This window comes from Nonomuraea marmarensis, from assembly GCF_043197025.1.
GTDB lineage: Bacteria > Actinomycetota > Actinomycetes > Streptosporangiales > Streptosporangiaceae > Nonomuraea > Nonomuraea marmarensis.
Genome location: NZ_JBICRM010000001.1, coordinates 559,947 through 616,205, shown reverse-complemented (window position 1 = coordinate 616,205; position 56,259 = coordinate 559,947). Strand labels below are relative to the sequence as shown.

The 56,259-nt window shown below is 69.7% G+C and carries 51 protein-coding genes (2 of these 51 running past the window's edge); 19 read left to right on the top strand and 32 right to left on the bottom strand.

The annotated features are described in order from the left end of the window. A protein-coding gene (lon, locus tag ACFLIM_RS02990; RefSeq protein ID WP_393161568.1) for an endopeptidase La crosses the window boundary here: on the bottom strand, positions 1–1,922 show its 5' portion. The gene continues 439 nt to the left of window position 1, outside the view; 1,922 of the gene's 2,361 nt are visible here — the first part of the coding sequence; the start codon lies at positions 1,920–1,922; its stop codon lies off the left edge, out of view. A gap of 194 nt (positions 1,923–2,116) precedes the next feature. Between lon and ACFLIM_RS02985 the strand changes: the two genes are divergently transcribed. Further along, positions 2,117–3,481, top strand: coding sequence for a phenylacetate--CoA ligase family protein (locus ACFLIM_RS02985; RefSeq protein ID WP_393161566.1), 1,365 nt, complete (start codon positions 2,117–2,119; stop codon positions 3,479–3,481). Here ACFLIM_RS02985 and ACFLIM_RS02980 read toward each other — a convergent pair. The 7 genes from ACFLIM_RS02980 to ACFLIM_RS02950 form a co-directional block, all read right to left on the bottom strand. Then, complete coding sequence (locus ACFLIM_RS02980; RefSeq protein WP_393161564.1) at positions 3,478–4,470, bottom strand: Lrp/AsnC family transcriptional regulator; 993 nt, start codon at positions 4,468–4,470, stop codon at positions 3,478–3,480. The two genes, ACFLIM_RS02985 and ACFLIM_RS02980, sit on opposite strands and share 4 nt — an antisense overlap. Positions 4,471–4,489: 19 nt before the next feature. After that, the gene (locus ACFLIM_RS02975) at positions 4,490–5,326 is read right to left on the bottom strand and encodes an alpha/beta fold hydrolase (RefSeq protein ID WP_393161562.1); all 837 of its coding nucleotides are present in this window, start codon (positions 5,324–5,326) and stop codon (positions 4,490–4,492) included. Between the two features lie 11 nt (positions 5,327–5,337). Further along, the gene (locus ACFLIM_RS02970) at positions 5,338–6,507 is read right to left on the bottom strand and encodes a M24 family metallopeptidase (RefSeq protein WP_393161560.1); all 1,170 of its coding nucleotides are present in this window, start codon (positions 6,505–6,507) and stop codon (positions 5,338–5,340) included. Positions 6,508–6,571: 64 nt separating this feature from the next. Next, the gene (locus tag ACFLIM_RS02965) at positions 6,572–7,426 is read right to left on the bottom strand and encodes an ABC transporter permease (protein ID WP_393161558.1); all 855 of its coding nucleotides are present in this window, start codon (positions 7,424–7,426) and stop codon (positions 6,572–6,574) included. Then, positions 7,423–8,376: an ABC transporter permease gene (locus tag ACFLIM_RS02960; protein ID WP_393161556.1), complete on the bottom strand. Its 954-nt coding sequence runs from the start codon at positions 8,374–8,376 to the stop codon at positions 7,423–7,425. Before ACFLIM_RS02960 ends, ACFLIM_RS02965 begins: the two co-directional genes overlap by 4 nt. 5 nt (positions 8,377–8,381) lie before the next feature. Continuing rightward, a complete protein-coding gene (locus ACFLIM_RS02955; protein WP_393161554.1) occupies positions 8,382–9,953 on the bottom strand; it encodes an ABC transporter substrate-binding protein in 1,572 nt (523 codons plus the stop codon). After that, positions 9,954–11,162: a dipeptidase gene (locus ACFLIM_RS02950; protein WP_393161552.1), complete on the bottom strand. Its 1,209-nt coding sequence runs from the start codon at positions 11,160–11,162 to the stop codon at positions 9,954–9,956. Positions 11,163–11,291: 129 nt separating this feature from the next. Between ACFLIM_RS02950 and ACFLIM_RS02945 the strand changes: the two genes are divergently transcribed. The 3 genes from ACFLIM_RS02945 to ACFLIM_RS02935 all read left to right on the top strand — a co-directional run bounded on the left by ACFLIM_RS02945 (position 11,292) and on the right by ACFLIM_RS02935 (position 14,104). Then, on the top strand, positions 11,292–12,293 hold the full coding sequence (locus ACFLIM_RS02945) for an ABC transporter ATP-binding protein (RefSeq protein WP_393161550.1): 1,002 nt from the start codon (positions 11,292–11,294) through the stop codon (positions 12,291–12,293). Then, complete coding sequence (locus ACFLIM_RS02940) at positions 12,277–13,290, top strand: ABC transporter ATP-binding protein (RefSeq protein WP_393161548.1); 1,014 nt, start codon at positions 12,277–12,279, stop codon at positions 13,288–13,290. Before ACFLIM_RS02945 ends, ACFLIM_RS02940 begins: the two co-directional genes overlap by 17 nt. Before the next feature lie 169 nt (positions 13,291–13,459). After that, positions 13,460–14,104 carry a biliverdin-producing heme oxygenase gene (locus ACFLIM_RS02935; RefSeq protein WP_393161546.1) on the top strand — a complete coding sequence of 215 codons (645 nt, stop codon included), beginning with the start codon at positions 13,460–13,462 and terminating at the stop codon, positions 14,102–14,104. 9 nt (positions 14,105–14,113) lie between these two features. On the opposite strand, the gene ACFLIM_RS02930 is transcribed toward ACFLIM_RS02935, so the two are convergent. The 7 genes from ACFLIM_RS02930 to ACFLIM_RS02900 form a co-directional block, all read right to left on the bottom strand. Further along, positions 14,114–15,745, bottom strand: a complete 1,632-nt coding sequence (locus tag ACFLIM_RS02930) for a glycoside hydrolase family 13 protein (protein ID WP_393161544.1) — start codon at positions 15,743–15,745, stop codon at positions 14,114–14,116. 51 nt (positions 15,746–15,796) lie between these two features. Further along, the gene (locus ACFLIM_RS02925; protein WP_393161542.1) at positions 15,797–18,244 is read right to left on the bottom strand and encodes a CBM35 domain-containing protein; all 2,448 of its coding nucleotides are present in this window, start codon (positions 18,242–18,244) and stop codon (positions 15,797–15,799) included. Between the two features lie 43 nt (positions 18,245–18,287). Next, positions 18,288–19,238, bottom strand: a complete 951-nt coding sequence (locus ACFLIM_RS02920) for a carbohydrate ABC transporter permease (RefSeq protein WP_393161540.1) — start codon at positions 19,236–19,238, stop codon at positions 18,288–18,290. 1 nt (position 19,239) lies between these two features. Further along, positions 19,240–20,157: a carbohydrate ABC transporter permease gene (locus tag ACFLIM_RS02915; RefSeq protein ID WP_393161538.1), complete on the bottom strand. Its 918-nt coding sequence runs from the start codon at positions 20,155–20,157 to the stop codon at positions 19,240–19,242. Between the two features lie 15 nt (positions 20,158–20,172). Next, complete coding sequence (locus ACFLIM_RS02910) at positions 20,173–21,528, bottom strand: ABC transporter substrate-binding protein (RefSeq protein WP_393161536.1); 1,356 nt, start codon at positions 21,526–21,528, stop codon at positions 20,173–20,175. Between the two features lie 201 nt (positions 21,529–21,729). After that, the gene (locus tag ACFLIM_RS02905; protein WP_393161534.1) at positions 21,730–22,731 is read right to left on the bottom strand and encodes a LacI family DNA-binding transcriptional regulator; all 1,002 of its coding nucleotides are present in this window, start codon (positions 22,729–22,731) and stop codon (positions 21,730–21,732) included. A gap of 82 nt (positions 22,732–22,813) precedes the next feature. After that, the gene (locus ACFLIM_RS02900; RefSeq protein ID WP_393161532.1) at positions 22,814–23,941 is read right to left on the bottom strand and encodes a Fic family protein; all 1,128 of its coding nucleotides are present in this window, start codon (positions 23,939–23,941) and stop codon (positions 22,814–22,816) included. Between the two features lie 119 nt (positions 23,942–24,060). Between ACFLIM_RS02900 and ACFLIM_RS02895 the strand changes: the two genes are divergently transcribed. Together ACFLIM_RS02895 and ACFLIM_RS02890 are read left to right on the top strand one after the other, a co-directional pair. Then, positions 24,061–24,660 (top strand): TetR/AcrR family transcriptional regulator, encoded by a 600-nt coding sequence (locus ACFLIM_RS02895; RefSeq protein ID WP_393161530.1) that lies wholly within the window; start codon positions 24,061–24,063, stop codon positions 24,658–24,660. Next, on the top strand, positions 24,657–26,075 hold the full coding sequence (locus ACFLIM_RS02890; RefSeq protein ID WP_393161528.1) for an MFS transporter: 1,419 nt from the start codon (positions 24,657–24,659) through the stop codon (positions 26,073–26,075). Before ACFLIM_RS02895 ends, ACFLIM_RS02890 begins: the two co-directional genes overlap by 4 nt. On the opposite strand, the gene ACFLIM_RS02885 is transcribed toward ACFLIM_RS02890, so the two are convergent. Next, entirely contained in the window at positions 26,072–27,301 is a 1,230-nt protein-coding gene (locus ACFLIM_RS02885) for a cytochrome P450 (protein ID WP_393161526.1), read from the bottom strand. The two genes, ACFLIM_RS02890 and ACFLIM_RS02885, sit on opposite strands and share 4 nt — an antisense overlap. A 120-nt stretch (positions 27,302–27,421) precedes the next feature. On the opposite strand from ACFLIM_RS02885, the gene ACFLIM_RS02880 reads away from it, so the two are divergent. Further along, positions 27,422–28,798, top strand: a complete 1,377-nt coding sequence (locus ACFLIM_RS02880; protein ID WP_393161524.1) for an FG-GAP-like repeat-containing protein — start codon at positions 27,422–27,424, stop codon at positions 28,796–28,798. An 8-nt stretch (positions 28,799–28,806) separates the two neighbouring features. On the opposite strand, the gene ACFLIM_RS02875 is transcribed toward ACFLIM_RS02880, so the two are convergent. From ACFLIM_RS02875 to ACFLIM_RS02850, 6 genes are read right to left on the bottom strand one after another with little or no spacing between them, the layout of a single operon-like run. Beyond that, positions 28,807–30,255 carry a sensor histidine kinase gene (locus ACFLIM_RS02875; RefSeq protein ID WP_393161522.1) on the bottom strand — a complete coding sequence of 483 codons (1,449 nt, stop codon included), beginning with the start codon at positions 30,253–30,255 and terminating at the stop codon, positions 28,807–28,809. Between the two features lie 14 nt (positions 30,256–30,269). Then, positions 30,270–30,962 carry a response regulator transcription factor gene (locus ACFLIM_RS02870; protein ID WP_393161520.1) on the bottom strand — a complete coding sequence of 231 codons (693 nt, stop codon included), beginning with the start codon at positions 30,960–30,962 and terminating at the stop codon, positions 30,270–30,272. Beyond that, positions 30,959–31,498: a hypothetical protein gene (locus ACFLIM_RS02865; RefSeq protein ID WP_393161518.1), complete on the bottom strand. Its 540-nt coding sequence runs from the start codon at positions 31,496–31,498 to the stop codon at positions 30,959–30,961. Before ACFLIM_RS02865 ends, ACFLIM_RS02870 begins: the two co-directional genes overlap by 4 nt. Before the next feature lie 12 nt (positions 31,499–31,510). Beyond that, positions 31,511–32,770, bottom strand: a complete 1,260-nt coding sequence (locus ACFLIM_RS02860; RefSeq protein WP_393161516.1) for an ABC transporter permease — start codon at positions 32,768–32,770, stop codon at positions 31,511–31,513. Continuing rightward, on the bottom strand, positions 32,767–33,522 hold the full coding sequence (locus tag ACFLIM_RS02855) for an ABC transporter ATP-binding protein (protein WP_393161514.1): 756 nt from the start codon (positions 33,520–33,522) through the stop codon (positions 32,767–32,769). The genes ACFLIM_RS02860 and ACFLIM_RS02855 overlap by 4 nt, the downstream gene beginning before the upstream one ends. Next, complete coding sequence (locus ACFLIM_RS02850; protein ID WP_393161512.1) at positions 33,519–34,628, bottom strand: efflux RND transporter periplasmic adaptor subunit; 1,110 nt, start codon at positions 34,626–34,628, stop codon at positions 33,519–33,521. Before ACFLIM_RS02850 ends, ACFLIM_RS02855 begins: the two co-directional genes overlap by 4 nt. A 176-nt stretch (positions 34,629–34,804) precedes the next feature. Between ACFLIM_RS02850 and ACFLIM_RS02845 the strand changes: the two genes are divergently transcribed. Beyond that, positions 34,805–36,607: an efflux RND transporter periplasmic adaptor subunit gene (locus tag ACFLIM_RS02845; protein ID WP_393161510.1), complete on the top strand. Its 1,803-nt coding sequence runs from the start codon at positions 34,805–34,807 to the stop codon at positions 36,605–36,607. 128 nt (positions 36,608–36,735) lie between these two features. On the opposite strand, the gene ACFLIM_RS02840 is transcribed toward ACFLIM_RS02845, so the two are convergent. The 3 genes from ACFLIM_RS02840 to ACFLIM_RS02830 form a co-directional block, all read right to left on the bottom strand. Beyond that, complete coding sequence (locus tag ACFLIM_RS02840) at positions 36,736–38,283, bottom strand: alkaline phosphatase D family protein (protein ID WP_393161508.1); 1,548 nt, start codon at positions 38,281–38,283, stop codon at positions 36,736–36,738. Between the two features lie 161 nt (positions 38,284–38,444). After that, positions 38,445–39,044: an HAD family hydrolase gene (locus tag ACFLIM_RS02835; RefSeq protein ID WP_393161506.1), complete on the bottom strand. Its 600-nt coding sequence runs from the start codon at positions 39,042–39,044 to the stop codon at positions 38,445–38,447. Continuing rightward, positions 39,041–39,862 carry a hypothetical protein gene (locus ACFLIM_RS02830; RefSeq protein WP_393161504.1) on the bottom strand — a complete coding sequence of 274 codons (822 nt, stop codon included), beginning with the start codon at positions 39,860–39,862 and terminating at the stop codon, positions 39,041–39,043. The genes ACFLIM_RS02835 and ACFLIM_RS02830 overlap by 4 nt, the downstream gene beginning before the upstream one ends. 153 nt (positions 39,863–40,015) lie before the next feature. Between ACFLIM_RS02830 and ACFLIM_RS02825 the strand changes: the two genes are divergently transcribed. After that, positions 40,016–40,291 carry a helix-turn-helix domain-containing protein gene (locus ACFLIM_RS02825; protein ID WP_393161607.1) on the top strand — a complete coding sequence of 92 codons (276 nt, stop codon included), beginning with the start codon at positions 40,016–40,018 and terminating at the stop codon, positions 40,289–40,291. Positions 40,292–40,343: 52 nt separating this feature from the next. Here ACFLIM_RS02825 and ACFLIM_RS02820 read toward each other — a convergent pair whose 3' ends face one another. After that, positions 40,344–41,147, bottom strand: a complete 804-nt coding sequence (locus tag ACFLIM_RS02820; RefSeq protein WP_393161502.1) for a hypothetical protein — start codon at positions 41,145–41,147, stop codon at positions 40,344–40,346. A gap of 143 nt (positions 41,148–41,290) precedes the next feature. Here ACFLIM_RS02820 and arfB point away from each other — a divergent pair, with 143 nt between their 5' ends. After that, positions 41,291–41,698: an alternative ribosome rescue aminoacyl-tRNA hydrolase ArfB gene (gene arfB / locus ACFLIM_RS02815; RefSeq protein ID WP_393161500.1), complete on the top strand. Its 408-nt coding sequence runs from the start codon at positions 41,291–41,293 to the stop codon at positions 41,696–41,698. A gap of 11 nt (positions 41,699–41,709) precedes the next feature. On the opposite strand, the gene ACFLIM_RS02810 is transcribed toward arfB, so the two are convergent. The 5 genes from ACFLIM_RS02810 to ACFLIM_RS02790 form a co-directional block, all read right to left on the bottom strand. Further along, complete coding sequence (locus ACFLIM_RS02810) at positions 41,710–42,243, bottom strand: NADPH-dependent FMN reductase (RefSeq protein ID WP_393161498.1); 534 nt, start codon at positions 42,241–42,243, stop codon at positions 41,710–41,712. Positions 42,244–42,350: 107 nt separating this feature from the next. Next, on the bottom strand, positions 42,351–43,286 hold the full coding sequence (locus tag ACFLIM_RS02805; RefSeq protein ID WP_393161496.1) for an acyl-ACP desaturase: 936 nt from the start codon (positions 43,284–43,286) through the stop codon (positions 42,351–42,353). Between the two features lie 114 nt (positions 43,287–43,400). Beyond that, positions 43,401–43,832 (bottom strand): hypothetical protein, encoded by a 432-nt coding sequence (locus tag ACFLIM_RS02800; protein ID WP_393161494.1) that lies wholly within the window; start codon positions 43,830–43,832, stop codon positions 43,401–43,403. 133 nt (positions 43,833–43,965) lie between these two features. Further along, entirely contained in the window at positions 43,966–44,589 is a 624-nt protein-coding gene (locus tag ACFLIM_RS02795) for a hypothetical protein (RefSeq protein ID WP_393161492.1), read from the bottom strand. Between the two features lie 43 nt (positions 44,590–44,632). Further along, the gene (locus tag ACFLIM_RS02790) at positions 44,633–45,412 is read right to left on the bottom strand and encodes an HAD-IIA family hydrolase (RefSeq protein WP_449291458.1); all 780 of its coding nucleotides are present in this window, start codon (positions 45,410–45,412) and stop codon (positions 44,633–44,635) included. Positions 45,413–45,473: 61 nt separating this feature from the next. On the opposite strand from ACFLIM_RS02790, the gene ACFLIM_RS02785 reads away from it, so the two are divergent. From ACFLIM_RS02785 to ACFLIM_RS02750, 8 genes are all read left to right on the top strand, one after another. Beyond that, positions 45,474–46,661 carry a M20 metallopeptidase family protein gene (locus ACFLIM_RS02785; protein WP_393161490.1) on the top strand — a complete coding sequence of 396 codons (1,188 nt, stop codon included), beginning with the start codon at positions 45,474–45,476 and terminating at the stop codon, positions 46,659–46,661. Position 46,662: 1 nt separating this feature from the next. Next, positions 46,663–47,628, top strand: a complete 966-nt coding sequence (locus tag ACFLIM_RS02780) for a zinc-dependent alcohol dehydrogenase family protein (protein ID WP_393161488.1) — start codon at positions 46,663–46,665, stop codon at positions 47,626–47,628. A 160-nt stretch (positions 47,629–47,788) separates the two neighbouring features. Next, the gene (locus ACFLIM_RS02775) at positions 47,789–49,606 is read left to right on the top strand and encodes an ABC transporter substrate-binding protein (RefSeq protein WP_393161485.1); all 1,818 of its coding nucleotides are present in this window, start codon (positions 47,789–47,791) and stop codon (positions 49,604–49,606) included. A 4-nt stretch (positions 49,607–49,610) separates the two neighbouring features. After that, positions 49,611–50,621, top strand: a complete 1,011-nt coding sequence (locus ACFLIM_RS02770) for an ABC transporter permease (protein WP_393161483.1) — start codon at positions 49,611–49,613, stop codon at positions 50,619–50,621. Then, the gene (locus tag ACFLIM_RS02765; RefSeq protein ID WP_393161481.1) at positions 50,618–51,523 is read left to right on the top strand and encodes an ABC transporter permease; all 906 of its coding nucleotides are present in this window, start codon (positions 50,618–50,620) and stop codon (positions 51,521–51,523) included. Before ACFLIM_RS02770 ends, ACFLIM_RS02765 begins: the two co-directional genes overlap by 4 nt. 92 nt (positions 51,524–51,615) lie before the next feature. Continuing rightward, positions 51,616–52,587 (top strand): ABC transporter ATP-binding protein, encoded by a 972-nt coding sequence (locus ACFLIM_RS02760; RefSeq protein WP_393161479.1) that lies wholly within the window; start codon positions 51,616–51,618, stop codon positions 52,585–52,587. Beyond that, on the top strand, positions 52,584–53,594 hold the full coding sequence (locus ACFLIM_RS02755; RefSeq protein ID WP_393161477.1) for an ABC transporter ATP-binding protein: 1,011 nt from the start codon (positions 52,584–52,586) through the stop codon (positions 53,592–53,594). The genes ACFLIM_RS02760 and ACFLIM_RS02755 overlap by 4 nt, the downstream gene beginning before the upstream one ends. Further along, the gene (locus ACFLIM_RS02750; protein ID WP_393161603.1) at positions 53,594–54,445 is read left to right on the top strand and encodes a GNAT family N-acetyltransferase; all 852 of its coding nucleotides are present in this window, start codon (positions 53,594–53,596) and stop codon (positions 54,443–54,445) included. The genes ACFLIM_RS02755 and ACFLIM_RS02750 overlap by 1 nt, the downstream gene beginning before the upstream one ends. 2 nt (positions 54,446–54,447) lie before the next feature. Here ACFLIM_RS02750 and ACFLIM_RS02745 read toward each other — a convergent pair whose 3' ends face one another. After that, entirely contained in the window at positions 54,448–55,560 is a 1,113-nt protein-coding gene (locus tag ACFLIM_RS02745) for an exo-beta-N-acetylmuramidase NamZ family protein (protein ID WP_393161475.1), read from the bottom strand. A gap of 57 nt (positions 55,561–55,617) precedes the next feature. Here ACFLIM_RS02745 and murQ point away from each other — a divergent pair, with 57 nt between their 5' ends. Continuing rightward, positions 55,618–56,259, top strand: partial view of an N-acetylmuramic acid 6-phosphate etherase gene (murQ, locus tag ACFLIM_RS02740; RefSeq protein ID WP_393161473.1) — the 5' portion only. 258 nt of this gene lie beyond the right edge of the window; the window shows 642 of its 900 coding nt (coding positions 1–642); it begins with the start codon at positions 55,618–55,620; its stop codon lies off the right edge, out of view.

The window sequence follows — 56,259 nt, the reverse complement described above, 5'->3', positions numbered from 1 at the left end:
GACTCCTTCATCACGTCGCCGAGCTGGCCGGTCAGCGTGAGCCCCGTCTCGCCGGTCTCCGGGTCGGCCAGCGACGCCTCCACGTAGAGCACGTCGCCGCCGGCGCCGGTGACCGCCAGACCGGTGGCCACGCCGGGCACCGAGGTGCGCTGGGTGGCCTCGGGCAGCGACGACTCCGGCACGAACCTCGGCCGGCCGATGTAGCCGACCAGGTCGTCCTCGCCGACCGTGATGGGCAGCTCGTTGTTGGCCGCCACCTTGCGCAGGATCCTGGCGACCGCCCGCTCCAGCGAGCGGACCCCGGCCTCGCGGGTGTATTCGGCGGCCAGCCTGCGCAGCGCGCCGTCCTCGACCGTGACCTCCTCGGCGGTCAGGCCCGCCAGCTCCAGCTGCCTGGGCAGCAGGTGGTCGCGAGCGATGGCCACCTTCTCGTCCTCGGTGTAGCCGTCGAGCGTGACGACCTCCATCCGGTCCAGCAGCGGCCCGGGGATGGCCTCCAGGACGTTGGCCGTGGCCAGGAACAGCACGTCGGACAGGTCCAGCTCGACCTCGAGGTAGTGGTCGCGGAACGTGTGGTTCTGCGCCGGGTCCAGCACCTCCAGCAGGGCGGCCGTCGGGTCGCCGCGGTAGTCCGCGCCGACCTTGTCGACCTCGTCCAGCAGGACGACCGGGTTCATCGAGCCGGCCTCGCGGATGGCGCGGACGATGCGGCCGGGCAGGGCGCCGACGTAGGTGCGGCGGTGGCCGCGGATCTCCGCCTCGTCACGCACGCCGCCGAGCGCGACGCGGACGAACTTGCGGCCCATCGCGCGGGCCACGGACTCGCCCAGAGACGTCTTGCCGACCCCGGGAGGACCGGCGAGCGCCAGCACGGCGCCGCTGCGGCGGCCGCCGACCACGCCGAGGCCCTTGTCCTGGCGGCGCTTGCGCACGGCCAGGTGCTCGATGATGCGGTCCTTCACGTCGGCCAGGCCGGTGTGGTCGGCGTCGAGCACGGTCCGGGCGCCGACGATGTCGTAGTTGTCCTCGGTGCGCTCGTTCCACGGGATGTCGAGCACGGTGTCGAGCCAGGTGCGGATCCAGCCGGTCTCGGGGGACTGGTCGGAGGTCCGCTCCAGCTTGTCGACCTCCTTGAGCGCGGCCTCGCGCACCTTCGTGGGCAGGTCGGCGGCCTCCACGCGAGCCCGGTAGTCCTCCTCCTCGGTCTCGGTGGAGTCGCCGTTGAGCTCCTTGAGCTCCTTGCGCACCGCGGCGAGCTGCTGGCGCAGCAGGAACTCGCGCTGCTGCTTCTCCATGCCCTCCTGGACGTCCTTGCGGATCGTCTCGGCGACGTCCAGCTCGGCGAGGTGCTCGCGGGACCACTCGATCAGCCTGGCCAGCCGGTCGGCGGGGTCGGCGGCTTCGAGCAGCTCGACCTTCTGCGCCGTGGTCAGCCAGGGGGTGTAGCCGGAGCTGTCGGCCAGCACCGACGGGTCGTCGATCTGGTTGACCTGGTCGACCACCTGCCAGGCGCCGCGCTTCTGCAGGATCGTGGTGGCCAGGGCCTTGTACTCCTTGGCCAGCTCGTGCGCGCGCTCGCCGACGGAGACGGTGTCGATCGTGTCGGCCTCGACCCACAGTGCGGCGCCGGGGCCGGTCGTGCCGGTGCCCACGCGGACGCGGTTGACCCCGCGCACCACGGCGGCGGGCTCGCCGCCCGGCAGCCTCCCGACCTGCTCGACCACGGCCTGCACGCCGATGGCGCCATATCGGCCGTCGATCCTGGGAACGAGGAGGACCCACGGCTTGTTGCCACCAGATGCACGGGCCGCCTCTATGGCAGCGCGCACCTCGGAGTCGGACAGGTCCAGCGGAACCACCATGCCCGGCAGGACGACCTCGTCGTCCAGCGGCAGGACCGGGAGGATCAAGCTCTCACTCATGCGAACTCCAAAGGGTTGAGTTATACCGACTCAATTCATTGGAGCCGCTCATTGTTCCCTTCATTGCCGATGTTCGCTCACGGCGATCGTAATCATGTAAGCAGCGCCTGAGGGGGACGGGCGGATCGGCCTTGTCCGCCCCGGCGAATGAGCGGGCGTTCCCCTGTCCCGGGCCGCCGCCGTAGAGTCGGCTGATGGACCCGGTTGAGCTCTTCCATCAGGTGGCGGCGACCGTTCCTGCCTACGGGCGGTTCCTGGCGGAGCACCGCATCGATCCCCAGAAAGTCGCGATATTTCGGGATTTCGTGGGGCTGCCGATGACGACGAAGGACAACTACACCCTCCGCCACCCGCTCCCCGACCTGTGCAGGGACGGAGTGATCGGGGACATGATCGCCGTGTCGTCGGGTTCGACCGGGGTGCCCTCCTTCTGGCCCCGGTCGGCGTCGGACGAGCGGGTGATCGCGGAGCGGTTCGAGGAGGTCTTCAGGGACTCCTTCGACGCCCGCGAGCGCCGCACCCTGGCCGTCGTCTGCTTCGCCCTCGGCACCTGGGTGGGTGGCCTGTTCACCGTCGACTGCTGCCGCCACCTGGCCGAACGCGGCTACCCGATCACCGTCGTCGCCCCCGGCACCGACCGGCGGGAGATCCTGCGCGTCCTGCCCGAGCTGGCCCCGCACTTCGACCAGGTCGTGCTCCTGGGCTACCCGCCGTTCCTGAAGAACGTCATCGACACCGAGGAGCTCCCCTGGGCCGCCTGGGGCATCAAGCTGGTCACGGCGGGCGAGGTGTTCAGCGAGGAGTGGCGCACCCTGGTCGCGCGGCGGGCCGGGATCGCCGACCCGGCGAAAGGCATAGCCTCCCTGTACGGCACCGCCGACGCGGGCGTCCTGGGCAACGAGACCCCGCTGTCGGTCGGGATCCGCCGGTTCCTCGCCACCCGCCCCGGCACGGCCAGGGAGCTGTTCGGCGAGTCCAGGCTGCCGACGCTCGTCCAGTACGACCCGGATGTCCGCTTCTTCGAGGAGCACGAGGGCACCCTGCTGTTCTCCGGCGACAACGGCATCCCGCTGGTCCGCTACCACATCGCCGACGAGGGCGGCGTGCTCCCGTACGAGGACCTGCTCGGCTTCGTCAGGGAGCGCGGCTTCGAGCCGGGCGAAACAGGCCCCGAGCGCCCGTTCGTCTACGTCTTCGGCCGCAGTCACTTCACCGTGTCCTACTACGGCGCGAACGTCTATCCGGAGAACATCGCGGTCGGCCTGGAGCAGCCCGAGGTGAGCGGCTCGGTGACGGGGAAGTTCGTGATGGAGGTGGTGGAGGACGCGGGCCACGACCGGCAGCTGACGGTGACGGTCGAGCTGATGCCCGGCCAGAAGCCCTCGGACGAGACGGCGCAGGCGGTGGGCGAGTCGATCCTGGCCCAGCTGCTGCGGCTGAACAGCGAGTTCGCGAACTACGTGCCCGCGCCGCAGCAGGCGCCGTTCATCCGGCTGCGCGAGTCAGGCGACCCCGAGTATTTCCCGCCCGGAGCCAAACACCGCTACACCCGTGGCTAGGTGGCCAGTGCCGCGGCGATGCGGTCCTCGGCCCACGGCACCATGAGGAAGCCGCGCTTGACGGTCAGCACCTGCACGCCCGCCGTCCACGACTGGATGCCCGGCACCGAGGCCAGCGTGCGGGAGGTGAAGTGGTGGATGTCGGCCGTGGTCGGCATGATCACCTCGCACATCAGCGACGCCTGCCCCAGCACGGACGCGATCATCCGCACCCCGCGCTCCTTCGACAGCCGCTCGGCCACGCTGTCCTGCATGCTCGGCTCGACCGACAACCAGAACAGGACCTCCGCCTCGTAGCCGAGCGCGGCGGCCGGGATGAACGTGGCGACCGTGGCGCACCCACGTTCCAGCATCGCCTCCAGCCGCCGCCGGGCCGTGCTCTCGCTGATGCCCAGGCGGCGGCCGACCGACTGGAAGCTGGCCCGCCCGTCCTCCCGCATCGCCGCGAGCACGTCGCGGTCGACGTCGTCGAGGTGGCCGCGCTCGCACGTGTGCGGCCGCGGCGTCACCGCGAACGGCGCCGCCCGCTCCCCCAGCACCGGAACGCTCCAGTCGTAGCTCACCTTGTACGTGTGCAGCACCAGGTCGGCGTTGCTCTGCTGGGTGCCGGGGATGGCGTGCACGAACTCGACCAGCATCGAATAGAGATCGCGGTGCTTGGGCGCGACCAGCTCGAACACGATGTCGTAGCCCCCGGTGACGATGGTGACGTACCGGATGTCAGGATTGCGGGCCAGCAGCCCCGCGACCCTGAGCTGGCTGCCGGGCGCGCAGGTCAGCCGCACGATGAACACGTGGACGGGCCCGTCGTGCTCCAGGTGCGGCAGCACCGCCACCCGCGCCAGGCCCGCCGCGAACAGGCTCTGCGCCCGCCGCGCCACGGTCGTGGTCGAGATGCCGAGCAACTGGGCGATGTCGGTCCAGCTCGCCCTGCCGTTCACGTGCAGCGCGGCGAGGATCTTCCGGTCGAGGTCGTCGAGATCTTCCATCGGGGGCATCATCGCGCGTTCAGTGCCGTTCTCGCACCTTGAGGAAGTCGCGGACGGTGGCCTCCCACAACTCGGCCTCCTCGACCTGCGGCGAGTGCCCGGAACGTTCAAAAACGCGAAGTTCGGCGTCGGGGATGAGCCGGGCGATGGTCTGGCTGCACTCGACGGGCGTGATCCAGTCGTGGCGGCCGACGGTCACCAGGGTCGGCGCGGTGATGCCGGGAAGGAGGTGCTTGATGTCGTAGTTCGGCTGGTTCACGGCGAACGCATAGTTGTGCGTCTCGTAGTGGTACGGCGTCGCGGCCACCCGCTGTTCGACCTTGGCCGGATCGTAGTCGTGGTCGTAGAGCGGCAGGATCTCCCGCCAGCAGTCCCGCAGGTCCTCGTCGTCGCGCACGGTGCCGGACATGATCCGGTCCAGCTTCGCCTGGTCGATCTGCACCCTTGAGGAGGCGGCGGCGTTGCGGGTGGCCATTTCCTGGTTGGCGTTGTCGGCCGAGGTGTCCCGCAGCACCACGGCGCTGACGCGGGAAGGATGGCGGGCGGCGTACTCCATGGCGATGAAGCCGCCGTACGAGCCGCCGGCCATCACCACCTGCTCCACGCCGAGCCAGCGGCGCAGGCCCTCGACGTCCGCGACCCACTGCTCGTGCGTGAAGGGCCCGCTCTGCCCGCTCCGGCCCGAGCCCCTGGCGTCGAAGACGACCACCCGGTACGCGTCCGCGAGCCGGCCGAAGCCGGCCTTCGGCTCGGCGAGCGACCCGAGCCCCGGCGCGCCGTGATGCGCGATGATCGTGCGCTCGCCGTCCCCGAGGATCTCGACGTTGAGCGGGTTGCCGTTGATGTCGACGAACAAGTGTCTTCCCTTCAGATGATCACGTCGGTGAGCTCGCGCGGGTACGCCGTGAGCCGGCGCGGACCCGACTCGGTGACCAGCACGGTGTCGGAGATGCGGTATCCGGCGTGCCCCGGCACGTAGACGCCGGGCTCGCTGGACAGGATCATCCCGGGGGCCAGCTCGGTGCAGTCGCCGTCGGACAACCACGGCGGCTCGTGGAAGCCGAGCCCGATGCCGTGGCCCTGCCGGTGGCGGATGTGCTCGGCCAGCCCGGCCTCCTCGATCACCGCCAGGCAGCGGCGGTTGGCCTCCTCGCAGGAGACGCCCGCGACCAGCGCCTCGGTGCCGATCTCCTGCGCCTCGCGGACGGTCTCGTAGTAGCGGGCCTGCCGCGTGGTGGGCTCGCCGATCACGAACGTGCGCTCGCTCTCCACGAACCGGCCGCCGACCGCGCAGCCGAGCGACAACATGAACGTCTCCCCCGCCTTCAGCCGGTCGCCGCCGGGCAGCCGGTGCGGCTGGGCCGAGTTGGGGCCGCCGTAGACGAGGCCGCCGGTGAGCATGGGCACCACGACGACGTCCTCGTGCCTGGCGTACATGAGGCGGGTGCCGTGCCCGATGACGTGGGAGGCCAGCTCGCTCTCCGTCGGCAGCTCGCCGCCGGACTCGAGCGCCGCCCTGACCAGCTCGACACCGGCCTCGATCATCGCGTCGGCGATGCGGGCGGCCTCCTCGTGCAGCACGACCTCCTCGGGCAGCTTGCGCAGCCGCACCCGGCCGACCGCGCCGGAGACACTCCACCGGGTCGCGGGAAACGCCCCGGCCAGGGCCTGCGCGCGGGCGACGCTGGTGGAGGGCGCGTACGCGGCGGTCGCGGGCGTGCACACCTGCCCGGCGAGCACGGCGAACGGCGACCGGGTGCCGGGGAACTCCGGATAGGCGAGGATCTCGGCGCGGGCCCGCTGGTCCTGGGCGTACTCCCGCTCCAGGTCGGGCACGAGCAGCACCGGATCATCGTCGAGGGGCAACCAGCACGCGACGGGGCGCTCGTTCGGGAAGTGGTGGAAACCGGTCAGGTAGGCGACGTCGAGCGGGTCGTCGAGCAGCAGCGCACCCAGGTCTTCCGCGGCCATCTCGGCGCGCACCCGGCTCAGCGCGGTGTCGTAGAAGGTGTCGGAGAGCCTCTGTGAGAAGGTCATGAGACCTCCTTCGTCGGCCTCATGACCAAGGTGCTGTGTCTATTGATGACCTCGACAAGCTCGGTCATGTGTCACTCCTGTGGTTGCGAGCGTCGTTGTAGGCCACGGAGAGCAGGGTCGTGGACAGGACCAGCAGCAGGATGGCCAGGGACGGGAAGAGGGTGGTCCACCAGGCGGAGGCCAGCGAGCCCGACTGCTGCGCCTTGTGCAGGATCGTCCCCCACGACCAGCTGTTCGGGTCGCCCAGGCCGAGGAACGACAGCCCCGCCTCGGCGAGCACCGCGCGGGAGGTGGTCAGCACCACCGACACGCCCACGACCGGGATCACGCCGGGCAGCAGGTGCTTGCGCACGATCCACAACGACGAGCCGCCGACGACCTTGGCCGCCGACACGAACGGCATGGGCACGATCGACAGCGCCTGCGAGCGCACCACCCGGGCCACCTCCGGCCAGCTGAACAGCGCGATGACCAGGGCCAGCGTACGCACGCTCGGCCCGGCCAGCGCCGCCACCAGGATCATCAGCGGCAGCATGGGCAGCGACAACGACAGGTCCACCAGCACGCCGAGCGGGGTGTCCAGGCGCCGGAAGTAGGCCGCGCTGATGCCGATCAGCAGGCCGATCACGATGGCCAGCACCGACGCGCTCACGCCGACCGCCATGCTGACCCTCGTGCCCCAGACGACCTGGGCGAACACGTCCTGCCCGATGTCGTCGGTGCCGAACCAGTGCGCGGCCGAGGGCGGCTGCGAGGTGTCGGCGCCGTACCCCTCGGGGAAGGGCGCGATCAGCGGCGCGAAGACGGCGACCAGGGCCAGCAGGAGCAGCAGGGCGGCGCTGGCCACGCCGAGCGGGTTGCGCCGGAAGGAGGCCCACGTCCGCTGGCGCGGGGTCAGCTCGACTGCCATCGCCGTCATGAGGTACGCACCCTGGGGTCGAGGATGCCGTAGGCGACGTCCGTGATGAGGTTGGCCACCACGACCGCGGCCGCCAGCAGCACGAACGCGCCCTGCAGGACGGGGAAGTCGAGCTGCCCGACCGCTTCGTAGATGGCGCGGCCGATGCCCGGGTAGGCGTAGATCGTCTCGGTCAGCACCGCGCCGCCGACCAGCGTGCCGAGCTGCAGCCCGGCGATCGTGGTCGTCGGCAGCAGCGCGTTGCGCAGGGCGTGCTTCCACACGACCTTGCCCGGCCGTACGCCCTTCGCCTTGGCCAGCGACACGTAGTCCTCGCCCAGCGCCTCGATGAGCGTGGTGCGCATCGTCAGCACGTACCCGCCGAGCTGGATGAGCACCAGCGACAGGCACGGCAGCACCAGGTGGTGCACCATGCTGAGGGTGGCGCCGAAGCCCGCGGCGTCGAGATCGACCGCGCCGCCGATGGGAAACCAGCCGAGCCAGACCCCCAGCACATACATGAGGAAGATCCCGACGCTCGGCACGAACAACGACTGGGCGGTGACGCCGGTGAGCTGGATCATGCGGTCTACCCAGCCCCTGGCCCTGGTGGCGGCGAGCACGCCGAGCGGGATGCCCAGCGCGATCGTCACCACCATGGCCGAGATCGTCAGGATCAGCGTCCACGGCAGCCGTTCCATGAGCACGGTCGTCACCGGGATCGACTGCCGGAACGAGATGCCGAGGTTGCCGTGCAGGAGCTGCCCGAGATAGGCGAGGTACTGCACCCCGAGCGGCTGGTCCAGGCCGAAGTCGGCCAGCAGCTTCTGGTGCAGTTCCTCGTTCATGTTCGGGTCGGCCACGGCCAGCACCGGGTCGCCGGGCAGCAGGCGGACCAGGAAGAACGTCACCGTGACCGCGAACCACAGGGTGAGCAGGCCGCGGGCCAGCCGGAGGCCGATGAACCGCATGGAGATCAGCCCGCCGGCTTCGCCGCGGCGAGGGAGAGCGGGTTCAGGATGGACAGCAGCTCACTCGGCATCGGCTGGAACCCGGTCCACTTCGTGGAGTGGGCGATGTTGAACGTCTCCACGTACAGGACGTTGTCGTAGACCTGGTCGTGGATGATCCGCGCGGCCTCCTGGATCGGCGCCTTGGCCTCGGCCGGGCTCAGCGCTCGCTGCGCCTGGTCGATCAGGTCGTCCAGCTTGGGGTCGCTGACCTGGGCGTAGTTGATGAACCCGCCGGTCTTGAAGGCCAGTCCGAGGTTCGCGGGCGGGTTGTCCATGACCGCCCACGATCCGGCGTAGATGTCGAAGTCCCGCTTGAGGCCCTTTTCCACGTACGTGTTCCGCTCCAGGCCCTGCAGCTTGATCGTGATCCCGGCCTTCTTCGCCGAGTCGCGGACCATGGGGGCCCAGCGGGCGATGTTCGGGTCGGCCTGGTCGTAGATCATGCCCAGGCTGAGGTTGGAGACTCCCGCCTCGGCCAGCAGCTTCTTGGACTGCTCCGGGTCGAAGGCGTACTCCTTCGAGCTCGGGTCCACGTAGTCGGGCAGCGAGGGCGTGAGCACGCTGGAGTTGGAGGACTTCGCGTAGCCCTTGAGCGCGATGTTCCTGATCGCCTCGTAGTCGACGGCGTGCGCGAGCGCCTGGCGGACGCGGACGTCGTCCAGCGGCTTGCGCTTGGTGTTGTACTGCAGGTGCGCCCAGCCCAGCGACGGGATCTGCACCAGCTTGACCTTCGGGTCGCTCTTCAGCTCGGCCGCGGTGGCCGGCGGCAGCACGTTGCCGATCAGGTCGATCTCGCCGTTGCGCAGGGCGAGGACCTCGGTGTTCACGTCGGGGAAGACCCGGAACACGACCTCCTTGACGGCCGGCTTGCCGGGGCCGAAGTCGTCGACGCGCTCCATGATGTACCGCTGGCCGCGCTCGACCTTGGTCAGCTTGAACGGCCCCGCGCTCACCCAGTTCGAGTCGTTGGCGAACTTCTGCACGCTCGGCGCCTTCTCGAACACGTGCTTGGGCACGATCGGCAGCCAGAAGCCGACGTTGTCCAGGAACGTACCGTCGGGGCGGGTGAGCGTGAACTTCACCTCGGTCGGCGAGACCGCCTCGGCCTTGTCCAGCGCCGTGATGAGCCCGGCGACCACGCCGAACTTCTCCTTCTGCACCGCCGTCACCGAGAACACCACGTCGTCGGCGCTCACCGGCTTGCCGTCGGACCACTTCATGTCGTCGCGCAGCTTGACCGTGGCCGCCTTGCCGTCCTCCGAGTAGGACCACTCGGTCGCCAGGTACGGGACGCGCTTGCCGGCCTGGTCCATCTGGGTCAGATGCGGATACATCAGGTTGGTCACCCACGAGTCGGTACGGCTGTTGCCGACCAGGGGGTTGTAGTTGACCACGTCGGCGGTCGTGCCGATGGTCAGCCGGTCGGCGGTGGCCGGCGCGGACTGCGAGCCGGACGAGTTCGACGAGCCCGGCACGCTCGGCGCGCAGGCCGCCAGCGCGACGGCCAGGGCCGCCAGCAGAATCCCACGTCTCATTTAGATCCAGACCTCTTCCAGCACGCGCATGACGTTGCCGCCGATGACCTTGGTGATCTCGTCGTCGGAGTAACCGTGGGTGACCAGCCAGGCGATGATGTTCCAGAAGCACTCGGCCGGGTTCTCCAGGCCGTCCACGTACGCGACCTTGTCGTACGCGATGCCCGCGTGCGCCTCGTTGAGCGACAGGTGCTCGGCGAACGTGTCGTGCAGGCCCACGTGGTCGCCGAACAGCGTGTCCGGGCCGAACGCCACGTGGTCGATGCCGACCAGGTCCACACAATACGTGAAGTGGTCCATGACCGACTCCAGGCTGTGCAGCGGGTGGTCGGGCGACAGCGTCGTGTGCGGGGCCGCCTCCAGGCCGATCACGCCGCCGCGCTCGGCCGCGGCCTTGATGACCGAGTCCGGCTTCATCCGGTTCGTCGGCCAGACGGACCTGGCGCCCGCGTGGGTGATGAGGATCGGCTTGGTGGAGTGGCGGATCGTGTCGAGCGAGGTCTGGTCGCCGGAGTGGGAGACGTCGATGGCGATGCCCAGCTTGTTCATGCGGCGCACGGCCTTCTCGCCGAACAGGGTCAGGCCGCCGTCGCCGCGCTCCTTCAGGCCGCTGCCCAGGGTGTTGGCCTCGCTGTAGGCGATGCCCATCTGCCGTACGCCGAAGCCGTACAGCATGTCGATCCGGTCGACCTCGTTCTCGATCATGGTGGCGGCTTCGAGGGCGAGCACCAGGCCGATGCGGCCGCTCGCGTGCGCCTCGCGCACGTCGGCCAGGCGCTCGACCTTGATGAGGAAGTCCTGGTGGGCGATGTCCGACAGGCGCATGCCGATGTCGGCCACCACGTCGTTCCACTTCCAGCCGGCCTGGCTGGTGATGCAGCAGGTGCCGTCCATGAGGTTGTCGAAGACGACGGTCATGCCGGAGCGGGCCAGGCCCTCGTACCCGGTGTGGTGGCGGGCGGTGCGGTTGTAGTCCACGGTCTGGCCGATGTCGTCGGGGAAGACCGACGGGTGGTCGTGCAGCGAGACGACCAGGCTGCCGGTCAGCAGGCGGCGTACGCGCTCGCTCTGCTCGGTGCTGAGCTCGGGCCCCTGGTACGCCGGAACCCTGCCGAGCTCCGGTGCCAGGTCGAACTCGCGGTAGTCGACACCCGCGTCCAGATATTCGTAGGAACGGTAGCCCTTGTAGCTCTTCGCGGCTTCCAGCACTTGCTATCCCCTCTTGTCCGATTGCGGGAAGTTTGCCAGGATCAGGCGCGAAAGACAATATTGAAGTTGTTTTCCGGCAAGCAAGCATGAGTAAACGCCAGGTTTCGTCACAATCGAGAAGGGGGTGCGGTGAGCGAAGCACCGGTCCTCGAAATTCGCGATCTCCACGTCACGTTCACCGCGCACGGGCGCGAGATCCCAGCGGTGCGCGGGGTGGACCTGACCATCGAACGCGGCCAGACGCTGGCGCTGCTCGGCGAGTCCGGCTCGGGCAAGTCCGTCACCGCCAAGGCCGTCATGGGCCTGCTCGACCAGCCGAACGTCCAGGTGCGCTCGTCCGTGGCCCGGCTCGGCGGCCGCGACCTCCTCACCATGTCCGCCGACTCGCTCCGGGCCCTGCGGGGCAGCGCGATGACGCTCGTCTTCCAGGACGCGTTGTCGGCGCTGAACCCGGTGCTGAGCATAGGTGACCAGGTCGGAGAGCTGTTCAGGGTGCATCGGGGCGTCTCGCGCAGGCAGGCCAGGGCGCGCTCGATCGAGCTGCTGGACCTGGTGGGCATCCCGGCCGCGGCCAAGCGCGTCGACGACTATCCGCACCAGTTCTCCGGGGGGATGCGGCAGCGCATCCTGGTGGCCATGGCGGTGGCGCTCGAACCGGACCTGATCATCGCGGACGAGCCAACGACCGCTCTGGACGTGACCGTGCAGGCGCAGATCCTGGAGCTCATCGACCGGTTGCGGCGCGAGCTGGGCACCGCCGTACTGCTGATCACCCATGACCTGGGGGTGGCGGCGGAGGTCAGCGACCGGGTCGCGGTGATGTACGCGGGGCGCATCGTGGAGAGCGGCGAGGTCGGAGAGCTGTACGACCTGCCCGCCCACCCGTACACCAGCGCTCTGCTCGCGGCCATTCCCGACCTGGAGAGCCCTTCCGCATCGCTGCGCGCCATCCCGGGCGCGCCGCCCAGTCCCGCTTCCGTGCCGCCGGGGTGCTCGTTCGCGCCGCGCTGTGACCGGGCCACCGACGTGTGCTCGACCACGCGTCCGGCGCTGACGCTCCTGGACACCGGCACGGACCGGTACGCCGCCTGCCACCATTCTGAGGAGATGCTCGATGGCGCCCTCGCCTGAACCCGCCGCGTCCGGCACGCGCGAACCTGCCGCCTCCGAGCCCGTGCTGCGTGCTTCCGGGCTGCACAAGACCTACCGCGGCGGGATGTTCTCCAGGGGCGGCGCGGTGCGCGCGGTCGCGGGCGTGGACCTGGAGCTGCACGCCGGGGAGACGCTGGGCATCGTCGGCGAGTCGGGCTGCGGCAAGTCGACCCTGGCCAGGATGCTCGTCGGCCTCGAACGCCCCGACCAGGGCGAGGTGACGTTCCGCGGGCGGCCGTTCTTCACCCGCGGAGGCGTGCCGCGCGACATCCGGCGGCGCGTCCAGATGGTCTTCCAGGACCCGTTGACCTCGCTCAACCCGCGCATGACCGTGCACGACATCGTCGCGGAGCCGTTGCGCGTGCACCGGCTGTCCCCGAACGCCCGCGCCATGCGGGACCGGGTCGGGGAGCTGCTGTCCCTGGTGGGGTTGTCCGCCGACCGGATGAACCGGTTCCCGTACGAGTTCTCCGGCGGGCAACGGCAGCGGATCGGCATCGCCCGCGCCCTGGCCACCGAGCCCGACGTGATCGTCTGCGACGAGCCGGTGTCCGCGCTGGACATGTCGGTGCAGGCGCAGGTGGTGAACCTGTTCGCGGAGTTGCAGCGCACGCTGGGGGTGGCGCTGGTCTTCATCGCCCACGACCTGGCCGTGGTACGGCACGTGTCGCACCGGGTGGGCGTGATGTACCTGGGCCGGCTGGCTGAGGTTGGGCCCGCGGCCGGGGTGTACGAGGCGCCCGCGCATCCGTACACGATGGCGTTGCTGTCGGCGGCCCCCGTGCCGAAGCCGCAACTGCGCGGCCGGTCGCGGATCCTGCTGGCCGGCGACCCGCCGAGCCCGGTGGCGCCGCCGCCGGGGTGCCGCTTCCACACGCGCTGCTGGAAGGCGACCGAGCGGTGCGCCGAGGTGGAGCCGGCGCTGGAGGCCGTCGGCGACCACTACGCCGCCTGCCATTACGCCGAACGCGCGTAGCCGCTGTCCCCCTCCGGCCCCCCGACGAGGTGACCTCTTGACTTCGCTCATCCTGGGTACGTGAGAGAGGAGGCAAACTTTGATGACATGGTGTCGTCATCTGCTTGACGCCGGATGCCGATGTTTGTGACACTTCGTCATGAAATGCCAGCGCTAGTTGAGGTGGGCCGTGACCGCACCGTTCTCCGAGACCTTGAGGAACGCCACCTGGGCCGACCACGAGTCTGCCGAGTCCGAGAGCTACCTCACGGAGCTGATGGGCGGCCGGTTGAGCGAGCACGAATACGGCGAGATGATCGCTCAACACTACTTCGCGTATACCGCGCTTGACGGAGTGTCGCGAGTGCTGGCCGATCACCCGGTGGCCGGCCGGTTCGTGTTCCCCGAGCTGTACCGCGAGCGGGCGCTGGAGCGCGACCTGGCGACCGTTTACGGGCCGGGCTGGCGGAGCAGGATCGCGCCGTCCAGGTCCACCCGCACCCTCGTCGCCCGGATCCACCAGGTCGCCGACTGGCCCGGCGGCTACATCGCCCACCACTACACCCGCTACCTGGGCGACCTGTCCGGTGGGCAGTTCATCCGGATGGAACTGCAGAAGATCTACGGCTTCCAGAAGGGCGGGGGCGTCGACTTCTACATCTTCGACGAGCTCGGCAGCCTGCCCCGGTTCAAGAACGAATACCGGGCCCGGCTGGACGAGCTCGACCTGGACGAGCGCGAACGGCAAAGGATCATCCGCGAGGTCAAGCTCGCGTACCAGCTGAACACCGAGGTCCTGACCGAGCTCCTCAACGTCGTCAAGACTGCCGCCTGAAACGGTGGGTCAGCGGCGCAGCCATGCGCAGGCGTCCGATGGCAGGAGGGCGTCCACCACAGGGACGCTGGCCAGCAGGACCTCCGAGTGGGCGGGCAGCGGGACGGGTTCGCCGGTGAAGTTGACCACGCAGGCGAAGTCTCCCCTGGTGAAGGCCACGACGCCCGGCGCGACCGCCAGCCAGGTCAGCGTCTGGGGCAGGCGGGCGAGCACGTCGCGGCGCATGGCCAGGGCGGCGCGGTAGAGGGAGAGCATCGAGCGAGGGTCGGCCGCCTGGGCCTCGGCGGTCAAGGCCTTCCAGGCGAGCGGCTGGGGAAGCCAGGGCTCGGCCTGCGCGTCCGGCGGCGAGAAGCCGAACGGCGGCTGGTCCCCTGACCAGGGGAGGGGGACGCGGCAGCCGTCCCGGCCCCGGTCGGTGTGGTTGGAGCGTTCCCAGGTGGGGTCCTGGAGCAGGTGCTCAGGAATGTCCTCCACCTCCGTCAGGCCCAGCTCGTCGCCCTGGTAGACGTAGACGCCGCCTGGCAGGGCGAGCGTGAGCAGGGCCGCCGCCCTCGCCCTGCGCACGCCGAGCTCCGGGTCGCTGGGGGCGCCGTGGCGTTTGTCGCCCATGTCGAAGGCGGTCTCGGCCCTGCCGTACCGGGTGACGTGGCGGATCGTGTCGTGGTTGGACAACACCCAGGTCGGTGGCGCGCCGACGGCGGCGTGGGTGGTCAGGGTGGCGTCGATCACCTCGCGCACGGGCCCGGCCTCCCAGGCCCCGCACAGGAACTCGAAGTTGAAGGCCGAGTGGAGCTCGCCGGGCCGGAGGTAGCGGGCGAACTGGGCCGGGGTGGGCAGCCAGACCTCGCCCACGAACACGCGCTCGCCCTCGTACGCGTCCGAGACCCGCCGCCAGGAGCGGTAGATCTCGTGGACGCCGTCACAATCCTGGTACGGCAAATCCGAAATATCAGGATCGCTGCCCACGTCCGGCAGCCCATCCTTCTTCACCAGCCCATGCGCCACGTCCACCCGGAACCCGTCCACCCCCCGGTCCAGCCAGAACCGCAGGATCTCCTCGAACTCCTCCCGGACCTCCGGATTCTCCCAGTTCAGGTCGGGCTGCTCAGGAGCGAACATATGCAGGTACCACTCCCCGTCCGCCACCCGGGTCCAAGCAGGCCCGCCGAAATAGGACTGCCAGTCGTTGGGCGGCGACTCCCCATGCTCGCCACGCCCCTCCATGAACCAGAAGCGATCCCTCGCAGAGCGAACCGCGAGCGCCTCGCGGAACCAGGGGTGCTGGTCCGAGCAGTGGTTGGGCACCAGGTCGACGATGATGCGCAGGCCGTGCGCGTGCACCTCCGCGATGAGCTCCTCGGCCTCGGCCAGCGTGCCGAAAACGGGGTCGATGTCCCGGTAGTCGGCGACGTCGTACCCGGCGTCGGCCATGGGCGAGACGTACCACGGCGTGAGCCAGAGGGCGTCCACCCCCAGGTCGCGCAGGTGCGGCAGGCGCCGCCGGAGCCCGGCGAGGTCGCCGATGCCGTCGCCGGAGCCGTCGGCGAAGCTGCGCACGTAGATCTGGTAGATCGCGGCGGTGCGCCACCAGGCGGACGGGGTGAGGGTCATGAACATGTACTCCTGACTGATGTTCGGCATGCGACGGGCGTCCCGCGACCCAGGCGCGGGACGCCTGCGACTGCTCGGCTGCTACCAGCCGCTGTTGCCCTGACCTCGGACGAAGGTGTAGCCGGTCAGGTTGTTCAGGCCACCGGAGGCGGCTCCGGTGACGGTGACGTTGTTCGCCGTGGCGCTGCCGGCCGCGCCGGCCTCGATGCCGTACGTGCCGGCCCCGGCGATGGTGACGCGGTCGAGGGTGAGGTTGCTGATCGTCTTCTGCCAGCTCAGCAGCAGCCCCTGGTACGTGCTGTCGTTGATGGTGACGTCCCTGACCAGCACGGGAGCGGTGATGTCGGCCGTGTCCGCGTAGATCCACAGGCCGCCGAGCTGGGCGGGCCAGTTGGGCTCGTACCCGCCGGTCCTGGCCAGCGTGTTGCGCTGCACCGAGGTCGTGCCGCTGAACGGCACCGGCGCGAAGCGGGTGCTGATGGCGATGCCGGCGGAGGCGGTGACGGTGTCGGACAGCAGGTTGTCCTCGACCCTGTTGCCCGAGCCGCCGTAGACGCCGACGGTGTTGGCCAGCATCGGCAGCGTGACCGTGTTGAAGGTGAACGCGCTGTTGGTGACGGGCGCGCCCTCCGAGAACATGGCCAGCCCGTCGTCGCCGGTGTTGCGTACGACGCTCTGGTCGAAGCGGGTGTTACGGACGTTCGCGTGGATGTTGACGCCGTCGGCGAACGTGTCGCGGATGCGGACGCCGGCGACGTACAGGCCGTCGGTACCCGAGTCGATCCACATGCCGACCTTGACGTGCTCCATCCAGACGTTGTGCACCAGCGAGCCGGTGCCGAAGTTGCCCTCGATGCCCGTGTCGAACGCCTGGTCGTCGCGGTAGCGCACGTCGCCGGCGATGGTCAGGTCGGCGATCTGCACGTTCGAGCCGGTGGCGTAGAAGCCGCCTTTGCCGTTCGTGCCGCGTACGGTCGTGTGCCACTGGCCGGCGCCGCGCACACTGACGCCGGCGACGTTGACGCGGGCGTTGATGACGAACGTGCCGGCCGGGATCCACACGCCCTTGCCCTGGGCGCGGGCGGCCGAGATCGCGCTGTTGATCGCCGCGGTGTCGTCGCCGGAGTCGTCCGCCACCGCGCCGTACGAGGTGACGGACAGGTGGTCGGCGGGCATGGCGTAGGCGGACCCGACCTGCTCGGTGTCGATGAGGTCGATCACGTAGTAGGGCGCCGTCGAGGAGGCGTCCTTCTGCAGCTTGAGCACGGTGCCCGCGGGCAGGTCGGTGAGACGGGCCCGCACCTCGTCGTAGAAGTGGTGCGGGCTGCCTCCCGCCGGGTCGTTGTGGTAGGGGTACGCGCCGTAGACCCAGCTGTAGGTGGACGACAGGGAGAGGTCTCGCAGCTTGGTCCCGTTGGCGTAGAGGGCGAGGGGCGCGGTGGTGCCGGTTCCCGCCGCGTTGTCCGGCACGACGTAGCGCACGACGATGGAGTTGGCCGGTTTCGTCAGCGTGAACTGGACATATTCCCCCGTCGCGTCCAGCTTCACGGCGCGGCGGCCCGACGACTCGGCGGCCTGCGTGAGGTAGGTGCGGTCGGGGCCGATGACACCGGCGTTCGTCGAGCCGCTCTCGGCCTCGTACTCGGTGTAGGGGACGGTGGCGCCGCGGGCGTTCAGGGTGCCCGCGCCGGCGACGCTGATGCCGTCGAGCCCGACGTTGCCCGTGTCGCCGGTGTCATACTGGTAGCCGATCAGGTTGAGGCCGGCGCGCAGGGTCGGCGTGTGCGTCGTGGTGAGCCAGCCGGTGCCCGCCGGGAGGGTGAGGCGGCCGGTTTTGAGGCCGTTCACGTAGGTGCTGAGCGTTTTCGCGCTGCCGGTGGTGTTGGTGTACCGAACGGTCGTGACGGCGCTGCCCGCGGCGGGCATGGTCACGGTGCGGATCGCACGGGCTCCCGTGCCGGTGAAGCCCGCCGCGTAGCCGGTGCCGCTGTAGCCGCCGGTCGAGGTCGCCACGGTCGCGCCGCCGGCGAGGAAGGCGGTCTCCATCTCGTACGGGAGCGCGGCGACGGGTTCCGAGACCGTGATGTTGTCCAGGTTGACGTTGCCCAGGTCCGTGGTGTCGAAGCGGTAGGCGATGGTGTTGGCGCCCGCCCTGAGGGTGAGCGTCTCGTCCTTGGTGCCCCAGGCGTTCCAGGCGCCGACCGGCGGTAGCACGGTCTGGCGGATCTTGGTGCCGTTGACGTACACGGACAGGGACATCGTCGCGCCCGTCCCGTTCGCGTACCGGAGGCTGACGGTAGCGGCGCCCGCCTGGGCGGAGACGGCGAAGGTGGTGGCGGCGTTGCCCTTGTTCCCGTCGGTGTAGCCGGCCACGAAACCGGTGCCGGTGTAGCCGCTGTGCTCGGTGTTGACCACCGCGCCGCCGGACAGGGCCGCCGACTCGGCCTCGTACTGGGTGGCGGCGGCGTGCGCGGGAACCGCCAGGGCGGCGAGGGAGAGCACGATGGCGAGTAACAGTCTTCGGAGCATGGCGAACTGAACTCCTTACCTTGTGGGGGGTGAATCCGCTGGATCAGCCCTTGAGGGCGCCGGCCGACAGGCCGTTGAGGATGCCGCGCTGGAAGATCATGAAGATGATGATCATCGGGATACCGGCGATGGCGAGCGCGGCGAACATCTCGTTCTGCGGTACGAACCCGGTGAAGGCCAGCCTGCTCAGCGCCACGCTCAGGCTCTGCGCCTGGGGATCGCGCAGCACCAGCAGCGGCCAGAGGAAGTCCTTCCAGGCCCCGATGATCGCGAAGATCGACACGACGGACAGCACCGGCCGCGACAGCGGCAACACGATGCTCCACAACATCCGGAACCGCCCGGCGCCGTCGATGGCGGCCGCCTCCAGCAACTCGCCCGGGATCCGGTCGAAGAACCGCTTGAGCACGTAGATGTTGAACGCGTTGGCCGCCGCCGGCAACCACAGCGCCCAGGGCGAGTCGACCAGGTTGACCCCGAAGATCGGCACGTCCACGACCGCCAGGTACTTCGGCACCAGCAACGCGTCGGCGGGCAACATGAGGCTGGCCAGGATCAGGCCCAGCACCACCTTGCCGAACACCGGCCGCAACTTCGACAGCGCGTACGCCGCCGCGACGTCCACGACCAGCGTGACGAGCCAGATCCCGGCCGTGTAGAAGGCGGTGTTGAGCAGGAACCGGCCGAGGTTCAGCCGCTCCCACGCGGTGGCGAAGGTCTCGGGATGCCAGGTGCGCGGGAGCAACGTGGGCACCGGCTCGGCCAGCTCCGCCGGCGTCTTCATGGCCCCGCTGACCATCCAGTACAGGGGGAAGATGAAGATCAGCGCGAACGCCGCGGCCATCACCGTCAGCGTGATCCAGTAGACGATCCTGCGATGCCCCCGGTTGAGGTCGGCCTCCGAGATCAGCGTCCGGGTGGTCGGCTCGCGCCGGACCCTGCGCCGGGGCCGGACCTCCGCGGTGGCCGGTCGTACGGTGGTCAGGGTAGTCATCTCAGTCCTTGTCGCGGGTCAGGCGCAGGTACGCGGCCGAGAACGCGCCGAGCACGACGAACAGCAACACGCTCATCGCCGCCGCCAGGCCGAAGTCGTTGTTGACCGTGAAGGCGTAGCGGTAGACGAGCACCATGACCGTGATCGTGTCCGGGTTGGTGGTGCCGGTGAGCTGGTACGGCTCGATGAACACCTGCATGGTCGCCACGATCTGCAACAGGAGCAGGACCAGCAGGATGAACCGCATCTGCGGCAACACCACGTGCCGGATTCGTTGCCAGACGCTCGCGCCGTCGAGCTCGGCGGCCTCGTACAGCTCGCTGGGGATGGTCGCCAGGCCGGCCAGGTACATGATCGTGGCCCCGCCCATGTTCGCCCAGGTCGAGACGAGGACCAGGGAGATCATGGCCATCTTCGGCGACTGGGTCCAGTCGGAGACGGGCAGGTGCAGCCCGGTCAGGATCGAGTTGAACAGGCCGTTGCCCGGGTCGTAGAAGTACTGCCAGAGGATCACGCTGACGATCGGCGGCAACATGACCGGCATGTAGACCGCGATCCTGAAGAAGCCCCTGAGATGCCGGAACTCGTTGATCACGATGGCGACCACGAACGGCACCGCGTACCCGAACAACAACGCCAGCCCGGTGAACTCCAGCGTGTTGCCCCAGGCCGTGAAGAACAGCGGATCGTTGACGAGCGCGCGGAAGTTGTCCCAGCCCACCCAGATCGCGTCCGTGACGAAGTTGACCTGCTGGAAGCTGAGGACGATGCCTCTGACCAGGGGGTACCAGGAGAACAGGGCGAAGCAGGCGATGCCGGCGGCGAGGAACGCCCAGGCCTGCAGGTTGTCGGCGACCTTCCTGCGCAACCAGGTGCTCTTGCCGGTCACGCGGTGTCGGTGCGCGGTGATGACCGCCATCGGGGGTGCTCTCTCCTACTTGACCGTGGCCAGGATCTGGTTGACCTGCTGCTCGGCGTCGCCCAGCAGCTTGTCGACGTCGGCGTTCTCGTCGGTCAGGACCTTCTGCATGACGGTGTCGAGGGCGGCGTAGACCTGCTGGGCGTTCGGCGGCTCCAGCTTGACCGGAATGCGGCCGAGCGCCGCGGCGAAGGGGGCGAAGTTCTCCGTGGGGATGGTGGCGTGCTTCTTGGTGGCCTCGATCAGCTTCTGCTCCGAGGCGCCGGTCCACACGTTCGGCTCGGGCAGGCCGACCGGCAGGCCCTTGGCCGCCGCCTTCTCGTTGTCGGAGGCGAGGCGGTCGGGGTTCTTCTTGAACGTCAGCCAGGTCAGCCCGGCCTTGATCTTCTCCGGGCTCAGACCGGCCTTGAACATGTAGCCGGACCCGCCGCCGAGCGTGCCCAGACCGCCGGGGATCGGGCCCATGCCGTAGTTGTCGTACGTGCCCTTGAAGCGGGTGACGGTGTTCGTCAGGTCGCCCGTCGAGCCGATCTGCTGGCCGAGTTTCTCGGTGGCCATCAGCTTGACCAGGTCGTCGTACTCCAGGAGCTGGCGCTGGCCCATCGAGTCGTCGGTCCAGCGCATGTCCTTGAGCTGCTGCAGGACCTGCCGGCCCTTGTCGTTGTTGAAGGCGGCCCGCCACACGCCGCTGCCGTCCTTGACCGCGACGTCGCCGCCGACGGAGTAGAGCTCGGCGGTGAAGTGCCAGCCGCCGGTGTTGGACTTGCTGTAGTCGCCGTAGCCGACGACGCCGTCGCCGAGCGCGGCGATCTTCTTGGCGTTCTCCCGGACCTCGGCCCAGGTGGCAGGCGGCTTGTCCGGGTCGAGCCCGGCCTTCTCGTACAGCTTGCGGTTGTACAGCAGGCCCAGGGAGTAGTTGTCGTCCGGGAGCCCGTACACCTTGCCCGCCTGGTCGGAGAAGACCTGCATCAGCCCCGGCTTGTAGTCCTTGGTGACCGGGAACTCGGCCAGTTGGGGGCTGACGTCGGAGACCTGGCGCTTGGCGATGAGGTTTTGAGCGTCGGTGAGGTAGACGTAGAAGACGTCCTCGAGCTGGCCACCGGCGATCTTGGCGCTGAACGTCTGAGGGTCCATGAAACCCTCCTTGGCGTCGATCTTGATGTTCGGGTACTTGGCCTCGAACGTCTTGACGTTCTCCTCGAAGATGGCCCGGTTGTACTCGTCGGTCGCCGGGGGCAGCCCGTTGACCGTGATGGTCACCGGCCCTCCCGCCGACGCCGCGGGCTCGTCCGCCTGGCCGCCGCCGCAGGCCGCGCAGGCCATGGTCGCGCAGAGGGCCAGTGACAGCCCGAGGGCCTTACCGCGCTTCATCACTAGCGATCCCTTCCGTCTGTGGGTGGACCTGGGCAGCCCGGATCGCCAGCGGTACGCACGTGCCGCCGTTGGTGTTGAACGCTGGTTGCCGACGTGTCGCTTGGGGGTTTCTGAGCGCCGAGGTGTTGCCCAGAACCGTAGGACCGCACTCGCCGGATGTCCAGAGTGTGACGCAAGAATATTGCCGTGATATGAAATTTACTGACAGGTCGGCGGGCACATGCCAGTCGAGCTCCGCACGATCAGCTCCGGATCGAACAACACCTCGTCGACAGGGACCACATGGCCGTTGATCTGCGACATCAACGCGGCGACCGCCGCGCTGCCCATGGCCGCGATGGGCTGGCGCACGGTGGTCAGGGGCGGGTCGGTCACGTTCATCAGACTCGAGTCGTCGAACCCCACGACGGACACGTCGGCCGGCACCTTCAGGCCGAGCTTGCGCACCGCTCTGATCGCCCCGAGCGCCAGCGCGTCACTGGCGCACACCACGGCGGTGGCACCTTCGTTGACCAGCCGCGCCGCGGCGGTGGCGCCACCTTCCATGGAGAAGATCGTGTGCGCCACCAGCGCGCGCCACCCCAGGTCACGGGCATTGGCGGCGTAGGCGGCGAGCTTGCGGGCGGAGGGCACGTGCCCGACCGGCCCGAGGATCAGCCCGATCCGCTCATGCCCGAGCGCCCGCAGGTGCCCGAGCGCCTGCTGCACGGCGACACCGTCGTCCACGCACACGCGCGGCACGTCCAGGTTCTCGTCGGCGGCGTTGATCAGCACGATGGGCAACTTCCGCTCGCGCAACACCTTGACCTGGGCCGGGCCGGCATCGGCGTAGCTGCTGCCGATGAAGACGATGCCGCCGACGTTCTGCGCGAGCAGCATCTGCACGTAGTGTGCCTCGGGCAGCCCGTCGGCGGTGCGGGTGCACAGAACGGGCAGCAGATTGTGCCGGATGAGCTCGGTGACGACGAGCTCGGCCATGGCAGGAAAGATCGGATTCTGCAGCTCAGGCAGCACGAGCCCGATGAGCGGCGCGCGATCGTTGCGCAACTTCTGGGGCCGCTCGTAGCCGAAGACGTCGAGCGCGGTCAGCACGGAGTCGCGGGTGGCCTGGGCGATCCCGGGCTTGTCGTGCAACACCCGGCTGACGGTCGCCACACTCACCCCGGCGAAGGCGGCCACATCGGAGAGTCGTCTCGGCATGGACCTGATGTTACAACGATGACCGCAAGAATGAAAATGAACAACGCAAAAAATCGACACTCATGCGACGAGTCGGGGGTGATCAGCGATAGGGATCCCGCAGCGGAGTCACCCGGTCGGCGAACTCGGTCTTGACCTCGGCCATCCGAGGCCCGGCCTGGTAATAGCGGCCCTTGGTCTCGCCATAGGGCTGCAGCCAGCCTTTGACGGCGAGATCGCGCAGGTCGCGGGCGGCCTGGCCCTGGCTGAGGTCCTCGTCGGCCTGATATCTGCTCCGGCGCAGCCGGCTGCTCACGAACGCCTCATAGAGCGCGGAGACACACCGCGTGTTGAGCCCGTCGGCGTCGACCTGCTCTTCCAGCAGCGTCCAGATCTCCCCGGCCTCGGCCAGCCGCCGCCCCACCCGCTGCGCCTGCATGTGATGCGCCCTGAGACAGAACCGCAGCCAGTCGAGAGTGTCGCCGTGAGGGCGCCACTGGCGCTTCTGGACCGCGCCGAGCACATCGTAATAGTCGATGGTGATGCGCTGCTCCCCGAGCCATTCCTCGATGGAGGAGAACTCTGGCGTCATGATCTGGTCCCGGCCGAGGACCAACGTCTGCAGGGCACGTGACATCCGGCCGTTTCCATCGCGCCATGGATGGATGCTCACGAGATTGAAATGAGCCATCGCGGCCCGTACGTAACTCGGCACCTCCAGGTCGCCCTCGTTGAGCCACGTGACCAGCTCGTCCAGAAGCCCGGGGACATGCTCGACATCCGGCCCTTCGTATACGACCTCACCGGAGAACGAGTCTCGGACCCAGATGCTTCCTGGTCGTATCACCCCGGGGGTCTTGTGCCGGTGATGGCCGATCATCATGAAGTTGAGCGCGTTGAGCACTCCCACGTCGTAGCGGAACGCGGGAGCCCGTGACAGCAGCCCGATGTAGGTCAGCGCCTGCTGGTAGCCCGCGATCGCTTTCGTGACCGAGGCGGATGCTTCGAGGGGCTCCTCGCCCGACATGATCGACTGGATGTCCTCGACGCTGGCCCGATAGCCCTCTATGGAGTTCGACCCCTGGATCGCCCGCGCCTGGAGCTGCCTGCGGAGCTGGCCGTCCCAGCGGTGGGTCTCGGCGAGGCGGTATTTCAGGTCCTGTCGCATGTCCTCGATCTCGGCGAGCACCGTCTTGTCGGCGGCCTGGAGCGAGGGAGTTCCGTACAGCATGGGTCCATGAAAGCATGAATTAATCATTCCACCAAATGACCGAATGATTTATCGTATATGTCCGACAAGGCAACGGATGTTGGGGGATGGGACCGCGGGGGCGGCCTACGATGGGGCCTATGCCCCGCATCTCCGCCGCCACCATCGGCGAGCATCGTGCCCAGACGCGCGACCGCATTCTGCAGGCCGTCTCGCGGCTGTCCAGGGTGCAGGGCATCGACGCCATCTCCATGACGGACGTGGCCGGCGAGGCCGGCATCACCCGCACCGTGCTCTACAACTACTTCCCGGACAAGGCGGCACTGTTGCTCGCGTTCACCGAGCGGGTGACTCAGTACTTCATCGACAGTTTTGAACGGGAGTTGCCTGCCGAGGCCTCTCCCGCTGATCGGTTGCGGGCGTTCGTACGGTTGCAGCTCGCCGGGTTGCTCGCCCATCCGCATCCGGGTGCCGCCGATCTCAGCGCCGCCCTCGGGCCGGCTGCATATCAGCAGCTGGCCGAGCACGTCGAGCCCATGCAGCGCATTCTGGTGGAGATTCTGGAGAGCGGGGTCGAGGCCCGGGATTTCCGGGTGATCGATGTCGGAGCCACGGCTCGGCTGATTCTCGCTGTCGTGGGGGCTGAGCGGGTGCCGCTGATCAGCGGGGATGTCACGGTGGAGGCGGCTGGGGAGCTGGTGTCCGAGTTCGTGCTGCGGGCTCTTGGCAGTAACTCATGACGTCCGAGCCCGAAGCGCTGCACACGAACGGTCACGTCCAGCTCAAGTCGGCGCGCGGCCGGTGGATCCTGGCGACGACCGTGCTCGGTTCCGGGATGGCGTTGCTCGACAGCACCGTGGTTAACGTCGCGCTGCCGTTCCTGGGCCGAGAGCTCGACGCGGGCATGGCCGGGCTGCAGTGGACGATCAACGCCTACACGCTCACCCTGGCCGGGCTGATCCTGCTCGGCGGCTCCCTGGGAGATCGCTACGGGCGGCGCAACGTCTTTCTCATCGGCGTCGTCTGGTTCGCCGTCGCGTCCGCGCTGTGCGGGTTGTCGCCGAACGTCGAGTTCCTGATCGGGGCCCGGGCACTGCAGGGCATCGGCGGGGCGTTGCTCACCCCCGGGTCGCTGGCGATCATTCAGGCGTCGTTCGTCCGGCATGATCGGCCCCGGGCCGTGGGGGTGTGGTCGGGGCTCGGCGGGGTGGCCAGTGCCATCGGGCCGCTGCTGGGCGGGTGGCTGGTGCAGACGGCCGGATGGCGGTGGGCGTTCCTGATCAATCTGCCGTTCGCCCTGCTCGTCGTCCTCGTCACGTTGCGGCATGTGCCCGAGAGCCGGGACGAGCAGGCGGCGGGGCGGTTCGACGTGCTCGGGTCCGTGCTGGCGGCGCTGACTCTCGGTGGGGTCACCTATGGGCTGATCCAGCAGGGGGCGCCCATCCCGTTGATCGCGGGGCTCGCGCTCGGGGTGGCGTTCGTGGTGACCCAGATCCGCAGGTCGCCGGACGCGCTGGTGCCGGTGGGGATCTTCCGCAATCACGTGTTCACGGCGGTGAACGTGGTGACGCTGATCATGTACGCGGCCATGGGCGTGGTGTTCTTCCTGCTGGTCGTGCAGCTCCAGGTGGTGTCCGGCTTCTCCCCCATCGCGGCCGGGATGGCGATGTTGCCGACGACGATCCTGATGCTGCTCCTGTCGGCCAGGGCCGGGGACGTGGCCAAGCGGTTCGGGCCGCGCTGGCCGATGACGCTCGGGATCCTGGTGGCCGGGGTCGGGTTCCTGTGGATGAGCACGATCGGGCCCGGCGCCTCCTACCCGCTCCAGGTGCTCCCGGCGGTCACCGTGTTCGGTCTCGGCCTGTCGGCGGCGGTGGCGCCGCTGACCGCCACCGTGCTGGCCACGGCCGACGAACGGTACGCGGGCACGGCCAGCGGCATCAACAACGCCGTGGCCCGCACCGGCAGCCTGCTCGCGGTGGCCGCCGTGCCGCCCCTGGTCGGGCTGGTGGGCAAGGCGTTCGAGCAGCCGCCGGTGTTCAACGCCGGGTTCCGGACGGCGATGCTGATCAGCGCCGCCATGATGGTGGTGGCGGCCCTGATCACGTTCTTCACCATCAGGACGAACATCCTGATGTCCGACGACGATGACTAGAAGCTGAAGGGCTGGCTGCGGACGCTGTTGTCGAAGTTCGACAGGAGCAGCTCCGGCTCGCCGACCGAGCGGAGGCCCGGGAGCCTGGTCAGCAGCTCGCGGAACATCGTCCGCATTTCCTGCCTGGCCAGGTTGGCGCCCAGGCAGAAGTGCGGTCCCGGGCCGCCGAAGCCCACGTGCGGTTTGGTGTCGCGGGTGACGTCGAACGTGTCCGCGTCCGTGAACACCGACTCGTCCCGGTTGGCCGAGCCGTAGAACAGCACCACCTTGTCGCCCTGCTTCAACTCCAGGCCGCGCAGCGAGTAGTCCTCGGTCACCGTGCGGCGGAACTGCATGATGGGCGACACGTAGCGGACCATCTCCTCGATCGCCCCGTTGATGTGCGTGTCGAAGTCGCTCATCAGCAGCTCGCGCTGCGCCGGGTTCTCGGTGAGGAGCCTGATCCCGTGGGCCATCGTGTTGCGGGCCGTCTCGTTGCCCGCGACCAGCAGCAGCGCGAAGAACGAGCCGAGCTCCTTGTCGGTCAGCTTCTCCCCGTCCGGGTTGGCGTTGACCAGCAGGGACACCAGGTCGCCCTTGGGGTCGGCGACGCGTTCGTGGCCGAGCTTGATGACCATGCGCTGCAGGGCCAGCAGCGCCAGCATGTTCTGGCCGGCCAGTTGCACGCTGCGCGCGAGGCTGGGGCGCACGCCGGTGTAGGCGGTGGAGATGTCCACGTGCTGGTGGACCTTGGCCCGCAGCTCCTGCGGGATGTCGAGCATGTCGCAGATGACGTGGATGGGGAGCTTGGCGGCGACCTGGCCGACGAAGTCGCGCGGGCCGTCCCTGACGACGTCGTCCACGATGCGGGCGCAGGCGGCCTCGATGTCGCTCTGCAGGCCGGCCAGCATCTTCGGGCTGAACGAGCGGGTGACGATCCGGCGCAGCCGGGCGTGCCGCGGGTCGTCCAGGTTGACCATCGACTCGCCGAACACCTGCTTCACCCAGCCCGGCGGCTCCGGGTTGGTCACGGCGGGCTCGCTGGAGAAGATCTTGGCGTTGCGACTGGCCTCGACCACGTCCGCGTGGCGGACGAGGGCGTAGAAACCCTTGCCCGAGCGCAGGAACGGCACCTTCTTCTCGGGGAAGAACACCGGCAGCTCCTGTTGCCGGAGCCGGGCGAACGCCTCATTCCGCTCTTTGAGGGGTCTGCGCCAGAAATCCAGATCCGCGAGGTCGATGTCCACCCGACTATCCTGGCACGTTCCCACCGCGCCGTGGATCAGCAGGCGATGTGCATCCTGCCCTCCTGGCCCGTTCTCGTGCCGTTCAGAACTGGTTCGACCTGTGTGGACATTACTTCCGGTATGAATGCGCTGCTCGCCGCCTGCCTGGTTCTTCCTCTCGCTTCCGGTACGGCCCCCACCGCGGCTCCGTCGTGCGCTGGGCATCCTCTCGACTTCGACGGCGACGGGCGACCCGACCTGGCCGTGGCCGCACCCTACGACGCCTCCAGGGCCGGTTCGGTGACCGTGATGTATGGGTCCGGGAAGAAGGTGAAGCTCACGCAGGACGGCGCGGAGCCGGGCGATTCGTTCGGGTCGGCGCTGGCCGTGGGCGACTTCAACGGGGACAGGTGCGCGGACCTGGCCGTGGGCGTGTCGGAGGAGTTCGTCGGGAAGCGGGTGGCCGGCGGCGACGGGAACGGGGTCGTCCAGGTCTTCAACGGGTCCGCCGAGGGGCTGGTCGCCGGTGAGCAGCTGGCGCTGGCGAAGCCGTCGAGCGATCGGTTCGGGGCTTCGCTGGCGGCCGGGGATCTCGATGGCGACGGCAAGGACGAGCTGGCCGTCGGGGCGCCCAGCCATCGGTCCGGCGGGGCGGTGACGGTCTACTGGATGAAGGGGCGCAAGCCGTACCAGATCACTCAGAAGACGCCGTGGGTGGGGCAGGCGGCGAGCGTGACGGATCAGTGGGGTGCGGCGCTGGCCACCGGGGACTTCGACGGCGACGGGCGGGACGAGCTGGTGGTCGGCGCGCCCGCCGACAGCGTCAAGCTGGACGGGCAGGGGTCCGCCACGATGATCGACGTGCGGGGGAAGCGGGCGCGGCAGTTCACGCAGAGCAGCCCTGGCATCAAGGGGGCCTCCGAGAAGTGGGACGCGTTCGGGGCCTCGCTGGCCACCGGGGACTTCAACGGGGACGGGAAGGCGGACCTGGCCATCGGGGTGCCCGGTGAGGGGCTCAGCGAGAACCAGCGGGCCATGGACTACGGCGATGGCACGGTGGACGTCCTGTACGGGTCCCGGAGCGGGCTGAGCACCTCCAAGAGCGAGGCCTGGTCGCAGAACACGCTGGAGGGCATCCCCCGCTACTACGACCGCTTCGGGGCGTCTCTGGCGGCCGGTGACTTCAACGGCGACGGCAGGGACGAGCTGGCCGTCGGCGTGCCCGGGGAGAAGGCGGTGCAGGTGCTGGCCGGGCGCTCGGCCGGCGGGCTGACGCGGGTGGGGAACCTGCTGATCAAGGGCGAGGGACGCGACTTCGGCGCCTCGCTGGCCGCGCTGCCGGGCTGGGAGCGCTACCGGTCGCTGGCCAAGCAGCGCCCGCTGTACGGGCTCGTCGTCGCGGCGCCCGACCAGGGACTGGTCATGTACGCCCCCGGCTCGCGCGAGCCGGGCCTGAAACTGGGCAAGGTACGCCAGCTCAGCAAGGGCTCCGGCCTGTACGGCTACACGTTCGGCTGAGCGCGCGATCAGCTGGGGAGGATCACCCGGAACAGGGCCCCCTTGCCCGGCTCCCCCTCCGCCATGATGACGCCGCCGTGCGCCTCCACCAGCGTCGCCGCGATCGACAACCCCAGCCCCGAGCCGCCCGCGCTCCGCGCGGGATCCGCCCGGTAGAACCGCTCGAACACCCGCTCGGCCACCTCCGCCGAGAACCCGGGCCCTTCGTCGGCCACCTCCACCACGGCCTGCTCCCCGTCCACCCCGACCCGCACCTGGAAGGCCGTGCCGGCAGGGGTGTGGGTGAGCGCGTTCGTGACGAGGTTGTTGATCACCTGTCCGAGCCGCGACTCGTCGCCCGTCACGAGCACGTCCCCCTCTCCCCCGAACAACCGCACCAGCTCGATCCTCCGGTCGGGTGCCAGCGTCTGGGCGTCGATCACGGTCGTGGCGGCCAGGCTGAGCAGGTCCACGGGCCGCATCGCCAGCTCGCGCCGCTGGTCGAGCCGGGCCAGCAGCAGCATGTCCTCCACCAGCAGCCCCATCCGGGCCGCCTGCCCCTCGATGCGGCTCAGCAGCCGTACGGCCTCGGCCAGGTCCTTCTCCCGCCCCAGCCGGTACAGCTCGGCGAACCCCCTGATCGACGTCAGCGGCGTGCGCAGCTCGTGCGAGGCGTCGGCCATGAACCTGCGCATCAGCTCCTCGGACCGCCGGGCGGCGGTGGCGGACGCGCGGGCCGACTCGGCGGCCGTCTCCCGCTCGCGCGCGGCCACCTCGATCTGGGCGAGCATCGTGTTGAGCGACCGGCCGAGCTTGCCGACCTCGGTGGTGCCCGCCCAGAGGGGCACGCGGCGGGACAGGTCGCCGCCCGCGATGTCGTTGGCCGTGCGGGCGATCTCGCCGAGCGGGCGCAGACTCCGGCGTACCAGCCAGTAGCAGGCGAACCCGAGGACGATCAGCGTGCCTCCGCCGCCGACCGCCACGATGAGGGCGAGCTGGGAGACCGTGCCGTCCAGGTCGCCCAGGCTGATGGCGATCACCCGGCTCTCGCCGTACCGGCCCGGCACGGCGACGACCCGCCAGCTCGGGCCGCCCGGGTCGCGCGACTCGACGGTGAAGGGGCGGCCCTTGAGCGCCAGGACGGTGGCGCCGGTCAGCTTGGGCAGGGCGGGAATGTGCTCTTCCGTCGACTCGCTGATCGTCCTGATCGTGTCACCGGTCGCGTCCAGGATCACCGCGTGGAACAGTCCGAAGAAGCGTTGCGGGCGCACGCCGGGACGCTGGATCTCGGGTGGCGGGGGTGCGTCGCGGGCCGGGTTGCTGGCGGCGCTGAGCTGCTGGTCGACGCGCTCGACCAGGTAGCCACGCAACAACCGCACCGCGAACAGGCCGGTCAGCGTGATGGCGAGGGTGACCAGCAGCAGGGTGGCCGACACCAGCCGGAGCCACAGCGGCGCCCGCGAGAGCTGCTTCCGCATCTTCTTGAGCGCGCTCATATGCGGGGCGGCCGCAGGATGTAGCCGACCCCGCGCAGCGTGTGCAGGTATTTGCGCTCGCCGGTGTCCACCTTGCGCCGCAGATAGGACACGTACGACTCCACGAGGCCGACGTCGGTGCGCCAGTCGCCGTTCCAGACGTGGTCGAGGATCTGCGTCTTCGACAGCACCCGGCCCACGTTGAGCATGAAGTACCGCAGCAGCCTGAACTCCGTGGGCGACAGGCGTACCGGAACGCCGTCGCGCCAGACCTCGTGACTCTCCTCGTCCAGCTCCAGGTCGGCGATCTGGAGCCGGTTCGGCGGCGGCACGCCGCGCCGGGTCCTGCGCAGCACGGCCCGGATCCTGGCGATGACCTCCTCCAGGCTGAACGGCTTGGTCACGTAGTCCTCGCCCAGCCCCAGCCCGGCGAGCCTGTCCTCCGGCGTGTCCTTGGCGGTCACGAACAACACCGGGACCCGGCGGCCGCGGGACCGCAGCCTGCCCGCGACCGCCATGCCGTCGAGGTCGGGCAACATGACGTCGAGCATCACCAGGTCGGGCGAGCTCTCCTCGGCCACCCGCAGCGCCTCCTTGCCGTCGGCCGCGGTCAGCACTTCGAACCCGGCCATCCGCAGGCTGGCCGAGAACAGCTCCCTGATGTTGGGCTCGTCGTCGACCACCAGCAGCCTGGCCTCGGGCTCGCTCATCGCGGGCCTCCTCCCTGACCTCCCTGGGTGATCGACGCCGCCGTGACCGAGCCGTCGTCGCCCGGCTGTCCGCGTACCACGATCGTGGTGCCTGTCTTGAGATCGGTCACCTTACCGGCCTTGCTGATGGTGACCGCGGTCTGGTCGTCGGTGTTCACCGTGACGGTGGCGCCGTCCATGGTCTTGACGTAGACCTTGCCGCCCTCCACCTTCTCCACGGTGCCCAGGGTGGCCCCGCCGGCACCACCCATCCGCTGGCCACCACCCGGTTGCTGGCCGCGCTGGCCCCCGTAGCCGGGGGACTGGCCGAAGCCACCCTGCTGCTGGCCGTACCCTCCCGCGGGACGTTGCAGGGCAGCGGCCGGTACGCCCGACGCGCCGAACATCTTGCCCGCCTGGACGCCGATGAGGATCCCGGCCACCAGCACGACACCGGCGGCCAGCGCCAGCGTCAGCTTGGAGGCGCCCCTCTTCGGCTGGACGGCGAGCTCCTCCCCCAGGTCGTCGGGGTAGGGGGAGGAGTCGAGCTGGGCCATATGTCTTTCTCCTTACTCGTGGCGCAAGGCCTGGATCGGCCTGAGCTTGGCCGCCCTGTTGGCGGGATAACTGCCGAAGAACAGCCCGATCCCCACCGACACGCCCAGCGCCAGCGCGACCGACGACGGCACGAGGACCGGCTCGATGCCGGCGACGGTGAACCTGGTCCCCAGGAACGCCACCAGCACCCCGGAAAGCCCCCCGACCAGGCTCAGCAACGTGGCCTCCAGCAGGAACTGCCCCAGGATCGCGCTCCTGGGCGCGCCGATGGCCTTGCGGATGCCGATCTCGCGCGTGCGCTCCGTGACCGTCACCAGCATGATGTTCGTGATGCCGATGCCGCCCACCAGCAGCGAGATCGCGGCCACGGCGCCGAGCAGCACGGTGAAGGTGCCGGTCGCCGCGCTGACGGTCTCCTGCAACGTGGCCTGGTTGAGGATGCGGTAGTCGGGGTTGTCGTTCGTGATGCCGTGTCGTTGGTTGAGGATAGCCGTGACCTCGGACTGCGCCGCCGTCGTGGTCTCCGCCCCCGACGCCTGCACGACGACCGAGCCGAGCGCGCCGAACCCGCTCAGACTCTGCTGTACGGCGGGCAGCGGCGCGATCGCCACGTCGTCGGCGTCCTGCATGCCGGTGGACCCGGTCTCCTTCAGCACACCGACCACCGTGAACGGCACGCCGGACACGCTGACCTGCTTGCCGATCGGATCGACGGTCCCGAACAGCTCCTCCACCACGGTCTGCCCCAGCACCACGACCTTCCTGGCGGCCAGCACGTCGTCGTTGAAGAAGTACGTGCCCTTGGCCACGGACTTGTTCATGGCCTCGAAGTAGCTGGGGTACGTGCCGACGAACTGCGAGATCGCGTGGCTGGCGGGGCCGTACGTCGCGGTCGAGGAGGAGGCGTTCACGACCGGCGACACCGATTTGACGCTCGGCGCCAGGGTCTTGTCGGTCAGCGCCTTGGCGTCGGCCAGGCTGAGCTCCCTGGCCTGCGTGCGCGGGCCGGTGTTGCCGCCGCCCGCCTGTTGCCCGCGCTGGCCGCCGCCACCTCCGCCGCCTCCGCCCGAGAAGGACGGGGAGATCGTCAGGGTGTTGGCGCCGAGGCGCTGGATGTTCTGCTGGATGCTGCGCGAGGAGCCCTCGCCGACGGCGACCAGCATGATGACCGCGGCGACCCCGATGAGGATGCCGAGCGTGGTCAGCGAGCTGCGCATCTTGTTGGCCAGCAGGCCGCGCAGCGCGAAGCGGAGGATCTCGAGCTGGTTCACCTGGCCGCCACCCTGTCCTTCTCCGGCAGCCGCGGCGGCGGTCCGTCCACGGGCGCCTGGCGGCGGTCTTCCACGATCTCGCCGTCCACCAGCCTGATCACCCGCTTGGCGTGCTTGGCCACGTCGTCCTCGTGGGTGATGATCACAATCGTGCGGCCGGACTCGTTGAGCCGGTCCATGATCTCCAGCACGTCGCCGGTGGAGGCGGTGTCGAGGTTGCCGGTCGGCTCGTCCGCCAGCAACAGCGCGGGCGCGGTGACCAGCGCCCTGGCCACGGCCACGCGTTGCTGCTGGCCGCCGGAGAGCTGGTTCGGCTCGTGGTGCACGCGGTCGGTCAGGCCGACCTGCTCCAGCGCGGCCAGGGCGCGGGCGCGCCGGTCGGCCTGGCCGATGCCGCCGTACACGAGCGGCAGCTCCACGTTGGCCAGCGCGCTCATGCGCGGGATCAGGTTGAACGACTGGAAGACGAACCCGACCCTGCGGTTACGCAGGATGGCGAGCTGGTGCTCGTCCAGCCGGCCCACGTCGGCGCCGTCGATCAGGTACGTGCCGGAGGTGGGGATGTCGAGGCAGCCGAGGATGTTCATGAGGGTGGACTTGCCGGAGCCGGAGGCGCCCATGATGGCGACGTAGTCCCCACGCTCGACGTCCAGGCTGATGCCGCGCAGGGCGCGTACTCTGGCGTCGCCCTCGCCGTACTCCTTGACGAGGTCCCGCACGCGCAGGACGGGCACGGGGCCGGGGGCCGTCATCGCCCGCCTCCCGGCACGCCGCCGCCACCGCCGGGGAACCCTCCGCCGCCGCCGAACCGCAGGTTGGCTCCGCCGGTTGTGCCGGTCGTGGTGGCCGGTGGCACGATCTGGTCGCCCTCGGTCACGCCCGACTTGATCTCGGTCAACGACGTGCCGCGCACGCCGACCTCCACCGGGGTCCTGGTCTGCGTGCCGTTCCTGAGCAGGGTGACCGTGGTCTGGCCGCCGCTGGTGGAGACGGCGGTGGAGGGTACGGTGACGACGTCCTCGGCCTGGCCGGTCACGACCTCGACCGTGGCCGTCTGGCCCAGCCGCACCTGGCTCGGGACCTTCGTGAACGTGACCGTGACCGGATACTGCACGACGTTGTTGCTGGTGGATGCGACCGGCTGGATCTGGGTGACCTCGCCGGTGGCGGTCACCCCCGGGAGGGCGTCGAACGTGATCGTGGCCTCCTGGCCCTGCTTGAGCTTGCCGACGTCCGACTCGGTGAAGGTGCCGACGAGCTGCAGCTTGCCGGTGTCCGCCAGCTCGACGAAGCCGCTGGAGCTGCTGGAGCCCGAGCTCTGCGCCGCCGCGGTGGAGCCCGTGCCCGAGGTGGCGCCGGAGTTGTTGCCGCCCGAGCCGGAGCTGTTGCCGCCCACCGAGCCGTTCACCGCCGTGACCGTCCCCTTGAACGGGGCCTTCAGCACGGTGGCCGCGACCGTGCGCTGGGCCTCCCGGTAGGCGTTGCGCGCCTTGATGTAGGCGGCGTAGAGCTGGGCCGTGTCGGTCCCGTCGTCAACGGCGCCGTCGTACGTGGCCTTGGCCGCCGACAGGCTCTCCTGGGCGGCGTCATCGTCAAGTCTGGCCAGGATGTCTCCCTTGCCGACCTTCTCGCCGGCCTTGACGTAGATCTTCTCGACCGTGCCGGTCGTACCGAATGAGAGCGCTCGGGACTGGGAGCTCTCGACCGCGCCCGAGGCGGACACCGAGGCGGTTACGGAGCCGCGGCTCGCGGTCACCGTCCGCACGGTCGTATCCCCCGCCGCCCGGCCCGTGCCGAGCTGGGCATAGGCGAACGCGGCACCACCCAGCAGGAGCACGGCCAGCGCTCCGTTGGTCATCAGCGCTCTGCGCCTTGTCGACACCTTCACAGCCGGTGACCCTTGCACACTAGGCTGCGCCGCAGCCGCGAGCTAGCTGAACGTTCGCTGACAACCTGCGGGCCTCATCGGACACACAGGTAACTCTGAGGCTGTTTGCAGCCTGGCGTGAACCTGTTCCGCCAGGATGGGCGCCCATGAGACCGACTTTCGCGCTGGGCGGGCTCGCCCTGGCCGTGCTCGTCGCCGGGTCCGGCCTGGCGCTGGCGCTCCGCGACGACGCCCCGCCCACCGTCCAGGTACGGCTCGCCTCCGCCCAGCGCGGCCAGGTCACGGCCTCGGTCAGCGCTGCTGGGAGCACGGTGGACGGCTCGCGCAGGGACCTGGCCTTCGGCTCCTCGGGGACGCTGACCAAGGTCTACGTCAAGGTCGGGACCAAGGTGAAGAAGGGGCAGGTGCTGGCCCGGATCGACAGCCGGGGGGCGCGGGAGGCGTACACGGCGGCCCAGGCCGACCTGGCCGCCGCCGAGGAGGCCCTGGACGAGGCCTCGTCCTCCACCGCCACGACGGGCAGCGCGCCCGCGGCCTGCACCCCGGCCGGGGGCAACGCGACTCCCACGACCGGGGCCACCGGCAATGCCACACCGATCAGCGCGGCAATACCGACCACCCGGGCGACCGGCAACGCCATACCGATGATCGCGGCGATACCGACCACCCGGGCGACCGGCAACACGGCCCCCACCAGCACCGCGACCGGCGGTGCCGCCACGACGGCGACCGGCGGCACCGTGAACGGCGACGCGGCCGACGGCGGTGCGGGCGGCGCCTTCGGGCCGACGGCGTCTGCCTCCGCGAGCCCGAGTCCGACGCCGAGCCCCACCCGATCCCACACGGTCGCCCAGCAGTCGACGTCGAATTCCACCCGGTCCCAGACGGCCGACCCGCAGCCGACGGCCACAAAGACCCCGACGAGCACGCTGACCTCCGAGCCCACCGGTCCCAAGCCCCAGCCCACGGTCACGGTCACTGTCACGGCCACCGTCACGGCCACCACGACCGTCACAGCTACCCCGACCGGCGGCACCGGGAACGGCGGCACCGGGGAGCCCGGAGGTGGCCCGCCCTCGACCGGCGCCCCCTCCGCCACGGGCTCCCCCACCGGCAGGCCGTCCACCAGCGCCAAGCCGTCCACCAGCGCGAAACCGTCGACGAGCGGCAAACCGACCGGTGGCGGCAAGCCCTCGGCCAGGCCGAGCACCGGGGGGACGGGCGGCGGGCAGCCGGCGGGTTCGTGCGACCGGGGCACAGGCACGGGCACGAGCACAGGCACGGGGGCCAAGGCCGGGATGAGTGAGGACCAGGCCACCGCGAACGTGGACCGCGCCGAAGCCGCACTCGAACAGGCCGCGGACGCCGTCCGGGCGACCCGCATCGTGGCCCCGGCGGCGGGAACGATCCTGTCGGTGGCGGGCGGGGTCGGTGACACGGCGGGCACCGGCACCTTCGTCAGCCTCGGCGACCTGAACGAGCTCCAGGTCCAGGCCATGGTCACCGAGTCCGACGTGAACCGGCTCAAGCTCGGCCAGAAAGCCCAGGTCACCCTGGCCACCCGCAACGGAGAACACTACGAGGGCACGGTGACAGCGATCGCGCCGACCGCGACGGTGGACGGCCAGCTCGTCCGCTACTCGGTCACCCTCGCCTTCGACGAGCCACCGGCCGGGCTCATGCTCGGGCAGACCGCCTCGGTGACGGTCACCACGGACGAGGCCGAGGACACGATCTACGTGCCCGCCGCCGCCGTCCGCACCAGGTCGGACGGCACCCAGGTGGTCACGGTGCGCTCCGGCGGCCGCGACACGGCGAAGACGGTGCGCACCGGGGTACGCGGCGACCAGTACGTCGAGGTCACATCCGGTCTGGGCGAGAGCGACCAGGTGGTCATGTCGGGCGGCACGACGGGCGAGTTCCCCGACGGCAGCTGGCCAGGCGCCTGATCCGAGCACCGCCCGCGGGCATGGCAGGCGCCACCGCCGGGGGCACGGCCGAGCACCCCTGCCGGACGACCGGGCGGTCTCCGGCGGGGGGCGGTTGAGCGAATCCTCAGCGGGCTCCCAGCAAACGTTCAGCCAACCCGAGGCGCCCCCGCCTGGGCCGCGGCCGCCGCACCCGTGGTGGCGGGGATGGTGAGCTGGTGGGCGGTCTTGGCGGGGGCTCCCCGGCGGGAGATGTAGTCCAATGTCCGGAAATCGACGGAAATTTCGTCGCGAGTCAGCCGCGCCATCAGGTAGCCGCGTCGCTGGTCGATGTAGGAAATATGCGGATTCTCCTGCAACGCCTCGGCGATCCACGTCCGGTCCCGGTAACCGTCTCCGTCGCTCGCGATCGACGAGGCCACCAGCTCTTTGGCCACCACCGGCGAGTCCGGGTCGTCGAAGTCCGTCTTGAGCTCGGCCAGGTGGTGCATGTGCGCGTCCCCGGTCAGCACCACCGGGTTCGGTGTACGCGCCAGGGACCCCAGCAGCCGGGTCCGCTCGGCCGCGTACCCGTCCCAGGAGTCCAGGTTCACCTCCCGCCCCGGACCGACCTTGAAGTCGCGCTGCGCCATCAGGATCTGCTGCCCGAGCAGGTTCCACTGTGTGGTGGAGCCGCGCAGCCCGTCCTCCAGCCAGCGCCACTGGTCGGCCCCGAGCAGTGTGCGCTTGTCGGCCAGCCGGTCGTCGCACCCCGCCCGTACCCCGTCCAGGCACGCCTGGTCGTCGCGGAACTGGCGCGTGTCCAGCAGGTGGAAGCGGGCCAGCGTCCCCCACGAGACCCGCCGGTTCACCCGCAGCACCGCCCCCTGGAGGCTGGCGCGGCGCAGCGGCATGTTCTCGTAGTACGCCCGGAACGCGTCCGCCCTGCGCTGGGCGAACCCGGGCGCTCCCGTGCTGGAGACGGGCCCGGCCCAGTTGTTCTCCACCTCGTGGTCGTCGAACGCCACCAGCCACGGCGCCACCGCGTGCGCCGCCTGGAGGTCGTGGTCGCTCTTGTACTGGGCGTGCCGGAGGCGGTAGTCGGCCAGCGTCTCGCACTTGCCGGGCGTGTGGGTGCGTACGCGGCCGGCCAGCGCGGTGTAGCCGCTGGGGCCGTACTCGTACATGTAGTCCCCGAGGAACACCACCAGCTCAGGCTCCTGCTCGGCCAGGCGGCGGTAGGCGGTGTAGTAGCCGTGCTCGTAGTGCGCGCACGCCGCCACCGCGAACGTGAGCGGCGTCTCGCCGGAGGGGGCGGTCCTGGTGCGCGCGGCCGGCGAGAGCCTGCCCTCGCTCCTGAACCGGTAGAAGTAGTCGCGCCCGGGTTCCAGCCCCTTCAGCTCGACGTGCACGCTGTGGGCGTCGCGCGCCCTGGCGCCGGCGGTGCCGGACTTGACGATCGAGGAGAAACGCTCGTCGGTCGCGACCTGCCAGTCCACGTCCACGTCGCGGGAGGGCATGCCGCCGCAGCCGTCGCCGTTCAGCGGGTTGACGGCCAGCCTGGTCCACAGGACGAAGCCGTCGGTCGAGGGATCTCCGGAGGCCACGCCCAGCGTGAACGGATCGGATTTGAGGGTTCTGGCGGAGGCCGCCGGGGTGAGGGACTGTGGGAGGAGGAGGCCGGCTGTCGCCGCTGTCAGGAAGGCTCTGCGGTCCACGTCACCAGGTATGTCCGCCCGCGCTGACCCATTCGTGAAACTGGAGTCAAGCGCGGGTGAACAGCATCAGTCGTCCTGTTCGCGTAGATCTTCCAGGAGATGACGCGCAAGTCCAGCGCCGTCCCCATCGTCCAGTGTGACGAGCGCGCTTCGCCGTTGGATCAACGGGCCGCTCCCCGCACGCCGGACAGCGATGCGCGCAGCGCGGCGGCATCGGTGAAGTGCACGCCGGTCATGCCCGCGCGTTCGGCGCCCTCGACGTTCTCCGGGCGGTCGTCGATGAAGACGATCTCGGAGGGGTCGGCGCCGAGCTCGCGGGCCAGCTCGTCGTAGATCTCCCTGTCGGGCTTGACCAGGCCCATCCTGCCGCTGTAGAAGCGGCGGCCGATCGCGGCGATCCAGGGCAGCTCGTCCACGCCCTCACCGATGCAGACGGGCGCGTTGGAAAGCAGCGCCACGTCACGGTCCGCCTCGATCAGCTCGCCGAGCAGGGCCACCGTGCCCGTGTTGGGGTAGGCCCAGCTGGCGACGTCCATGGCGACCAGCCGGGCGATCTCTGTCTGGCTGACGGGCCGCTCCAGCACCGCCGACCAGTACGAGAACGGAGTCAGGGCGGCCCGGTCGAATTCCAGGCGATGCTCCCAGTAGCCGCGTTTGAACGCCTCCGGGTCCGCCGCCACCGCCCGCGCCATGTCGTCGGCGTCGGACTCGGGCTGAGGCAGGGAAAGGACACCGCCGTAGTCGAACACAATCCACGTCATGCCAGAAATGGTCGCAGATGCGAGTCGAGCGCCGGGCAGCCGAGGTACTTCTCGACGGTGTGGAAGTCGATCCAGTCGAGGTTGACCAGCTCCTCGACGTCGATGCCGGTGAAGCTGCCGCGCAGGTCGGGCGGGATGGCGGCGATGTCATCCTTGTCGGCGATGTTCACCCAGCGCCTGACGCCTCTGGGGCGTTCGCCGCGGCCGTTGATGGGGGCGGGCAGGAGGCGTTCGAAGATGACGTTGCGCATGCCGAGCGGGCTGCCGAGGGTGATCAGCAGGTCGATCTCGAGCTCGGGGTGAGCCCACAGGGCCTCGTACGCGACGACGCTGCCGAGCGAGTGCGCGATCACCACCTGGGGCCGGTTCCTCCGGATGACCTCGGCCACCGCCTGCCGGGACTTCTCGCGCTTCGCCTGATCGGTGAGGTACGCCGCCACCTCTGGCGCGAACAGCTTGGCGAACGCCGCCGACCTGTCGTCCAGCTTGGTGAGCAGCCAGCCGGTGAACGACTTGAGCACCCCCGTGACGTGCTCGCCCACGCCCAGGTTCTTCGCCCACCCGGCGAGGACCTGCTGGGCCGGGGACTCCATGGCGGCGAAGGACCGCCGGGCGTCGTCGCCGCCCTTGCCGTCGTGCAGGTGGTGCGAGAAGTACGCGATCTCGGTGAAGTAGGCCCTGGCTTCTCCCCCGAGCGCCGCGTGCAGGTAGCGGTCCCATTTGCGGCGCATGGCCTCCGCCGCCCCGGCCGCGGACCGCCCGGCCTGCAGGTAGTAGTTGTACTTGCCGATCCCGTGCACGCCGACGATGACGGCCACTGCGCCTCCCCACCCCGTGATCTTCTCGCGCGATATTGGCATACGCCGCTTGCAGCCGGCCGTCAAGAGAACGGCCGACTTTAGGCTTGCCTAAAGGTTTAGGTAGAGCTAAACTCGGAGTATCCGAACGAGAGCGTCGAGAGCGAGACCGTGATGGCCCTTCGCCGTAGCAGCCGTGACGAGGTGGGCGGTCTCGCCCAGGAAGTCGTCGACGAGATCACCTGGTATATGAGGGAACACAAGATATCCCGTGCCGACCTGGCCGCCTCGATGGGCGTATCCGCCGGTCGAGTAAGCCAGATCCTGTCCGGAGACGAGAACCTGACGCTTCGCACGCTCGGCGCCGTCGTCGACGCGCTCGGGGCCCGCCTGAACTTCACGCTCGGCGACGCGGAAGGCTCGGCCGCCGCACTCACGGAAGCCACCTGACCGCGCTCTCCGGCCATCCTCCAGCGGGTCTGCGGGCCCTTGGCGAACAGTCTCACCGGGCCCGCCTGACCGTTTCGGCGTTGCGCACCGGCGGCGCCGACGGCACGAACCCCGGCAGCGACCGATATCCGGCGCGGTAGGCCGAGGCCAGCAACCGCAGCAGATCGCTCTCCGCGTCGTGCCTGAGCACGCCGTGCAGCCGCGTCAGATCGTTCAGATAACGCTCATACCTGGCCAGCCGCGTATGCCGCGACCCGTTCAGCGCCGTGACCACCTTCGACCGGGCGGCCCCGTCCTCGATCAGCGCCGCCACGTCCAGCCGCCGCTCGATCGCGTCCAGCCTGGCGTGCACCCGCTCCCGCCTGCGTTCCTCGGGTGAGAGCCGCTCGACGATGCGCTCGTGGTAGCGGTGGGCGGCCAGGCTGAGCTCGTAGACGTTCCAGGAGTCGTCCACCCGCTTCTCGCACCAGAGCCGCTGGTCCTCGGCCATCGCCTGGTCGAGCCGGGCCAGCAGCGACACCAGCCAGAACGTCGCCGCCTCCCGCGCCAGCGACCGCCGGTCCTCGTCCTTGGCCCGCATCTGGCCGAGCCACAACCCGCTCGGCGCGACGGCTCCCAGCACCGTGGCGAGATACTGGTTCAGCACCGCCCCGCTCACCAGAGCGACCGCGGCGGACAGGCACCCGGTCAGGATGGTGATGGCGATCGCGAGCCACCGCCCCGCGGGCCCGAACGGCCGCCCCTTGCCCTGGCACCGCAGCAACAGGAACCCGACGGCGGAAACGGTGGCCAGCGCCACCGTGAGGCCCGCCTCCACCATGGTGAGGCCCTCCTGCGCGGCCGAGACAGGCTGCATGGAATGTCGCCTCTCCTGTCGGGTGTTCCCTTCATATTCGCAGCGACGGCGACGATTGGAAATGCTGTTGCGAACGGCATATGACGCCCATATACGGTGACATTCTCGTAGAGAACGCATGTTTAGGAACAGGAGCCCCACGCATGCCCGGCCCGCTGGTCGTCAACGACTCGGTCGTCATCCCCGACACCGAGCTCGTCTGGCGCTTCTCCCGCTCGTCAGGCCCCGGTGGCCAGGGCGTCAACACCACGGACAGCCGCGTGGAGCTCACCTTCGACGTGGCCGCGACCACGGCGCTGCCGCCCGTGCTGAAGGCCCGGGCGCTCGACCGTCTGGGCGCCGCCACGATCACCGTCGCCGCCTCCGAATACCGCTCGCAGCTCAGGAACCGGGAGGCCGCCGCGCACCGCCTGGCTCAGCGCCTGCGCGAGGCCATCGCCCCGCCGCCGAAGCGCCGCCGCCCGACCAAGCCCAGCCGGGGCGCCGTCGAACGCCGCATCACCACCAAGAAGCACCGCTCGGACCTGAAACGCCTCCGCCGCAACCCCTGACGGCCTGCCCGTCAGAGGGAGAGCGCGGGCTCCATGACCTCGGCCGGGCACAGCTGCCCGATCACGGCCCGGACCTGGTCCCGCAGGTCGGAGTCCGTGAGCCGGCCGTCCTCGCCGAAGTGCCGGCGGGTGGGCGAGATCACCAGTTCGGCCCCCATCACGACCGCCCCCGCGCCCTGGAGCTGCTTGTACAACTCGGCCTGGGCCCACATGGCGCCGCAGGCCCGCGCGCTCGCGCTCATCACCGCGACGTGCTTGCCCGACAGCCCGTCGTGTGCCGACATCCAATCCAGCGCGTACGTCAGCTCGGCCGGCAGCAGGCTGTGTTCGGGAGCCGTCATCAGCACCGCGTCGCCCGCCGCGACCAGCCCGGCCAGCTCGCGTGCGGACGCCGGGACGGGCCCGGCGGCGTACGGCGGGATCTCGCCCAGCCCCTGCCACACCGCGAAGTCAACGCCTTCGGGCAACTCGCCGCCCGCCGCTTCCAGCAGCCTGTTGATGAAAGAGCCCGCGTGGAGGCTGGCGGCGATCCCGATGATTTTCACCCTTGCTCCCCAGGCGTTCCGGTGTTACCGAGAACCTGCCCGATGCCGGGGATGTCCAAGACCAGCTCCGGGTCAAGAGGCGCACAAAGTGGCGGCCCCCGGAGGCCCTACCGGCCGTCGCGGGCGGCCACGCGGGCCTGGCGCTCCTCCCTGCGCTCGACGAACCTGGCCGCCGTGGCCTCGGTCTTGGCCAGGAACCCGGCCAGCTCGTCCCGAGCCCGCTCGCCCTCCGCGTCCAGCCCGGTCTTGTCGAACACCGACCACTGCCGCAGCACCGGCATGAGCACGTCGTCGAGGTGGAGGCGGAGGTCGTAGATGCCCTCGTTCGCGATGATCATGGCCTTGCGGGCGAACCCCTCGATGCCCGAGCCCGGCATCTGGAACGTGGTGACGACGTCGGTCACCGAGCGCATGGTCTGGTTGGGGTCCAGCTCGAAGGCCGCCTTGAGCAGGTTGCGGTAGAAGAGCATGTGCAGGTTCTCGTCGGCGGCGATCCTGGCGAGCAGCCGCTCGCAGCCCTCGTCGCCGGAGGCCCTGCCGGTGTTGCGGTGCGCGATGCGAGTGGCCAGCTCCTGGAAGGACACGTACGCGAGCTGCTGGAGCATGGTGCCGTACTCGCTGGCGAAGCCGCTCTCCATGTGGTGCATGCGGGCCCGCTCGAGGGCGACGGGATCGACGGCGCGGGTGACGGTCAGGTAGTCGCGGATGGCGGTGCCGTGCCGGTCCTCCTCGGCCGTCCACCGGTGCACCCAGGTGCCCCAGGCGCCGTCGCGGCCGAACGTGGTGGCGATCTCGCGGTGGTAGCTGGGCAGGTTGTCCTCGGTCAGGAGGTTGACGATGAGCGAGACGCGGGCCGCCTCGGGGATCTTCGAGTCGCCTTCCTGCCAGGCCTGGCCCCCGTAGACGCCGTCGAAGTCGCGGCCTTCGCTCCACGGGATGTACTCGTGCGGGAACCACTCCTTGGCCATCTGATGGTGGCGGTCGAGCTCCACGGCCACGACGGGCTCCAGCGCGTGCAACAGCTCCGTCTGAGTCATCACCATAGAAGATCTTCTCCTTCAGGTTACGGTACCGTAGGTTAGGCTACCCGAAGGACATACCGGTCAAATAGGGTGGGGTATATGCGACCCGGCGTCCGGGGTGTCCCGGCGCGGCAGCTAGGCACTTTCCCTCTTCAGCAACCGGTCGAGCTTGATCCCCAGATCGGTCATCTCCGACCGTACGGAGTTGAACTCCTGCTCGATCTCGGACCGGACAGACGCGAACTCGTCGGCTATCTCCGTCCGGACACAGGTGTTCTCGGCCTCAGTGCCCACGAACCGGGCGTTCACCTCCCGGCGGATGGCCGCGACCTCGGTCTCGACGGCCGCGAACTCCTCGGTCATCTCGGTACGGGAGTCGGCCATCGCGGCCTTGATCGCAGTGATCTCCGCCTGCAACTGCTTGGTCCGGTCGTTGATCTCGCGCAGGAGATCCGCCTGCCGGTCCGGCTCTCTACGGTGTCCTGACGCCGCCCCGCCGACATGCGCGCCGGCCTCGAGACCTTCGACACGGAGCTTCAAGTCGAGAATCTCCGCCCGTACGTCCACGCCCGCCTACCTCTACATTCGCTTGACAAGGACGTGGCCAAATCTACCCCGGCACGGCCCTCATCCGTCACAGCTTCGTCGCACTCCGTGAGCAAAGCCGACGGCCGCTACCAACGCCCCCGTCTCATAGGTGTCATCGCCGGTCTTCGATCTCCCACAGATGGTCGATCACATGCCAGGCAAGCCGCCGCAATGCGTACCGGGGAGGCCAGCCCGTGGTCTGGGGCGGGTCCCAAGGCCGGGCGAGGACCTCGGCCAGTTCCCGTCTCATGGCGTCCCGGTCACCACGCGTCTTGTACGGCTTGTGCCGCACATCGACCTTTCTGGCGAAGGCGCGCTCGGCGCCCTCCACATGGTCGACGATCTTCGTCAGATCCCGTCCGCCGCCCCGCGGCCCCTTGCGGAGGTCCTCCGGGGAGCCGGCGGCCGTCTCGTCGAACAGGGCCCAGGAGGCGCGCAGGAGCGCGACCCCGCGCTCCGCCTCCGATGCGAGCACAGGGGCGAGGTCCAGGTCCGGTACGGCGTAGGGCACGCCGAAGTCCGTCGTATCGCTGCCGGGCACCCGCGCCACCACCACCGGGTCGCCCGGCGCGAACTCCAGGCCGGCGCGGGAGGCCACCACGCGGTAACGCGGCACGTATTCCATGAGACGGTCGATGGCCGCCTCCTCGCCCTTGGCGATCCGGCACCAGCCGGGCCAGTCGATCGAGCAGGCGAAGACCTTCTTCGGGCCGGTCTCCAGGTAAACGCGGGTCATATCACGTCAGGTTGCCATGCATACCTGTCAGAAGGGGTCAGGTTCAGATGAGGTCGATGAGGTCGGCCACCGAGTCGACCACCAGGGACGGGCGGTACGGGAAGCGGTCGATCTGGTCTCGCTGGGTGACGCCCGTGAGGACCAGGATGGTGAACAGGCCCGCCTCCATGCCCGAGACGATGTCGGTGTCCATGCGGTCGCCGATCATGGCGGTGGCCTCGCTGTGGGCCTCGATCTCGTTGAGCGCGCTGCGCATCATGCGGGGGTTGGGCTTGCCGACGAAGTAGGGGTCGATGCCGGTGGCCTTGGTGATGAGGGCGGCCACGGCGCCGCAGGCGGGCAGGGAGCCCTCCGTGGAGGGGCCGACGGGGTCGGGGTTGGTGGCGATGAAGCGGGCGCCGCCCTCGATGAGGCGGATGGCCCGGGTGATCTGGGTGAAGCTGTAGGTGCGGGTCTCCCCCAGGACGACGTAGTCGGGGTCCAGGTCGGTCAGGACGTAGCCGACCTCGTGCAGCGCCGTCGTCAGTCCCGCCTCCCCGATCACGTACGCGGATCCGCGCGGCCGCTGGTCGTCGAGGAACTGGGCGGTGGCCAGCGCGGAGGTGTAGATCGCCGGGGAAGGCACGTCGAGGCCGGCGGCGCCCAGCCGGACGGACAGGTCGCGCTGGGTGTAGATCGAGTTGTTCGTCAGCACCCGGAACTTCTTGCCGGACTCGCTGAGCCGTTTGATGAATTCGTCCGCACCCGGGACCGGTCGTCCCTCGTGGACGAGCACGCCGTCCATGTCGGACAGCCAGGAGTCGATCCGCTTACGCTGAGTCACCCGGACATCGTACCGAGCGCGCCTTATCGACTTCCCGCCCGCTACATGAACAATGTCATTCATGTCGTTCACTGAATCAGCGCAGGACATGCGGGACGAACTCGTACAGCTCAGGCACTCACTGCACACCACGCCGGAGATCGGCCTCCAGTTGCCGCGCACCCAGGAGAAGGTGCTGGCGGCGCTGGACGGGCTGCCTCTGGAGATCAAGACGGGCACGTCTCTCAGTTCCGTCACCGCCGTGTTGAGAGGCGGGAAGGCCGGGCCCGCGGTTCTCCTGCGCGGGGACATGGACGCGTTGCCCGTGACGGAGAAGAACGCGCTGCCCTACCAGTCCCAGTCGCCCGGGCAGATGCACGCGTGCGGGCACGACCTGCACACCGCGATGCTGGCGGGGGCGGCGCACCTGCTGAGCGCGCGGCGGGAGGAGTTGGCGGGCGATGTCATCTTCATGTTCCAGCCGGGCGAGGAGGGATACGAAGGCGCCAAACACATGATCGGCGAGGGCGTGCTGGACGCGGCCGGGGCGCGGCCCGTGGCGGCGTACGGGATGCACGTCGTGTCCTCCATGTTGCCGCCGGGGCTGTTCGCGTCGCGGCCCGGGCCGATCATGGCGGCGGCGGACACGTTCCTCGTGACGGTGAAGGGGCGCGGCGGGCACGGCTCCAGCCCGCACCGGGCACTGGACCCGATCGCGGCGGGGTGCGAGATGGTGACGGCGCTGCAGACGATGGTGACCAGGACGTTCGACGTGTTCGACCCCGTGGTCGTGACCGTCGGCAGCTTCCACGGCGGGACGGCGGACAACGTCATCCCGGACGAGGCCAGCTTCGAGGCGACCGTGCGGACCTTCAGCAAGGAGAACCGGGTGCTGGTCAAGCGCCGGCTGGTGGAGCTCGTGCAGGGCATCGCGGCGGCGCACGGGTTGCAGGTGGAGGCGTCGTTCGGGATGGGCTATCCGGTGACGGTGAACGACCAGGGCGAGGCGGAGTTCGTGGGGCGGACGGCCGAGGAGCTGTTCGGGCCCGGCAGGTTCTTCGTCTCGCCGCAGCCGGTGATGGGCTCGGAGGACTTCTCGTACGTGCTGGAGGCCGTGCCCGGGGCGTTCACCTTCCTGGGGGCGTGCCCGCCGGACCGGGATCCGGCGACGGCGCCCTACAACCACTCGCCCGAGGCGATCTTCGACGACGCGGTGCTGCCGGACGGGGCCGCGCTCTACGCCTCACTGGCCTTCTCGCGACTGTCCTGACATGCGGGCCTGGGTGGTGGACCGGCCGGGGCCGATGGCGTCCCGGCCGCTGGTGCAGGTCGAGCGGGAGGTGCCCCAGCCAGGCCCGGGTGAGGTGCTGGTACGGGTGGAGGCGTGCGGCGTGTGCCGTACCGATCTGCACCTGGCTGAGGGCGATCTGGCCCCGAAGCGGCCTCGCACCACGCCGGGCCACCAGGCGGTCGGGCGGGTGGCCGGGACTTCGCAAAGAGTGGGAGTCGCCTGGTTGCGGTCCACCTGCGGGAAGTGCCGCTACTGCCTCAGAGGGATGGAGAACCTCTGCCCCGCCTCCACCTACACCGGGTGGGACGCCGACGGAGGGTACGCCGAATATCTGGTCGCCCCGGAGGACTACGTCTACCCCCTGCCCGACCAGGTGCCCGCCGAGTGGCTGGCGCCGCTGCTCTGCGCCGGGATCATCGGCTACCGGGCGCTGGCGCGGTGCGATCTGCCGCAGGGCGGGCGGCTGGGGATCTACGGGTTCGGCGCCTCGGCCCATCTGACCGCGCAGGCCGCCATCGCCCAGGGCGCCACCGTGCACGCCGTCTCCAGGTCCGCCGCCTCCCGGGCGCTCGCACTGGAGCTGGGAGCCGCCTCAGCCGGTGACAAGCCGCCGGAGCCGCTGGACTCGGCGATCCTGTTCGCGCCGGTCGGCACGCTGGTGCCGACCGCGATGGAGGCACTCGACCGGGGAGGTACGCTGGCAATTGCCGGGATCCACCTGACCGACGTGCCCGTGCTCAACTACGAGCGGCATCTGTTCCAGGAGCGGACCCTGCGCAGCGTGACCGCCAACACCCGGGCCGACGGCCGAGCGTATCTGGAGCTGGCGCTGGCGCATCCGCCACGCGTGACGACGGCGCCCTACCCGTTCGCGGAGGCCGACCGGGCCCTCTCCGACCTGGCTGCGGACCAGGTCAACGGGGCCGCCGTCTTGGTCATGGGTTGACCAATTATTTGGTGGAGCTTAGCGCCACTCCGTACACTGATGAAGGAAAGTTACATTAACCTCACAACGTCTGGAGATTATTGACGCGGGTCGGGCTCGATCGTAGTGTCCGGTCAATCCCTACTGATCCAACAGATCCCGACATCCCCCGGAGCGGCAAATGAAGCGACTGGCAGCGGTAGTGGCGTTGGTGGGTCTCGCCACCGCGACTGCGGCGTGCAGCGGTGGCGCCACCAACTCGTCCGGCGGCTCGGGCGGCGGCGGGCTCTTCACCACGATCGACGTGACCCGGCCCGGCCTCGACGCGAGCGCACCCGCCAACCCCTGGAACCCGAAAGGGAACACCTTCCTGGGCTACAACGGGATGAAGCTCGGGTGGACCAAGAACGCCCTGACCGACCCCAACCAGTTCTACCCGGGCATCGCGGCCAGCTGGGACATCGCGCCTGACAACTCCTCCATCACCCTGCACATCCAGCCGAACGCCAAGTGGTCCGACGGCAAGCCGGTGACGGCCGAGGACGTCAAGCTGTCCCTCGGCATCGCCTATACCCAGGGCAGCACCGCGTTCGCCATCACGCCGGGCGCGGCCGGTGCCGCCGCCGACATCACGGTCGTGGACGACAAGACCGTCAAGGTCACCCAGGACATGTCCAACCCGAGCTCCAAGTTCGCCCGCGGCGTGATGGACAACTGGGTCGTGCCCGCGCACGTCTGGGGCAGCGTGCTGCCCGCCGACTTCTGGGAGAAGCTGAAGAGCTCCAGGGGCACCGGCGCCGCGGCCGACAAGGCCCGCGAGCAGATCCTCGCCATCGGCCAGAAGGTGCTCGCCTTCGCGCCGCCGAAGGACGTCTCGGCCGGGCCGTTCACGCTGGAGCGGGTGAACCCCGGTGAGGCGCTGCTGGTGAAGAACAAGAACTTCTACAACACCGCGAACATCGCCCCCGACCAGGTGAAATTCCTCAACTACAGCGGCAACGAGCAGGTCTGGAACTACCTCACCGCCGGCAAGCTCGACCAGTCCGGCTTCACCGCCGCCCCCACCGACGTGATGAACCGGATCAAGCAGACTCCGGGCTCCCACCTGATCAAGGGCTTCTCGCCGGTGGCCGTCGGCCTGGCGTTCAACCAGTCGAAGAAGCCGTACGACAACGTGCACGTGCGCCGCGGCCTGGCCTACCTGATCGACCGCGACCAGGTGACCAAGGTGGCCTCGCCCGAGGGCGGCACGGCGGCCGTGACGACCTCCGGCATCCACCAGAAGCCCGCCCAGGAGTGGCTCGGCCCGGAGCTGTCGAGCCTGGAGCCGTACAAGCACGACGTGGCCAAGGCCGAGGCGGAGTTCAAGGAGGCCGGCCTGCAGAAGAAGGACGGCAAGTGGACGCTGGCCGACGGCGCGCCGTGGAAGGTGACCATGACCGCGCCGAACGGCTTCTCCGACTGGATCTCCGCGCAGGAGAACATCAAGAGCCAGCTCATCGCGAACGGCGTCAACGCCGAGGTCGTGACCGTCGCCGACTACCCGATCTACCTGGAGGAGATCGCGGCCGGCAAGTACGACGCCGGCTTCTGGCTGCTGGCGCTCGGCCCCGCGCCGTACGACATCTTCCAGCGCCTCTACGGCGCCTCCAACGGCTGGACCAACGTCGCGGGCAAGGTCGCGCACAGTGCCCCCGGCAAGGGCGGCAACTGGATGGGCAGCCCGGAGGAACTCGACGTCCAAGGCGTCGGCAAGATCAACCCGGGTGAGCTCACCGCCAAACTGAACGCGGCCACCCCCGAGGAGGCAAAGCCGATCATGGTACAGCTCGCCAAGGCAGCCAACCAGGACCTGCCGGCCATCCAGCTCTGGGACTACGTGAACACCCAGTTCACCAACACCAGCCGGTTCACCGGCTGGCCCGCGGAGGACAGCGACGTGCTGCGCCTGCCCGCCGGAGTCTGGATGCAGCTCGGCATGGTCAAGAAGAAGCAGTAACCATATGGGTGTTATCGCACGGCGACTCGCGGGCCACCTGGCCCGCGGGCTCGTCATGATCCTCGTAGTCGCCACGATCAGTTTCTTCATCGTCAGGAGCATCCCCGGCGACCCGGTCGCCGCGAACGTGCAGAAGCTGATCCAGCAGGGCATGGATCCCCAGGCGGCCGAGCAGGCGACGCGCGTGTTGTACGGGTTCCAGCCGACGGGTTCGCTCTGGCACCAGTACACCGACTACATGTCCGGCCTGTTCACCTTCAACCTGGGCCAGTCGGTCTCGCACGCGGGCCAGCCGGTCACGCAGGTGCTCGGCGAGGCGGCCAAGTGGACCGTTCTACCGGTGCTGGCGGGAACGCTGCTGAGCTTCCTGGTCGGCATCATCATGGGCGTCTACGCGGCCATCAAGCGCTCGGGCAAGCTCGGCGACGTGCTGGCCATCTCCGGGTCGCTGCTGCACGGCGTGCCGCAGTACGTGCTGGGGCTGCTGCTGAGCGCGATCTTCGCGACGCTGATCCCGATCCTGCCGGCGGACGGGCCGGTGGACATCCTGTTCGAGCCCGGGTTCAACGCCGGTTACCTCGGCTCGCTGGTCCAGCACGCGGTGTTGCCGGTGGCAACGTATGCGCTGGCGGCGTACGGCGGGTGGATCCTGGCGATGAAGTCGAGCGTGGTCACGGTGCTCGGCGACGACTTCATCCTGGCCGCGGAACTGCGCGGGATGAAACGGTCGATCATCTTCAGGTACATCGCGCGCAACGCGATCCTGCCGCTGTTCACGATCCTGGCGCTGTCGCTCGGCCTGCTGCTGGGCGGCGCGGTGTTCATCGAGCGGATCTTCAACTATCCGGGGCTCGGGCTGCTGCTCATCGACAGCATCACCATGCGTGACTACGCACTTATGGGCGGGGCGTTCCTGCTGATCACGGTGGCCATCATCCTGGCGAACATCGTGGCCGACCTCTTCTACAGCGTGATCGACCCGCGGGTCCGCAGCGGAGAGGAGATCTCGTCATGAGTAGTGTCGTGCTGCTGGAGAGCTCCTCGACGAGCGCGGCGATGCGCCGCAACTTCTGGTCGGGCGTGTGGCGGGTGATGAAGCGCAAGCCCAGCCGCATGGTGGGTGTCGTGCTCATACTCGGGTTCGTGTTCATGGGCGTGTTCGGGCCGATGTTCTACCCGGCCCAGCTCCCCCTCGACCCCGACCAGATCACCAGCCCGCCGAGCTGGCAACACTGGCTCGGCACCGACGACCAGGGCCGGGACGTGATCGCCCTGGTGGTCACCGGGTCGCGCTACGTGCTGCTGGCCGCGCTGGTGACCGCCGTCATCACCGTGGTCCTGGGCACGGGGATCGGGCTGTTCTCCGGCTTCAAGCGGGGCCGCTGGGACACCGTGCTCATGCGGCTGACCGACATGAAGCTGACCCTCCCCGGGCTGCCGCTGCTGCTGGTGCTCTCGACGGTGTGGAAGTTCAGCAGCGCGATCCAGATGGGCCTGGTGCTCGGGCTGCTCGGCTGGGGCGGCGTGGCGCGGGCGGTGCGCTCGCAGACGTTGTCGCTGCGCGAGCGGGGCTTCATCGAGGCGGCGCGCGGGCTCGGCCTGTCCACGACGCACATCGTGGGCAAGGAGCTGCTACCTAGCATGGCGCCATATATCGCGATGAACATGCTCATCGCCGTCACCGGTGGTGTCTATTCGCAGGTCGGGCTGTTCTTCCTGGGCGTGTTGCCGTACGAGTCGAACAACTGGGGCCAGATGCTGAACACGGCCGTGTTCCGGTCCGGGGCGCTGACCGTGCCGCAGGGGCTCGGCTTCCTCATCGGGCCGCTGCTGGCGATCCTGCTGCTCACGCTCGCGATCGTGCTCGTGGTGGACGCCATGGACGAGATCTTCAACCCCCGGCTGCGCGAGGAGTAACCGTGACCGAGCGAAGCGAGGGCACAATCAGACACAGCACCACTAGTCAGGAGGCCGCCGAAGGAGGCCTCCTGACAAAGGAAGCGCCGGGAGTGCGCATCGGCGGCCTCACGGTCGTCTACAAGACACCGGCGGGCGAGTTGCCCGCCGTCCGGGATGTCAGCCTGACGCTGGAGCCCGGATCGATCACCGGCATCGTGGGCGAGTCCGGTTCCGGCAAGTCCACGCTGGCGTTGTCACTGCTCAACGCCGTGCAGCCGCCCGGCAGGATCGCCGCGGGCAGCGTCGAGATCGACGGGCTCGGCGACGTCGTGGGGTTCAAGGGCGAGCAGCTGCGCAAGGCCCGCGGCAAACACATCGGGTACGTCTTCCAGGCCGCCCAGAACTCGCTCAACCCGCTCAAGACGGTCGGCAAGCAACTGCTCGACCTGGGCCGCTCGCACGGCGTGGACGACCTGCGCGGCCTGGTGCGCGAGGCCAAGGAGCTGCTCGGCCGGATGGGGCTGGACGGGGCCAGGGTGCTGGACTCCCACCAGCACGAGTTGTCCGGCGGCATGCGCCAGCGCGTCGGCATCATGCTGGCGCTGGTGCTGAACGCCCACCTGGTGGTGCTGGACGAGCCGACGACCGCGCTCGACATGATCACCCAGTCGAACATCCTGCGGATCATCCGCGAGGTGCACGCGGAGCGCGGCCTGACGACGCTGGTCATCACGCACGACATCGGCGTGGTGGCCGAGGTCGCCGACCGGCTGGCCGTCATGTACGGCGGGCGCCTGGTCGAGCAGGGCCCCACCAGGGAGGTGCTGGGCTCGCCCAGCCACCCCTACACCAGGGGCCTCATCAAGGCCATCCCGCGGCTCGTCGGCGACATCGACGAGGCCCGGGCGCTGCCCGGCCGGCCGCCGACGCTGGCGACCGTGCCGAAGGAGGGCTGCGTGTTCAGGGAACGCTGCGCGCTGCGCATGGACGTGTGCGACACCGTCGATCCGGAGGCCGTCGCGCACGGGCCGCGGATCGTGGCCTGCCACGCCGTGACCGTGAACGTGAAGGAGCACGCATGATCACCGGGACCGGCGTCGTCAAGACGTTCAGGCAGCGGGGCAAGGTGCTGGGCGCCCATGAGGTGCGGGCGCTGCGGGGTGTGGACTTCGCGATCCCGAAGGGCGGCGCGGCCTCGTTCATCGGCGAGTCCGGGTGCGGCAAGACCACGCTGGGGCGGATCATCGCGGGGCTGGAGACGTACGACGAGGGCGAGATCGTCATCGACGGCGTCACGATGTCGTCGCTGAGGCACAAGGAGCGGCAGCCGCACTTCCGCAAGATCCAGCTGATCCACCAGGACCCGTACTCGGCGCTGAACCCGACCCGTACCATCCACCAGACGCTGGCCGCGCCGCTGAGCCTGCGCGCCCGGCAGACCGGGCGGTCCAGGCAGTGGACCGAGGAGCGGGCGGCCGAGGTGTTGTCGCTGGTGGGGCTGGACCCGGCTTCGGTGTTGGCGCGATACCCGCACCAGCTGTCGGGCGGCATGCGGCAGCGCGTGGTCATCGCCCGCGCGCTGACCGTCGACCCGGAGATGCTCGTCGCGGACGAGGCCGTCTCGATGATCGACGTGTCGCTCCGGCTGGGCATCCTGGCGCTGCTGAAGGACCTGCGCGAGCGGCTCGGGGTGAGCGTGCTGTTCATCACGCACGACGTGGCCACGGCCCGCTACATCGGCGACGACGGCGAGCTGTACGTCATCTACCGCGGCCAGGTCGTCGAGCGCGGCCCGGTGGACACGATCATCGCCGACCCCGTGCACCCGTACACGCAGTCGCTGCTGTCGGCCATCCCGGTGCTGCACGGCCTGGAGCAGCCGGGCGAGCAGCCGGTGACGCCGCTGGAGTCGCTGGACGCGAGCCGGCCCGACGAGGGCTGCCTGTTCGCAGGCCGCTGCCCGTTCCAGGGTGAGCGGTGCACGTCCGAGCGGCCGTTGCTGCAGGTGACGCAGGGTGTGCCGCAGCAACACGCGTGCTTCTACCCGCAGCGTCGCAGCGTGATCGCCCGCCCGATGAGCGAAGTGTGATGGCGCACGCGGTGCGGACCGCGGATCTCGCCGAGGCGGCCGAGGTCGCCGGGGCCGCGCTGACGCTGGACGACGAGGCGCCCGACCTGGTCGGCCGGTTGTCGCGGCCGCCGGCCGACCGGCGGTGGACGGCGCTGGCGACCGACGGCGGGGCCGTGATGGCCTCCATGTCCACGAAGGACCCGGCCGTCGGGCACGTGGACCTGCTCGCCGTACATCCCTCCGCCCAGGGGCAGGGGCGCGGCCGGGCGCTGGTGCGGGCGGCCGAGGAGTGGCTGCTGGAGCGGGGCGCGCGGCAGGCGCGCTTCGCCGGCAACCCGCCGTGCTACGCCTGGCCGGGCATCGACGTGCGCTACACCGCCGCCGCCTGCCTGGCCGAGAGCCTCGGCTACGAGCGCTACCACGTCGCCTGGAACATGACGGCCGACCTGGACGTGGACCTGTCCGTCGAGGACGACCTGGTACGGCTGGAGCAGGCCGGGATCATCGTCCGCGCGGCGGGCGAGGACCGTGACAAGATCGCCGCGTTCGTCAGCCGGGAGTGGAATGATTCGTGGGCCTGGGAGGCCGCCAACGCGACCGGGCTGCACTACGCCGAGCGCGACGGGCGGGTCCTGGCCTTCGCCGCCTGGGGATCGCGGCCCGGCTGGTTCGGGCCTACGGGCACCGCCCCCGACGCCCGCGGTCTGGGCCTGGGCGGGGTGCTGCTGCGCAGGTGCCTGGCGGACCTGCGCGCCGCCGGGCAGTCCAGCGCCCAGATCGGGTGGGTCGGGCCGTTGCGGTTCTACTCACGCGCCGTGGGCGCGCGAGCGGAACGCGTCTTCTGGCTCTACCGGCGCGATCTGGCGTGATGTCACGTATAGAGCAGTCGTCCTTCCGGGCGTCCTGGCGGGGGACACAGGTCGCGGGGGTCCGCACCGGCCTCCAGGCAGCGTGTGAGCGTGTCGGAGCCCCACAGGTGGTCCATGAACAGGTCGGGCCCCTGCCAGCGCAGGTCGTCCGGGTAGAGGGTGCGGGCCACGTGCAACATCGACAGGCCCGTCAGCACCGGCCGGAACGCGGTCCGGTCGTGCACGTGGAGCTGCACGCCGCGGACCGGGGTGCCCGCGTGCTTGTGGAACGTCGGCGTGAACCAGGTCTCCCTGAAGCGCACGCCGGGCAGGTCGAGCGCGGCCAGCGCGGGAGCGAACCTCTCGTCCGCGTACGGCGCCCCGACCAGCTCGAACGGCCTGGTCGTGCCGCGCCCCTCGGAGAAGTTCGTGCCCTCGAACAACCCCGTGCCCGGGTAGACCAGCACGGTGTCCAGAGTCGGCATGTTGACCGACGGCATCACCCAGGGCAACCCGGTCTCGGCGTACGTCATGTCGCGCCGCCAGCCCTCCATCTCGACCACGCGCAGGTCCACGTCGAACCCGAACAGCCCGGCCAGCTCCCCCGCCGTCCTGCCGTGCCGCACGGGCAGCGGGAAGCGGCCCACGAAGGTCGCGAACGCGGGATCGAGCGGCGGGCCCTCCTCGACCGTCCCGCCGAGCGGGTTGGGCCGGTCCAGCACCACGAACCGCAGCCCGAGCCGGGCGGCCGAGGCCAGCAGGTCGTACATGGTCCAGATGTAGGTGTAGAAGCGGGTGCCCACGTCGGCGATGTCGAAGACCAGCGTGTCCACGCCGGAGGCGGCGACCACCCGGTCGAGCGCCTCGCCCTCGATCTTGTGGGTGTCGTAGACCGCGAGCCCGGTCTTCTCGTCCACGGTGTCGCCCTCGCTGCCGGCCGCCTGGGCGGTGCCGCGCATGCCGTGCTCGGGACCGAACAGGGCCGTCAGGCGCAGCCCCGAGGCCAGCAGTGCGTCCAGGGTGGGAGTGAGATCGGGCAGGACTCCGGTGGGGTTCGTGATCAGGCCGAGGCGGGCGCCCCCCGCGAGCGAGGGATCCGCGGCCAGCCGTTCGGCTCCGGTGCGTACGCATGACATGGACCCATTATCTGAAAGATATTTACAAGAGAGAAGTAAAGGGTGGAAATTAGCGTCATGATTGATCCACTACCTGAGCTGTCCACCGAGCAGAGCGATCCCCGCTACAGCCAGATCGACCGGCTGCCGACCGAGCAGATCGCCCGATTGATGAACCAGGCCGACGCCGCCGTGCCCGCCGCCGTCGCGGTGGCCGTGCCGGCGATCTCGGCGGCCATCGACGCGATCTCTGCGCGGATGTCGGAGGGCGGCCGGCTGCTGTACGTGGGCGCCGGCACGTCGGGGCGGCTGGCGGTGCTCGACGCCAGCGAGTGCCCGCCCACGTTCGGCACCGATCCCTCGCTGGTGCAGGGGATCATCGCCGGCGGGCCCGAGGCGCTCACCCGGTCCGTGGAGGGGGCGGAGGACGACGCCGAGGCGGGCGCCGCCGCGTTGAAGGACCTGGACGTGGGACCGCTCGACTCGGTGGTGGGCGTGTCCGCCAGCGGGCGGGCGCCGTTCGTGCTGGGCGCGCTGGAGGAGGCGGCCGAGCGCGGCGCGCTGACCGTCGGCCTGTCGTGCAACGCCGGCGCGCCGCTGTCGGCCGCCGCCGAGCACGCGATCGAGGTGGTCGTGGGGCCGGAGGTGGTGACCGGCTCGACCAGGCTCAAGGCGGGCACGGCCCAGAAGCTGGTGCTGAACATGATCTCGACGATCTCC

Bases quoted from the DNA above. Each gene is read 5' to 3' on its own strand.
- ACFLIM_RS02985 (WP_393161566.1), top strand. From the start codon at position 2,117: ATGGACCCGGTTGAGCTCTTCCATCAGGTGGCGGCGACCGTTCCTGCC.
- ACFLIM_RS02980 (WP_393161564.1), bottom strand. From the start codon at position 4,470: ATGGAAGATCTCGACGACCTCGACCGGAAGATCCTCGCCGCGCTGCAC.
- ACFLIM_RS02970 (WP_393161560.1), bottom strand. From the start codon at position 6,507: ATGACCTTCTCACAGAGGCTCTCCGACACCTTCTACGACACCGCGCTG.
- ACFLIM_RS02965 (WP_393161558.1), bottom strand. From the start codon at position 7,426: ATGACGGCGATGGCAGTCGAGCTGACCCCGCGCCAGCGGACGTGGGCC.
- ACFLIM_RS02960 (WP_393161556.1), bottom strand. From the start codon at position 8,376: ATGCGGTTCATCGGCCTCCGGCTGGCCCGCGGCCTGCTCACCCTGTGG.
- ACFLIM_RS02955 (WP_393161554.1), bottom strand. From the start codon at position 9,953: ATGAGACGTGGGATTCTGCTGGCGGCCCTGGCCGTCGCGCTGGCGGCC.
- ACFLIM_RS02940 (WP_393161548.1), top strand. From the start codon at position 12,277: ATGGCGCCCTCGCCTGAACCCGCCGCGTCCGGCACGCGCGAACCTGCC.
- ACFLIM_RS02930 (WP_393161544.1), bottom strand. From the start codon at position 15,745: ATGCCGAACATCAGTCAGGAGTACATGTTCATGACCCTCACCCCGTCC.
- ACFLIM_RS02925 (WP_393161542.1), bottom strand. From the start codon at position 18,244: ATGCTCCGAAGACTGTTACTCGCCATCGTGCTCTCCCTCGCCGCCCTG.
- ACFLIM_RS02920 (WP_393161540.1), bottom strand. From the start codon at position 19,238: ATGACTACCCTGACCACCGTACGACCGGCCACCGCGGAGGTCCGGCCC.
- ACFLIM_RS02915 (WP_393161538.1), bottom strand. From the start codon at position 20,157: ATGGCGGTCATCACCGCGCACCGACACCGCGTGACCGGCAAGAGCACC.
- ACFLIM_RS02910 (WP_393161536.1), bottom strand. From the start codon at position 21,528: ATGAAGCGCGGTAAGGCCCTCGGGCTGTCACTGGCCCTCTGCGCGACC.
- ACFLIM_RS02905 (WP_393161534.1), bottom strand. From the start codon at position 22,731: ATGCCGAGACGACTCTCCGATGTGGCCGCCTTCGCCGGGGTGAGTGTG.
- ACFLIM_RS02900 (WP_393161532.1), bottom strand. From the start codon at position 23,941: ATGCTGTACGGAACTCCCTCGCTCCAGGCCGCCGACAAGACGGTGCTC.
- ACFLIM_RS02895 (WP_393161530.1), top strand. From the start codon at position 24,061: ATGCCCCGCATCTCCGCCGCCACCATCGGCGAGCATCGTGCCCAGACG.
- ACFLIM_RS02890 (WP_393161528.1), top strand. From the start codon at position 24,657: ATGACGTCCGAGCCCGAAGCGCTGCACACGAACGGTCACGTCCAGCTC.
- ACFLIM_RS02880 (WP_393161524.1), top strand. From the start codon at position 27,422: ATGAATGCGCTGCTCGCCGCCTGCCTGGTTCTTCCTCTCGCTTCCGGT.
- ACFLIM_RS02875 (WP_393161522.1), bottom strand. From the start codon at position 30,255: ATGCGGAAGCAGCTCTCGCGGGCGCCGCTGTGGCTCCGGCTGGTGTCG.
- ACFLIM_RS02870 (WP_393161520.1), bottom strand. From the start codon at position 30,962: ATGAGCGAGCCCGAGGCCAGGCTGCTGGTGGTCGACGACGAGCCCAAC.
- ACFLIM_RS02865 (WP_393161518.1), bottom strand. From the start codon at position 31,498: ATGGCCCAGCTCGACTCCTCCCCCTACCCCGACGACCTGGGGGAGGAG.
- ACFLIM_RS02855 (WP_393161514.1), bottom strand. From the start codon at position 33,522: ATGACGGCCCCCGGCCCCGTGCCCGTCCTGCGCGTGCGGGACCTCGTC.
- ACFLIM_RS02850 (WP_393161512.1), bottom strand. From the start codon at position 34,628: ATGACCAACGGAGCGCTGGCCGTGCTCCTGCTGGGTGGTGCCGCGTTC.
- ACFLIM_RS02845 (WP_393161510.1), top strand. From the start codon at position 34,805: ATGAGACCGACTTTCGCGCTGGGCGGGCTCGCCCTGGCCGTGCTCGTC.
- ACFLIM_RS02835 (WP_393161506.1), bottom strand. From the start codon at position 39,044: ATGACGTGGATTGTGTTCGACTACGGCGGTGTCCTTTCCCTGCCTCAG.
- ACFLIM_RS02825 (WP_393161607.1), top strand. From the start codon at position 40,016: ATGGCCCTTCGCCGTAGCAGCCGTGACGAGGTGGGCGGTCTCGCCCAG.
- ACFLIM_RS02820 (WP_393161502.1), bottom strand. From the start codon at position 41,147: ATGCAGCCTGTCTCGGCCGCGCAGGAGGGCCTCACCATGGTGGAGGCG.
- arfB (WP_393161500.1), top strand. From the start codon at position 41,291: ATGCCCGGCCCGCTGGTCGTCAACGACTCGGTCGTCATCCCCGACACC.
- ACFLIM_RS02805 (WP_393161496.1), bottom strand. From the start codon at position 43,286: ATGGTGATGACTCAGACGGAGCTGTTGCACGCGCTGGAGCCCGTCGTG.
- ACFLIM_RS02795 (WP_393161492.1), bottom strand. From the start codon at position 44,589: ATGACCCGCGTTTACCTGGAGACCGGCCCGAAGAAGGTCTTCGCCTGC.
- ACFLIM_RS02785 (WP_393161490.1), top strand. From the start codon at position 45,474: ATGTCGTTCACTGAATCAGCGCAGGACATGCGGGACGAACTCGTACAG.
- ACFLIM_RS02780 (WP_393161488.1), top strand. From the start codon at position 46,663: ATGCGGGCCTGGGTGGTGGACCGGCCGGGGCCGATGGCGTCCCGGCCG.
- ACFLIM_RS02775 (WP_393161485.1), top strand. From the start codon at position 47,789: ATGAAGCGACTGGCAGCGGTAGTGGCGTTGGTGGGTCTCGCCACCGCG.
- ACFLIM_RS02770 (WP_393161483.1), top strand. From the start codon at position 49,611: ATGGGTGTTATCGCACGGCGACTCGCGGGCCACCTGGCCCGCGGGCTC.
- ACFLIM_RS02765 (WP_393161481.1), top strand. From the start codon at position 50,618: ATGAGTAGTGTCGTGCTGCTGGAGAGCTCCTCGACGAGCGCGGCGATG.
- ACFLIM_RS02755 (WP_393161477.1), top strand. From the start codon at position 52,584: ATGATCACCGGGACCGGCGTCGTCAAGACGTTCAGGCAGCGGGGCAAG.
- ACFLIM_RS02750 (WP_393161603.1), top strand. From the start codon at position 53,594: ATGGCGCACGCGGTGCGGACCGCGGATCTCGCCGAGGCGGCCGAGGTC.
- ACFLIM_RS02745 (WP_393161475.1), bottom strand. From the start codon at position 55,560: ATGTCATGCGTACGCACCGGAGCCGAACGGCTGGCCGCGGATCCCTCG.